The organism is Nesterenkonia sandarakina (assembly GCF_013410215.1).
GTDB classification, from domain to species: Bacteria; Actinomycetota; Actinomycetes; order Actinomycetales; family Micrococcaceae; genus Nesterenkonia; species Nesterenkonia sandarakina.
Window position 1 is genome coordinate 1,701,124 of sequence record NZ_JACCFQ010000001.1, and the last position, 57,353, is coordinate 1,758,476.

The following is a 57,353-nucleotide window of genomic DNA, read 5'->3' on the forward strand; positions in this document are numbered from 1 at the left end:
AACGGTTCCAGGCGCTGCTCTCGGACCTGCTGGAGATGTCCCGGTTCGACGCCGGCGCCGCCGAGCTGGCCACCGCCGAGGTGGATCTGCTCGCCCTCACCCGGGAGGTGCTGATCAGCTCGAAGCCGCTGGCCGAGAGCTCGAACACCCCGCTGGGCCTGGTGGTCCAGGGGGAGAACTTCATCGCCGAGGTCGACGCCCGTCGGATCAGCCGGATCCTGCGCAATCTGATCAACAACGCGATCGAACACGCCGAGGCCCGCCCGGTGGATGTGATCGTCTCCTCGAGCCCGACTGCGGTGGGCATCGCCGTGCGAGATCATGGGATCGGCATGAGCCCCTCGGAGGTCGCCCACGTCTTCGACCGCTTCTGGCGCGCCGACCCGGCACGGGCCCGGACCACCGGAGGTTCCGGGCTGGGTCTGTCCATCGCCACGGAGGACACCCGGCTGCATCAGGGAGCGCTGGACGCCTGGGGGCAGAAGGGCCAGGGTTCCTGCTTCCGGCTGGTGCTCCCGCGCCGCCAGTCGGTGCCCTACCGCGCCTCGCCCATGGCGCTGCCCCCGGTCTACCGGGCCACCGATCGGTATCGCATCGAGAACATCCAGGACCTCGGCGTCGAGGAGCCCGAGCACGACCGGGTCAACGAACAGGCGCTCTACCAGCCGAAGCGGGGTGAGGCATGATCCGCCGTCGGTTCTTCGCCCTGATCACCGCGCTGCTCGCCGTGATGCTCACACTCAGCGCCTGCTCTCCGATGCTGCCCACCGATGGGCCGGTGGGCACCTCGGCGCCGGAATCGAGCCGGGACCTCGCCTACGCCCTGGAGGCGCAGCCGCCGCAGACCGGAGCCAGCGCAGAACAGATCGTCTCCGGATTCATCCGCGCCGGGGCCGGCGCCCAGGACGACTACGCCATCGCCCGGGAGTTCATGTCTCCGGAGGCGGCCCGGGAATGGCGTCCAGACGCCCGCACCGTGGTCTACTCCTCCGAGCCTCCGGTGCTTGCCTCCGGAGACAACACCTGGAGCGCGCCCTTCCAGGTCGATTCGGTGGTGGACGAGGCCGGCATCCTGACCCGCCTGCCCGAGGACTCCACCGAGGTCATGGACTTCACGCTGGAGGAGATCGAGGGGGAGTGGCGGATCACCGAGGCCCCGGACGGCACCATGCTCAACGAGGGCAGCTTCCAGCAGGCCTTCCAGGCGCACACCCTCTACTACTTCGACCCGGAGCTGCGCTACGCGGTGCCGGACCAGCGCTGGTTCCTCAACCGTCCAGGGATCTCCTCGGAGATCGTCAGCGCGCTGCTCGCTGGGCCGGCGCCCTACCTGGAACCCGCCGTGGTCTCGGCCTTCTCCGATTCGGCCCAGCTCGAGCGCGCCTCGGTCCCGGTGGAGGACAGCATCGCCGCCGTGGATCTCGCACCGGAGGGTGTGGCCGACGCCGGGCCGGCTGAGCGTGCCCTGATGCAGGAGCAGCTGGAGCTGGCGCTGACCTCGCTGACCCGGATCAACGAGGTCGAGATCACCGTGGCGCAGAGCGAGCTCGACATCCCGGCGCGTGAGGACCTCCCGGAGGAGGACCGACTGGACATCCAGGTGGCCCCCGAGGTGGACTCCACCCAGGTGGGCATCCAGGACGACACCCTGGTCCGGCAGAACGATCAGGTGACCCTCTCGATCGGGAGCCTCCCCGACATCTCAGATCTCGACCCGCAGGCTCCGGCGTTCCCCGGGACCTCCTCGGAGGACGTCTTCGCCTTCCTCAACGGTGCTGGTGACCGGCTCTATCACCTGCGCCCGGAGCGGGCCGAGGACCCAGTGCTCGAGGCCGAGAACCTCACCCGGCCCTCGATGGACAACTACGGCTGGACCTGGACTGCCTCAGCCGAGGGGGAGGACGCCACCGTCCACGCGGTCGCCTATGACGAAACTCTGGAGCCGAACTCGACAGAGGTCAGCGCCGACTGGCTGGAGGACCGCACGATCACCTCGCTGCGCATCGCCCAGGACGGCGCCCGCGCGGCGATGATCCTCGACGACGACGGCGAGCGTGACCTCTACGTCGCCGGTGTCATCCGTGACTCCTCCGGGATCCCGCGCGGACTCGGACAGCCGATGCGGCTTGCGACCTCTGTGCAGCTCGAAGAGGTGCGCTGGCAGGGCCCCGATGCGCTCTACGTGTGGGCGAACTCCGAAGAAGAGCCGATGACCCCGGAACGGGTCACCCTGACCGGTTCCAACCGGGTGGACAGCCCGCTGCTGGGCCTGTTGAACATCTCCGCCGGTGAAGGCCAGAGCAATCTCTTCGCCGAGACCGTGGACGTTCCGTTCTACAACCTCTCCAGCAATGGGGAGACCTGGGTGGTCCTCGAGGACGTCGAGGTGCGCGATCTGGCCTTCCGGGGCTGAGCTGCTCCCGGAGGCGCGCCGCCGTTCTGAGACGGCGCCGGCCTGACGGGGTGCTGATCTGAGACGGCGCTGCTCAACCCGGCGCTGGTCGACCCGGTGCTGGTCGACCCGGCGCTGGTCGACCCGGCGCTGATCGACCCGGTGCCGACCTGCAACGGCGCTGCTTCTCCCCAGCCCGGATCGAGGCAGCCTCGCAGTGCCCGATCTCCCCAGCGCGGCTCGAGGCGATCCGACCGGATGCTCGCTCCGGCATGCTCACAGGATGACTCGAAGCTCCCCAGTCTCCGCCGAAATCGTCCGGGCCCTGGACCGGCTCTGGTTCGCTCCGCTGGGAGCCGGACTCCGGGCAGCTGTCTCCTCGGCGGCTGGGATGCTGTCTCCGGTGTGGTGCATCGGGTGCGCGGAGCAGGATGTGGTGCTCTGCCCGCCGTGTGCCGAAGATCTGCACCTGCTCACCCGTGCGCCCTTTGCGGCTGAAGAGCAGGCGCTGGCCCTGCCGCTGCTGCTCGAGGAGCAGGAGATGACCGTGCTGCCGGTCAGCGCGGCCGCCCGCTATGAGGCGCTGGTCGCCCGGTCCGTGCTGGCCTTCAAGGATCACGGGGCCATCGGTCTGGGCGCTGCGCTGGGGCCCGGGTTCGCCCGGGCGCTGCGCCTGGCCCTGGAGCGCGCCGCCGAGCCGGGGGCGCCAACGCCCGAGCCGACGCCCGAGCCGACGCCCGAGCCAGCGCCCGGGCCGGCACTCGGGCGAGCAGCCGGGGCCGAATACCTGGCGGAGCCCCGGCCAGCAGCTGGGCCAGCAACCGGACCAGAACCCACGCCCGAACCCGAGGCGGCACCGGGGGCGGAGCCCGGTGCGGCGCTGTCACGGGTCTGGTGGCTGGTGAGCCCGCCGCCGTCGTTGCGTTCCCGGCTGAGTCGAGGATTCGATCCGGTCCAGGTCCTGCTCCGGCACGCCCTCGGCGCCACCGGCGGCGAACTGGACCACCGGGGCCAGAGGCTGCGGCCCGGGCCGGGGCTGGTGCGACCCTCCCGCACCGCCACGCTGGGCACGCTGAACCCGCGGAACGCCCGGCAGAAGACCCGAGGCGCGCAGGCCAGGCGTCGCCGCTCGGTGGGCAGCATCGCCCTCACCCGGCGCGGCCGGGCGCTGCTGCCCGGTGCTCAGGTGCTGCTGGTCGACGATGTGCTCACCAGCGGATCCACGCTGGCTGAGCTGCACCGGGTGCTCTCCTGCGCCGGGGCGCGGGTCCACGGTGCAGCGGTCTTCGCCGCGGCCCCTGGACCTGGGGCTGCGATGGAATCTTCGCTGGTGAGAGCTTCGCCCGAGGCGTAAATGGTGACGTGGATCGCCCCGGGGAACTAGTCTGAGGTATGGGTACTTCTTAGAGTCCCATCGCAGCGGCGAGGGGAAGAGTGTTCCCGTCCCCGCTGTGTCTGATATCGGATACGAGGAGGACAGAATGACTCTGCAGGTCAACTTCACTGGCCGAAATATCGCGATCCCCGCCAGCTTCAAGGAGCACGTCGAGGGCAAGCTCGAGAAGATCGAGCAGCTCACCGATAAGGGGCATCGCCTGGAGATCAAGGTCTCCAGCGAGAACTCCCACCGCCGAGCCGACACCAGCATGACCGTGGAGCTGACAGTCATCGGCCGGGGCAAGGTCATTCGTTCCGAGGCGCAGGCCGGTGACAAGTTCGCCGCCTTTGAGATTGCCCTGAACAAGCTCACCGAGCGTCTCCGGCGCACCCTGGACAAGAAGAAGTCCCGCGCCCACGCCTCCCACAACGGGGCCGCCGACGTGGCCGCCGCCATGGCCAGCGTCCCGCCGGCCGCCACGGACCGCCCGCTCTATGAGCAGGTCCTCGACGCGGAGGCAGCCGATGATGTGCCGCCCACCGAGGATGCGGCGGAATCAAGCATCAAGATCCGGCGCAAGGTCTTCCCGGCCAAGCCGCTCAGCGTCGACGCAGCCGTGGACGCGATGGAACTCGTCGGCCACGACTTCTACCTCTTCGTGGACGCCGCCACGGGTCAGCCCTCAGCGGTCTACCGCCGCCGCGGCTGGACCTACGGAGTGATCTCGCTGGATCAGAACAGCAGTGACCAGCACGAGCCTGTGATCGAGGAGCTGGCCTACCAGGCCTCCTGAGCTTCTCGGCGACGCTTCCGTTGAGGGGCGGTTTCTCCGGGTGCTTCATCGCTGTATCGGTGAAGATGCTCGGAGAATCCGCCCCTCGACGCTGTGAGCTGTCTTCCAGTTCCGGGTCCGCTGAGCGGAGCGCGTAGAATGACAGATGGGGATCCATGCCTATCGTGGGTCTCCGCCGAACCAGTAGACACTGATGGAGAACTGGCTGTGCCCACTCTGCTTGAACGAATCCTCAAGACCGGGGAGAAGAAGGTCCTCAGGACACTGAGCTCCTATGCGGATGCCGTGAACCTCCTGGAGGACGAGTTCAAGGAGCTCAGCGACGCCGAGCTTCGCGCCGAGACCGAGCGATTCCGTGAGCGGCTGCGCGACGGCGAGTCGCTGAACTCCCTGCTGCCCGAGGCCTTCGCCACGGTGCGTGAGGCGGCAGACCGCACGCTGGGTCAGCGGCACTACGACGTGCAGCTGATGGGCGGCGCGGCCCTGCACCTGGGGGACATCGCGGAGATGGGCACCGGTGAGGGCAAGACCCTGGTGGCCACGGCGCCAGCGTATCTGAACGCGCTCACCGGCAAGGGCGTCCACGTGGTCACCGTCAATGACTACCTCGCGAAGTATCAGGCGGATCTGATGGGACGCGTCTACCGCTTCCTGGGACTCACCGTCGGGACCATCACCAACGATCTGAAGCCCGCCGCGCGCCGCGAGGCCTACGCCGCGGACATCACCTACGGCACCAACAACGAATTCGGCTTCGACTTCCTGCGCGACAACATGGCGCAGTCCCTGGACGATCTGGTCCAGCGTGAGCACCACTACGCGATCATCGATGAGATCGACTCGATCCTCATCGACGAGGCCCGCACCCCGCTGATCATCTCGGGCGCGGCCTCCGGAGACATCTCGCGCTGGTACACCGACTTCGCGACCTTGGTGAAGAAGCTGCACATCGACGAGGACTATGAGGTCGACGAGAAGAAGCGCACGGTCGGCGTCCTGGAATCCGGGATCGACAAGGTCGAGGACTATCTCGGCATCGAGAACCTCTACGAGACTCAGAACACCACCCTGATCCAGTACCTCAACAACGCGATCCGCGCCAAGGAGCTCTACCGTCGAGACACCGACTACGTGGTCTCCCAGGGCGAGGTGCACATCGTCGATGAGCACACCGGACGCATCCTCAAGGGCCGCCGCTACAACGAGGGGCTGCACCAGGCCATCGAGGCCAAGGAACAGGTCCGGGTCAAGCCGGAGAACCAGACCCGAGCCACGGTGACGCTGCAGAACTACTTCCGCAGCTACGAGAAGATCTCCGGGATGACCGGCACGGCCGAGACCGAGGCCGGCGAGTTCATGTCCACCTATAAGCTCGGCGTGGTCCCGATCCCGTCGAATCGTACTCGGCAGCGCGTGGACCACAACGACCTGGTCTATAAGAACGAGGTTGTGAAGTTCGATGCGGTGATCAAGGACATCGTGGAGCGCCACGAGAAGGGCCAGCCCATTCTGGTGGGCAGCGAGTCAGTGGAGAAGTCGGAGTACCTCTCCAAGAAGCTCGCCCAGGCCGGCATCCGCCACGAGGTGCTCAACGCGAAGAACCACGAGCATGAAGCCGCGATCGTCGCCCAGGCCGGCCGCAAGGGTGCGGTCACCGTGGCCACGAACATGGCAGGCCGAGGCACCGACATCATGCTCGGCGGCAACGCCGAGTTCAACGCGGTCCGCGAGATGGAGAAGCTGGGACTGGACCCGGTGGAGGACGCAGAGGCCTACGAGGCGCGGTGGGACGAGGTCTTCGACAAGGCCAAGGCCGAGACCAAGTCCGAGGGTGATGAGGTCCGCGAGCTGGGTGGGCTCTATGTGCTGGGCACCGAGCGGCACCAGTCCCGTCGCATCGACAACCAGCTGCGCGGACGTTCCGGGCGCCAGGGTGACCCGGGGGAGTCCCGGTTCTACATCTCTTTGACCGATGACCTGATGCGCCTCTTCAACCAGGCCGCTGCGGCCCGCATCATGAACTCCAAGGCCATGGACGACGAGATCCCGGTGGAGCACAAGTTCGTGTCTTCCGCGATCGCCAACGCCCAGCAGCAGCGTGAGGGTCAGAACACCGAGACCCGCAAGAACGTGCTCAAGTACGACGACGTGATGAACCGCCAGCGCCAGGCCATCTACTCCGACCGGCGGCGGATCCTGGAGGGCGACGACGTCCACGAGAAGGTGCAGCACTTCATCGAGGATGCGGTGAGCCTGATGATCGAGGAGAAGACCACCGCCTCCTCCTCGGAGGACTGGGATCTGGAGGCGCTCTGGGAGGAGCTGAAGTCGCTCTACCCGGTGTCGCTGAGCATCGAGGATCTGGTCGAAGAAGCAGGCGGCATCGATCAGCTCAACACCAAGATGCTCAAGCGGGAGCTGATCTCCGACGCCAAGGTCGCCTACGAGGCCAAGGCTGCCGAGATCGGCGAGACCGCGATCCGTCAGCTCGAGCGCCGGGTCCTGCTCAGCGTGATCGATGAGAAATGGCAGGAGCATCTCTACGAGATGGACTACCTGAAATCCGGGATCGGGCTGCGCTCCATGGCTCAGCGCGACCCGCTGGTGGAGTACCAGCGTGAAGGGTTCCTGCTCTTCCAGACCATGGCCGACAGTGTCCGTGAGGACTCGGTGCGGCTGCTCTTTAGCGCCGAGGTCACCGCGAAGGCTCCCGAGACGGCCACTCCGAACCTGCCCGGAGTCAAGGACGGTCGGATGTTCGCCGCCGGCCAGCGGCTTCGCGTTCCCGGACTCCAGGACACCACCGCCACCCAGGGCTGAGCCCGGAGCAGGCGGCTCATCCCAGCTCCATCGCGACGACGCGCCAGCGCCGCCGGTGGGCTTCGAGCCGAAGCGCGCAGGCCCGGATCCGGCGGCCGTCTCCGAACACCACCGAGACCTCCCAGGCGCCGCGGGTGACACGTTCGGCGCGCAGATGCCCGAAGGTCAACGGCTGGGGGCGAGGGATCGTCCTCGGCGACGCCTGCCGGGATCGCGCCGCAGGGTCCGGGGTCGCGTCTGCGCGTCTGCGGGTCTCAGCCAGCAGCGCGGCGCGCTCTGCCACCTTGTTCTGCACCTCGAGATCCAACCACCGCTGCAACTGCCTGGCCGGGCGCAGACCCTGCAGCACCTCTGTCGTCACCTGGCAGACGATCCGCGCGATCGCGCAGATCTGCCGGTGCTCCTCGCGATAGGTGGCCAGTGTGGTGGGTGGCTCACCCGGAGGTCGATGGGTCGCCGCGGGCTCGCGTTCTGCGCGCAGTCGGCGGATCAGTGCTGGAACCTCCTCCTCTCTGCGGAGCCGATAAGGCGATGCAGCGACGGGGGCCTGTCGTCGCCACGACGACCCCGGGGCCGCGACCACCGTGGTGCGCCCGGCCAGCTGGGGGTCACCGTCGAGGAAGGCGCGCAGCGCCGCCATGGGATCCTCCTGGGCTGCGCTGCGAGAGCCGGAAGTCGAGTAGGGCTGCGGTTCGGCTGGACTGACGGACATGATCTCTCCCTGTGGGTCGAATGCTCTGGTGCTGGTGCTGGTGCTGGTGCCTGTGCTTGTGAGGTGGTCGTCAGCTGCCCGGGACGGTCAGGATCATTCCCGGCAGGATGATGCCGGGATCGGCGCCGATCCGGTCGCGGTTCACTGCGTGCCACCGGGGCCAGCTTTCTGCGATCTCCCAATCGGTGGCGTCCGGGCCCAGGTGGTCCGCGGCGATGTCCCAGAGTGAGTCCCCAAGGCGCACCACGATCTGCTCCGGTGCCGAGGTGTCACGCTGCGGCAGGCCCTGAAGCCGCTCAGCACCGGGCAGCTCGGGGATGAAAAGGCCCGACGGCGGCTGTGTCGGGTCTGCCCGCCGCTCCGGGTCTGGGTGCCGATCTTCTTCAGGCGCATGGCTCACCTCATGCGCGGCACGGATCTCTGACGCGGTGCGGATCTCTGACGCGGTGCGGGTCTCAGACGCGGTCCGGATCTCTGACACCACGCCGGGCTCAGTCATCACGGGCCGGGTGGGTCCGGGCCGGGTCACCTCACCCGGCCCGGCGGGGTCGAACAGCACCGAGTCTGCACCCCCGATGCTCTGCCCGGTTTCGGTCGCGGTGGATCGGGGCCAGGCATCGGCCGCCACACTGCTCAGTCCCAGCCCCGCGGCCACCACCAGTGTGGCGCTGCGGCGCATGAACTCAGGGCTGAAGAGCGCCAGCCGTCGTTCCAGCTTCCAGGCACCGCACCGTTGGGCAAGCTGCTGAGCCAGGACCGCGAGCACCGCGACGGTGGTGGCGCCACTGACGCACAGTCCCGCCGCGGCAGCGAGGAGCCCGAGTGCCGTCTCTGCGGCATCGATGCCGTGCTGGTGCTGCAGCCGCGCAAAGGATCCCTCGAGATCGGGCTGCCCCGCGAGGATCACCGTGCCGAAGTGCCACAGTGCGGGTCCGCTCCCGATGAGCGCGATGCTCAGGAGCAGGTCTCTGAGCCGGGTCTCCGAGACGAAGCCGCTCGACGTCGAAATGTCAGCTGGTGTTCTGGTCATATCCATGGAACCCATCCCGAGTTTTTTAGTGCTGTTTGATAACGCTGGGTGTATTTAGAGTGTACCGAGTTGTCCCGGGTCTTCAAGAGGGTTCGGGAGGAGTCCTGTAGCCTCAGCCCAGGCAGCAAGTCACGGAGGTGAGACCGGAATGCGCTGGGAAGCACTCTTTGCCGATCTCGAGACACAGCTGGAGGCGGCGCAGACCGCTGAGTTCAATGCAGCGCTGGCCGAGGCATCCCGGCTTGAAGCGTCTCGGGTGGAGTTCGCCGAGCGTCTGCGCGCGCATCGGCATCGAGAGCTGGGTCTACACGTCTGGGGTGGTCAGCGGCTCGATGTGCGGATTCAGGCGGTCGGGTCCGACTGGCTCTCGGGCGCTCTCCCGCAGCACAGCGTCCTGGTGCCGCTGAGGAGCATCCTCGCGGTCGAGGGAATGGCTCGCGCGGCGGCCCGGAGCGAACCCAGCGCGGCCCGACGACGTCTGGGCATCATGGCGCCTCTGCGCAGCTTGGCCCGGGATCGGGCGCAGGTCAGCGTGATCGGGGTGCACGGGCTTCTGGCCGCGGGGCTGATCGCGACCGCAGGCCGGGACTTCGTCGACATCGCGCCGGTGAGTGCGGAAGGGATGAGCCGGGCCGACGCCGGGCGCGCGGCACGCACCATCCCGCTGCACGCCGTGGCATGGTTCCGCGGCGAGGGGCCTGATCTGGACTAGTCGAGCCCCCGACTCAGGACGCGGTGGTGCGCGGGGTGTGTTCTTGCGGTGTCCCCGGTGCGGGGGTGGAGGCGGTTGCAGAGCGGGATTCGCGCTGCGCCGCGTACTGGCGCTCGATGTACTCGTCGAGCTTGGCCTCCTCGACCCGCCACTGACCGCGACCCCCGATCTGAATCCCCTCCAGGTCCCCGGTCTTGATCAGGGCGCGGGTCTGCGACATGGAGATGTTCAACGCCTCCGCCACATCAGGCAGGGTCAGGAACCGTCGCATCGTGATCCTCCGTGTTTCGACGTGTCGTTTGGTGTCGTTTCTCCCATTCTTCCACGTCTGAGTCCTGAGGCCAGAGTTCTGCACCCCGGAGATGCGATCGGCCTTATGCACAGATTTCACCGGACCCGTTGTCTTCTGAGGAGCCGGTATCTACGCTGATGCCTGTGCGCCCGTGACGGCGGGCCGTCAGCCAGGGAGACACCATGCCTGAGCCCCAGTCCACGCGGAGCCCCGATTCCAGGCCGCAGCCGCCGCACTCCGCCGCGTCGCGGCCCGGGCCTGGAGCCCAGCGGCTGCGCGCACCGAGCTGGCGGGATCCGCGGCTGCTCGTCGGGGTGCTGATCGTGGCGCTCTCCGTCTCCGGTGTGATCGCCCTGGTGACCACACAGAATCGCACCACCCCGGTCTACGCGGCAGACCGGCTGCTCGCCGTGGGGGACCGGCTCTCCGTGGAGGACCTCCGCGTGGTCCAGGTCCAGATCGATGAGCTGTCGGAGGCATATCTCCCTGTCAGCAGTGCACTGCCGGAGGACGCCGAGTTCATCGCCATGGTCGATGAGGGAGAGCTGATCCCTCGCCGTGCTGTGGCCGAGGATGATCCGCAGGGACGTCAGGCGATGACGATCACAGTGGAGCACACCCTCGCCAGGGGCGTGGAGCCAGGTCGACTGGTCGACGTCTGGGCCGCAGACGCGGGAGCGCTGGGCGCACAGGAGGAGGTCGAGGTCGAGCAGCTCGCCGCAGGCGCCCAGGTCTCAGAGATCACCGAGTCCAACACCACCTTCGGCACGCAGGAGCGGGTCACCGTCGAGCTGCTGGTGGACCCTGAGGAGCTGCCTGCGCTGTTGGGCGCCACCAGCTCTGCCTCCACGCTGTCGGTGGTCCCGGCCGGGGCTGCGGGGGAGCCGGACCCAGAACCAGCAGCGGCGTCGGATCCAGATTCAGACTCAGATACGGACCTAGACTCAGATTCGGACCCGGATACAGAACCGGATTCGGACCCAGACCCGGAGGACGAGACCTAGATGGGCAGATGCTCCGTGGTCACCATGGGCCGACTCGGTGTGGACCACATCGCCGCAGTAGAAGGGCTGCAGGGCCCGGTCTCGATCGATCGTCGCTGCGCTGACCTGCCCGAGCTCATCGCGGTGTGCCGCGCGGGCCGAGCCGACGCCGCGCTGATCATCGGGGACACCGATCAGCTCACCGCCACGGTGCTCCACGAGCTCCAGGGGGAGGGTCGGAACGTCGTCGTCATCTCGCACATCGCCCAGGAGCGGGGGCGCCTGCAGCGACTCGGTGTGCGCAGCTTCCCCGACGAGGTCAGCGCATCGGATCTGGCACTGGCCCTGAGGGGAGTCCAGGCAGCCGAAGACGCAGATCCGGGTTCGGCCGGTCCCACGCCGGGTCTCAGCAGCGGTTTTCCCTATGCGGCAGCCCAGGTGCACCACCGCCGCGAACACCCGAGCCCAGAACAGTCCAGCCCAGAACCGTTCCTTCCTGAGCGGCCCAGCCCCGCGGCGCGCCGCGACGCGATGGCAGACGGTCGCAATGCTGCGCCAGCCGAGACCGCGATTTCAGCCGAGACCCCAGCATCGGCAGGGGCGGCCGCGGCGAGAGAGACGGCTGAGGCAGCAGAGACCACCCAGGCCAGAACCGCGGCAGAGTCCAGAATCACGGCAGAGTCCAGATCCACGGCAGCGGCGGTAGCCGCGACAGGGACCGTCACCACGACGGAGACCCGTGCCGCCGTGGGGCTCGGGGATCTCCACGGTGCGGCGTTGGCGAGCGGGTCCGGCAGCGCCGGTGGGATCACTGTGGTCTGGGGTGCCCCGGGCAGCCCCGGCCGCAGCACCGTGGCGGTGAACCTGGCAGCCGAGCTGGCCCTGCACGGGAGCTCAGTGCTGCTGCTCGACGCCGATACGGTGGCGGCGTCGCTGGTGGCCCAGCTGGGTCTGATGGAGGAGACCGCCGGCCTGGCACGGGTCTGCCGAGCCGCTGACCTGGGCCGGCTCGACGTCGCCGCGATGCACGCTGCCACCACGGTGGTCCAGATCGGCGGCGTCCGGCTGGACCTGCTCTCCGGGCTCCCGCGCTCCCAGCGCTGGCCGGAGCTGCGGGAGCGCAGCCTCACCGCGGTGCTCGAACTGGTCCGCGTCCACTACGAGCATGTGATCATCGACGTGGCAGCCCCGGTGGAGGAGGACGAGGAGCTCAGCTTCGACACCGCAGCGCCGCAGCGCAACGCGGCGACCCTGGCCTGCCTGCGCCTGGCTGAGAGGCTGCTCGTCGTCGGCGCGGCGGATCCGGTGAACTTTCCGCGCCTGGTCAAGGCGGTCGAGGCCCTTGATCCCAGCCTCGGCGGCGTCCCGGGGGTCCAGCCGGAGGTGGTCATCAACAAGGTGCGCAGCGAGGTGATAGGACGTTCCCCGCGGGACCAGCTCAGTCAGACCTGGCTGCGGATCGGCCCGGACGCGCCGATCGCGGCGTTCCTGCCCTGGGACCCGGCCGGCTGCGATGCCGCCCTGCTGACCGGGCAGATCCTGGCCGAGGCGGCCCCGAACTCGCCGCTGCGCCGGGGCATCGCACGGTTGGCCGGCGTCGATCTTCCGGTGCGCCGGCGCGGCCTGCTCCGCAGCGGCAGACGGTAGGCTGAGCGGCACAGGCAACGCGCAGCCGGCCCTACTGGGCGCGGGTCTGCGCGCACTTCATATCAGCAGAAAGAGCGAGAGCACCTATGCCCGCCGAGACAATTCTTTGGACCAGCAATGACGCCGATCTTGAGACATTGACCGATGCCTACTACGCCCATATCGCCAGCGAGGACCGCCAGCAGGTCAGCGCGGAACGTCAGCAGCAGCGGGTGCGGGAGCACCTGCAGCTGGCTGAGACCCGGACCGACTCCTCACCGGTGGTCCACGTGGTCGGCGTCGGCGGTCAGAGTCTGGTGCAGGTCGTCACCGATGACATGCCCTACCTGGTGGACTCAGTCACCGCCGAGGTGACCCGGCACGGCCACGGCATCTCCCTGGTGGTGCACCCGATCCTGCTCAGCAGCCGCAGCACCAGCGACGGTGGGCTGGTCTCGGTGAAATCCCTGCCCTCCGAACACCGCGGGGTCTCCTCGGGGGACACCCAGACCCTGCCCAACCTCAGGGCCATCTTCGACGAGCAGCACCTGGTCAAGATCGAATCCTGGATCACCATCGAGCTGGACCGCGTGATCTCGGAGGAGGACGCGCAGACCCTGGTCAGCGGGCTGCACCGGATCCTGCATGACGTGGAGGTCAGCCACCGGGACCAGGACCGGATGATCGCCCGGGTCAAGGACGCCGGGGGATCGCTGCGGCAGGCCGGCGATCTGCCGGAGTCTCAGGAGTCCTCCGATCTGCTGCAGTGGATGGGCGCCGGGAACTTCCTGTTCCTGGGCTACCGGGAATACGAGCTTGCCGAGTATCCCGACGGCTCCGTGCACCTGGACCCGATCACCGGTACCGGCCTGGGGATCCTCGCCGATAAGAACGGCAAGCCGATCACCCGGCGCTCCACCGAGCTCTCCGCCGCCGGCCGGCAGCGCGCCGGACAGCGCCGCGCCCTGGTCATCACCAAGGCCAACTCGCGCTCCACGGTGCGCCGACGCACCTATATGGACTATGTGGCGGTGAAGACCTTCCACGCCGACGGCACGGTCAAGGGTGAGCGCCGGTTCATCGGGCTCTTCAGCGAGCGGGCCTACAGCGAATCCATCGTGAACATCCCGCTGCTGCGCTCCCGCGCCGAGCAACTGCTGCGCCGTTCCGGGTTCGCCCCGGACTCCCACTCCGGCACCGACCTGATGCAGATCCTCGAGACCTATCCGCGCAACGAGCTGCTGCAGATGGAGATCGATGAGATCGAGCAGGCCACCTGGCAGATCATGCAGCTCCAGGAGCGGCGCCGGGTCAAGCTGTTCCTGCGCCGGGACCACTACGGACGGTTCATGACCGCCCTGGTCTACCTGCCCAGGGACCGTTACAACACTGCGGTGCGCCGACGGATCGAGCAGGAGCTGCTGGACTACATCCAGGCGGAATCCATCGACTTCAACGTCCGGCTCACCGACTCGGTGCTGGCTCGGGTGTTCTTCCGGCTCCGCCTCGCCGACGACGCCGCAGAGCCCGCCGGCACCGTGCAGGAGCTGGAGCAGCGGCTGGCCCGGGCGGTGCGCTCCTGGTCTGAGGGAATCGCTGCCGAGGCGCGGGAGCGCTACTCGTCGTCCCAGGCCCACGACGTCGCCGCCCGCTGGGGCGAGGCGTTCCCGGATGACTACCGGGTGCTCTACGAAGTCCAGGACGCGCTGGCCGATGCCGCCCAGTTCGAGGCTCTCGAGGCGGCCGTCGCCGAGGGTCATCCTGTGCCGCGGATGAGCTTCTACCGCTCGGGGGACGGTGGCGCGGCGGACATGCGGCTCAAGCTCTACCTCACCGAGCCCAAGACGCTCACCGACACCCTCCCGGTGATCGATGACTTCGGTCTCGAGGTCCTCGACGAGCGCTCCTACACGCTGCACTGCCCCGACGGGGCGACCTTCCATCTCTACGACCTGGGACTGTTCTACCCGGAATCGGTCGACGCGGAGGCCACCATCGGTCTGCTCCAAGAGGCCTATCAGCAGGTGCTGATCGGCCGCGCGGAGTCCGATGTCTTCTCGCAGCTGGTGCTGCGTCTGGGGCTGAGCATCCGAGACGTCACCGTGCTGCGCGCCTACGCCAAGTACTACCGTCAGCTCGGCAGCACCAACTCCTACAGCTTCGTCGCGGACTCGCTGCTGGCCAACCCGGAGATGGCGCTGGCGCTGGTGGACTACTTCCAGACCCGATTCGATCCCGACCTCGAAGGGGACCGCCAGGCGCAGAGCGCGACGGCGCGGGAGCGGGTCATGGAGGCTCTGGAGCAGGTCCGCACGTTGGACGCCGACCGGGTGCTCAGCGCCCTGCTGAACCTCATCGACTCCACGGCGCGCACCAACCTCTACCAGAACCGGGACTGGCTCTCGCTGAAGCTGACTCCGGAGACCATCGACGCCGCGCCCGCCCCGCGCCCGGCGCACGAGATCTGGGTCTACTCCCCGCAGGTCGAGGGCGTGCACCTGCGCTTCGCCAAGGTCGCCCGCGGCGGGCTGCGCTGGTCCGACCGCCGCGAGGACTTCCGCACCGAGGTTCTGGGCCTGGTCAAGGCGCAGATGGCCAAGAACGCGGTGATCGTCCCCTCCGGGGCCAAGGGAGGCTTCTTCCCCAAGCAGCTGCCGGACCCGACCGCGGACCGAGGGGCCTGGGCCGAGGCCGGCAAGGAGGCCTATAAGGTCTTCATCCGCGCCCTGCTGGACATCACCGACAACCAGAGCGAACAAGACGGGCAGATGGTGATCACCCACCCGGAACGGGTCGTGCGCCATGACGGCGACGACGCGTACCTGGTGGTCGCCGCGGACAAGGGCACCGCGACCTTCTCCGACACGGCCAACCAGATCAGTCAGGAGTACGGGCACTGGCTCGGCGACGCCTTCGCCTCCGGTGGTTCGGTGGGCTATGACCATAAGGCCATGGGCATCACCGCCCGGGGCGCCTGGGAATCGGTGAAGTCCCACTTCTCCGAACTCGGCCTGGACACCCAGCAGGAGGACTTCACCGTCATGGGCGTCGGGGACATGGGCGGTGATGTGTTCGGCAACGGGATGCTGCTCTCCGAGCACATCCGGCTCGTCGCCGCGTTCAACCACCTGCACATCTTCATCGACCCGGACCCCGACGCCGCCGCCAGCTTCGCGGAGCGTCAGCGGCTCTTCACCGCCCAGCGCTCCGGCTGGGGGGAGTACAACCTGGAGCTGATCTCCGAGGGTGGCGGGGTCTTCTCGCGCACCGCGAAGACCATCGAGATCACCGAGGCGATGCGTCGACGCTTCGACCTGCCGGAGTCGCAGAGCCGGCTCACACCCCCAGAACTGATCAATGCGCTGCTGAAGGCTCCGGTGGACCTCTTCTACAACGGCGGCATCGGGACCTATGTGAAAGCCTCCACGGAGACCCACGAGCAGGTCGGGGACCGTGCGAACAACGCGATCCGGGTCGACGGCGCACAGCTGCGCGCCCGGGTGGTCGGGGAGGGCGGCAACCTGGGCCTGACCCAGGCCGGACGGATCGAGGCGGCCCAGAACGGGGTGCTGCTGAACACCGACGCGATCGACAACTCCGCGGGGGTGGACTGCTCAGACCACGAGGTCAACATCAAGATCCTGATCGATCAGCTGGTGGACTCCGGTCACCTCGACGCCGCGGAGCGCAGCGAGCTGCTGAGCTCGATGACCGAGGACGTCGCCGCCCTGGTGCTGGAGACCAACCGGGACCAGAACGCCCTGCTGATGACCGATCGGCACCGGGTGGGTGAGTGGTCACCGAGCTTCCAGCGGCTGATCAGCTGGCTCGAGGAGACCGTCGGGCTGGACCGGGACCTCGAGGTGCTCCCGGATGATGACGGCTTCGCGGAGCGCGCGGCCAATGATCAGCGGATCCTCACCTCCCCGGAGCTCTCGGTGTTGGCCGCCTACGCCAAGATCCAGCTCAAGTCGGCCCTGGTGGAGAACTCCGTGCCCGACGACGACTGGTTCGAAGACACCCTGGCCCACTACTTCCCGGCCGCGCTGCGCGAGCGGTTCCAGGATCAGCTCTCCCGGCACCCGCTGCATCGCGAGATCATCGCCAATGTGCTGGCCAACGAGGTGATCAACGTCGGCGGCGCCGCGTTCGTGTTCCGCGCCATCGAAGAGACCTTCGCCGCGGAGGAGCAGGTGGTCCGGTCCTTCGTGGCGGTGCGCGAGCTCTTCGCCCTGGAAGACTTCGACGTCGCCATGCGCGAGCTGCCGGTGAGCTTCGACCGGGATGCCTGGGCCAACACCTACCGGGACATGCGCCGGCTGCTGGACCGGGCGGTGCGCTGGTTCATCAACCATGTCAGTCGCGGCACCTCGGTGCGCGAGGATGTGGAGACCTACGCGGAGCACATCGCCCCGCTCTACGGCGAGCTCACCAGCTATCTGCGCGGGGAGGACCGCCGTCGGGTCGACGAGCTGCACGCCGAAGCGCTGCAGGCGGGCATGCCCGAGCAGCTGGCCACCTGGGTGTCCCAGCTCTTCGAGGCCTTCTCGCTGCTGGACATCGCCACCCTGGCCCGGGACCTGAAGCTGGACTCCCGGGAGGTCGCCGGGGTCTACTACGCGGTCTACGCCGACTTCAGCGCAGACTCGCTGCTGAACCGGATCACCAACCTGCCCCGGCAGGACAAGTGGCAGGCGCTGGCCCGCGGCGCTCAGCGCGACGAGCTCTATGGGGCGATGGCAGACATCACCCGGGCCGTGCTCGAGGCGACCCCCTCGGATGCGGAGCCCGAGCAGCGGCTGGAGCAGTGGAAGCAGGCCAACGGCGCCAAGCTGGCCCGCGCCGAGAAGCTGGTGGACGAGGTGGACGCGCTGGCCGATGACAACATCGCCTCACTGACCGTGCTGCTGCGGCACCTGCGGGGCCTGATCGACTCGTGAGCCGTCGTCGTCTGCTGACCCTCTCCCTCACCTCTAGTTCCGAGGAGCCCTGATATGGCCGTCTTCCAGGATCCGCTGGTCGGACACCGTCACCTCTCCCAGGACGACGTGGAGTGGCTCCACGCCCTGGTGGGGGACTGGCAGCTGCTATCGGACCTGGCGTTCTCGGATGTGGTGCTGTGGTTCCCGCACACCGAGGAGGGGTTCCTCTCCGCCGCCGAGCGCTCCTTCATCGCGCTGGCCCAGGCTCGGCCATCGACCACGCAGACCCTGATCCACCGGGATGTGGTCGGGGATCGGATCCGCGCGGATCTGAAACCGATGGTGGAGCGCGCCTGGACCTCCCAGGTGGAGACGAACTCCTCGGATCAGGGGCAGCCCTCGCCGGGGCGGATGCGGGTGCAGGCGATCCCGCTGCTGCACCGGGGGCGCACGGTCGGGGTGATCACGCTGCACTTCGCGGTGGCCGCGATGCGCAGCCCCTCCCGGCTGGAGCTGACCTACCGGCGCTGCGCCGAGGACCTGCTGGTGATGGTGGCGGAGGGTCGCTGGCCCGATGTCAGCCAGGAGTTCACCGGCTACGGGGGCGCCCCGCGGGTGGGGGACGGGCTGCTGCGCCTGGACGCCGAGGGCCGGATCACCTTCGCCTCGCCCAATGCGGTCTCGGCGCTGCTGCGACTGGGCGTCTCGGACACCCTGGAAGGACGTTCTCTGGCCGGCATCGGGTCCGAGCTGCAGCGCGCCACCGGGGTGGCGGTGGATGAGTCGCAGCCGATGATGCTCACCGGACGCCGTGCCATGCGCGCCGAGCTGGAGGCCCACGGCGCGGCTGTGACGCTGCGCTCGATCCCGCTCTACCGGGCCTCCCGCCAGGGCTTTAGATCGCTGGCCGGTGCCGGACCGGTCGCTGGCGGCGCTGAACGTCGGGGCTCCCGGTCCGAGAAGGGCGGCGAACGTTTCGCCGCGCTGGTGCTCTGCCGTGATGTCACTGAGCTGCGCCGCCGGGACAAGCAGCTGATGAGCAAGGACGCCACGATCAAGGAGATCCATCATCGGGTGAAGAACAATCTGCAGACCGTCTCGGCGCTGCTGCGGATGCAGTCGCGCCGGATGGACTCCCAGGAGGGTCGGGAGGGGCTGCGCCGGGCGATGCGCCGGGTGGAGACCATCGCGATGGTCCACGATTCGCTCTCCAAGGGTCTGGAGGAGACGGTCGACGTCGATGAGCTGATGCGCCGTCAGCTGCACCTGGCTGCGGAGATGGCCCAGTCGGATCGGCAGGTGATCACGGCGCTGCACGGCAGCTTCGGGCAGCTGCCGCCGGACATGGTCACCCCGCTGGCGCTGGTGATCACCGAGATCGTCGCCAACGCGGTGGAGCACGGCTTCGGCCCGGATCCGGCGCATCGCGAGCTGCATGTCAGCATGAGCGTGCAGCGGCACGCCGACGCGGCGGGGCGTCAGCGCCTGGAGCTGGAGCTCACCGACGACGGCGTGGGGCTGCCCGAGCAGGAGTGGGAGCCCGGTCTCGGGCTGCAGATCGTGCGCACCCTGGTCCGAGGAGAGCTCTCGGGCTCCATCGAGTGGGAGAGCGCCGGCGGCCCCTCGGGCGAGGCGGCGGGCACAGAAACTACTGCCGGCACAGAAAAGTCTGCCGGCACAGAAAAGTCTGCCGGCACAGAAAAGTCTGCCGGCACAGAAACGGCGAGGAGCGGGACACGGGTGAAGCTGCGTGCACCGATCCTCGCCGCGACGATCAACAGCGGAGGGTGAACCTCAGGAGGCGCGGCGGGCGCGTGCGGCCCGGCGCTTGAGCGCCCGGCGCTCGTCCTCGCTCATCCCGCCCCAGACTCCCGAGTCCTGACCGGTCTCCAGGGCCCACTGCAGGCAGGTGTCCATCACGGGGCACCGCCGACAGACGCTCTTGGCCTCTTCGATCTGCAGCAGCGCCGGTCCGGTGTTGCCGACGGGGAAGAAAAGCTCGGGGTCCTTGTCCAGGCAGGCTGCTCGGCTGCGCCAATCCATGGGATCACTACTCCTAGGGCGCCTCGCGGGCGCCGATGTTCGGGTCGTTGGGCATTCAGCGGGGAATCCTTGACCGAGTCGCAATGTGAGCGGCCCGGGCAGGTGTCTCCAGGGTGGAATCCGAGGAGCCATATCGCGTCCAGTCGGCAGAATGTTCCACAGTGGGGGTGTTCCGCAGCGCCTGGATGACTCTAGGACTCCAGACCTCGGGTGAGGTGTTCTGCCATCCCGGTTAAGTACGCAATCAAGGCTGGCATGTTAACGGCCGGCAAACAAGACTTCGCACCGCTGAAATGGGCCCGAAACAGTGTGTACTTTGTCACAGCTTTCTCAGGTCTCAGAGAAGCCCCAGGTCAGGGCAATGCTGCTGTGGCGTCGGTGGGGACGGGGCTTCCGGTCGCGCCGGGTGCAGCAGTGGTTCAATGGTGAGATGGCCTCAGATGACTCCGTCCAGCCGGACTTCAACGCCCCGCGTCCGCCGCGGCGCTTCGTCCAGGCCCGGCCCCGCCCGCTCACCGTGTGGGTGCTGTTCCTGATCCTCTTCGTCCAGGGACTCGCCGTGGCCTTCAGCACTGTCGCCGGGGCGGTGGCCTCACCGCCTGAGGTCCTCGACACCGCCGGTCAGATCGCTCTGGTGGTGCTCTATGTGCTCTTCGGCCTGATCCTGGTGCTGCTCGGGTTCCGGATCTTCCTCGGCGCCCAGGGAGCACGCACCCCCGCGATGGTGCTTCAGCTGCTGATCGTGGTGCTCTCCTTCAGCTTCTTCTCCTCGGGTGCGGGTCCGATCGGGCTGGCCTTCCTGGTGCCCGCCGCGGTGGCGCTGGTGCTGCTGTTCATCCGGCCCACTCAGGTCTGGCTCAGCGAAGCAGATCCCCAGGAGTGAGCCCGCGCAGCAGCCCCTCAGCACAGCGCAGGTAGTGCCCCTGCTGTGCGGGGCTGCGCGAGCCCGGCAGCAGCGAGAGCAGCACCGCGGCGGTGCGCGCATGGAGATCGTCTGGATCCGTGTCCGGAAGGCAGGCGGCGTGGAAGCGCCCGGCGAAATCCGGGACCCCGGCGTATCCCTCGGCGTCGAAGCTGGGCAACGCGAAGAGGTGCCCCAGCATGGTGGCGAGATCGTCCACGCGATGCCCCGGCCCCACCGTGTCGGCGTCGATGAGCGCGCTGGGATGCTCTGCCGCCGCGTCCAGGAACAGGTTCGCCGGGTGAAAGTCCCCGTGCGTGGGCACGAGCGGTCCGGGGGGCTGATGCAGCGCTGCCTCAATGCCGGCACGCAGCTGCTGGACGCGTCGCCGATCGGCCCCCACCGCGATCGCAGACTCGCCGAGGCCCGCGAGTCGGTGCGCCGGCGGCACCCGGGCCGGGAGGTCCAGTGCCTCCGGCCGCAGGGTCTCCAGCGCCGAGATCGCCACGCGTGGATTCAGCGGGTGCACGTGGGCGGGTGGGCAGGCCCGGTGCAGATGCTCGGTCAGGGGGAGCCCAGGCGCCTGGTCCAGGATCAGGATGCCGTCCCCGGCATCGGCGATGGCCGGAATCAGCCCCGAGCAGCGGTGGCGCTGCAGCAGCTGCGCCGCTCGGGAGGGTCGGACCACCTTGAGGTAGACCACCCGCTGGCCCCGCCGGGAGGAGACCACGGCCCGGTAGACGGCACGGCGCAGCGGGCGCAGCACCAGCATCTGCAGCTCCTGCACGGTGGACTGCTCGCCCAGGGCCCGGCTGAGCCGGACCTGAAGTTCGGTGGGCGCTGAGCGCTCGGCAGGTTTCTCGCCGTCTGGCTCAACGAGCAGCAGGCCGGGCAGCTCGGGATCCACCGGATGCACCCAGAGGTGCAGCGTGCCCTGCGGTGACTCTGCCCGCACCGCGCCCATGCCCGCGCGCTGCTCAGCGCTCAGCTCCACGGTGCTGGCGATCATGGTCAGCTCCGTCAGCCCCGGCAGTCCTCCCGGGGCGCTGCCCCGCTCTGCCGGGGCGCACTGCACACGGTAACGGGCGGAGACCTCTGCTCCGGGCCGCGCGTAGACCTGTTCCAATTCCCAGGTGCGCAGCAGCATCCCGGAGGCGCGGAGAGACTGCCGCAGCAGGGTCTCGGTCTGGGGTCCGCGCAGCACGGTGAGCAGCTCGTTGCGCGTGTCCATCCCGTCATCCTCCCGCATCCAGATGAAAGAACTCTCATGGCCGGTGTGCCCGAACCCGGCGGCTTCAGTGAGAAACTGGCGACTATGAACGAGCAGAGCCGTCCCGAGCACGCCGGGACGCGAAGCCCCGACGGGGCTCCCGGAGCGCGGCGCTCCTGGGCCCGCAGACCGGGTCCGCTCAACGTGCGCGCACGGATCCTCGCAGCCGTCGTCGGACTCGCCGCCCTCGCCTTGGCGGCGGCCGGGTACACCGCGTTCGCGATCCAGCAGGCACAGGTCGAGGGTCGGATCGACGCCGAGCTGGCCGCCGACGCGGAGCAGTTCCGGGTCCTGCACGAGGTCGGTGTGGACCCCGGGACCGGTGAGCCGTTCAGCTCGCCGGCGGAACTGGTGCGCACCGCGATGGAGCGGATCATCCCGACGCGCAATGAGGGGATCCTCGGCCTGGTCGATGCTGAGGTCGCGTACACATCCCCGGTGACCCCGGTGCGGCTCGAGGAGGATCAGCAGCTGCTTCGTGCACTGGCTCCGCACGCGGTGGCTCAGCGTGCCAGCGTGGTCACGATCGACACGGAGCTCACCAGCTACCGCGCGGCCATCGTTCCGGTCCACGGCAGCGTCTCGGAGCCGCCGGGGGAGTCGACGTCGACCGATCCCGCAGCCGAGGCAGAGCAGGTCGGGGCACTGGTGATGGCTTATGACATCACGGCGGAGAAGCGCGTGTTCTCCGAGGGGTTTGTGATCTATGCCGCCGTGGCGCTGCTCTCGCTCGGGGTGGTGGCCATCGTCGGGGGTGTGATCGCGGGTCGGCTGCTGCATCCGGTGGGCGTGCTCGCGTCTTCGGCGCGGCAGATCGGGCGCGAGGACCTCTCCGAGCGGATCCCGGTCACCGGTAACGATGATCTCTCCGAGATGACCAAATCTGTCAACCAGATGCTGGATCGGCTGGAGGATTCGTTCACTGCGCAGGAGAGGCTGATCCACGACGTCAGCCATGAGCTGCGCACCCCGCTGACCATCATCCGGGGCCACCTCGAGGTCCTCGACGTTGGAGACCGCGTCGACGTGACTGCCACCCGAGAGCTGACCCTTGATGAGCTGACGCGGATGAACCGCGTGATCGACGATCTCACCACACTGGCTCAGGCCGGCCAGCCAGGCTTCGTGCAGCGCGCCGAGACCGATATAGGCACCCTGACCGATGAGGTCTACGACAAGGCGCTGGCGCTCGGCGACCGGCGGTGGATCGTGGAGAGCCGCGCCGAGGGAACCGCCTGGGTGGACCGGGAGCGGATCACCCAGGCGTGGCTGCAGCTCGCGGCGAACGCGGTCAAGTTCTCACCGCCCGGCTCGGTGATCGCCCTGGGCACTGAACTGGCTGCGCACCAGCTGCGCCTCTTCGTGCGCGATCAGGGAGAGGGGATCGACCCCGCGGACCAGGAACGCATCTTCCAACGTTTCGGGCGCACCGACCCGTCCAAACCAGGATCAGGGCTGGGGCTTCCGATCGTCGAGGCGATCGCCCGGGCGCATGGCGGAGTCATCGAGCTGGAGTCCTCGCCGGGGGCGGGTTCCCGCTTCACGCTGGTGCTTCCCCGGATGGACGCGGCCGGGGCAGATCTGGGCACCGATGGCACGGACGTTCTCGGGACCGATCAGGACCCCGGCGCCGATCCGAGAGACGCCGACCCGAAAGATGCCGACCCGAGAGACGCTCACCCGAAAGAGGAAGATCGCCGCACATGACCCAGATCCTGTTGATCGAAGACGAAGCCCGCATTGCGTCCTTCGTGGAGAAGGGACTCCGCGCGGCGGGGTACGCGGTCCTGCACGGAGCGACGGCGGCCGAGGGATTCGAGCTCGCACTGCATCATTCCGTGGACCTCACCGTGCTGGACCTGGGGCTGCCCGATGAGGACGGGCTCCGGCTGCTCGGCAGGCTGCGCGGCCAGGGCTTCCGAGCCCCGGTGATCATTCTCACCGCGCGCAGCACCTCGGCCGATACCGTCGCCGGACTCGAGTCCGGGGCCGATGACTACATGGCCAAGCCGTTCAGCATCGATGAGCTGCTGGCCAGGATCAGACTGCGGCTGCGCGGCGGGTCGGCCGAGGAGCCGACGACGTTGAGCGCGGGCCGTCTCATCCTGGACCTGCATGCCCGTCAGGTGACCGTGGGAGAGAAGCAGCACGACCTGTCCTCACGGGAGTTCGCGCTGATCGAGACCTTCATGCGGCATCCCGGACAGGTGCTCTCCAGGGAGCAGCTGCTGGAGCGGGTCTGGGGCTACAGCTTTGACCCGGGCTCAAACCTGGTGGATGTCTATGTCCGCTATCTGCGCGCCAAGATCGGCGCCGAGGCGATCCGCACGGTCCGTGGCGTCGGGTATCGTCTCGAGATCTGAATCCTAAGGGGCCCGTGGGGCGGGGTCGAGCGTATGGCAGGTGCGGGGACGGCCGCCGCGGCCTCAGCTCTCCGCTGAGGGGGCCGACCAGCTCTGGGCAGAGGCCGGGCTGGACCAGGACTGTGCAGACTCCAAGGGGGCCTGGTACTGCGAGGGTGGTGCCGGGGCGACCGTGGTGGGCCCAGAGGTGGGCGCAGGCTCGGGCTGCTCGGGAGATGCGGGGCTCGGTGCCGTGGCCGCGGTGACCGGGCTCGGCCACGCGGTGGCACTGGCGCTGCTGCTCGGGCTGGCGGTGCCGCCGGTCTCGGCCTGCTCGCTCTCGGAGTCGCTGGGACTGGCGTAGATGGTCGGGGTGGCGCTGGGGGCGCCGCTGGGCGAGGACACCTCCATGGCGGGGCCCAGGTCTTGACCCTGGGCCGGTCCACTCAGCCCTGCCACCGCTGCCGTGCCACCGAGGGCAACGATGCTCAGCGCTCCGGTGATGATCCATCCGCTCTGCCTGGGCATGGTCCCGCATCCTCTCGCATCCGCGTCGTGCTCTCTGATTCTAGATCCTGCTTCCATGGTGGACCGTCCAAGTGAGGTCACCGTGAGACCTGGATGAGAAGATTCTCATCTGAATCCGGGCTGGGCGGCGACCTCGCGCAGCTGGGCCGCCACCTTGCCGGAACCGGGACGCACCGCATAGACGCAGCCCAGCCGCAGGATCGCACCGCGTTCGTAGACCGCCAGTCGCCGGGCCGGAACCTCGAGCCGGCTCGCGGCGGCGTCCACCGCGGTGATCACGGTCTGTGCTTCCTGGGGTCCCCACCCTCCCTGCAGCGCTCGCAGGCGTGCGTGGGCGCGCAGGTTCCCCAGATCCAGGGCAGCATCGGCACGGCAGGCGGTGTCCACATCGAGCAGGCCTGGTCCCGCCTGCGGGCTCCAGAGCAGCTGCTTGTCGTGGAGGTCCCGGTGGGCCGGTCGCACCGGCGCCTCCGGCAGCTGCTGCAGCTGGGCTGTCACCTCCTGGACCAGGCGTTCCAGTGGTTCCGAGCGATCAAGGTAGGGGGTCACCAGGTGTGCCCACCGGTGCAGCACCTTGGCCTCATCCTGTGCCGTGTGCTGTGGAATCACCGCTTCCGCGGCGAGACCGCGATCTCCACCCGGGGGTGTGGTCAGCGCGGGCTGCTCGGGGAGCACTGCATGGACCCAGGCGTCGAGCACCTCGGTCCAGGCCCGTCTCCAGTGCGCTGCGGTGAACTGCGAGGGGTCGTGCAGGCTTCTTCCCTGCAATGCTGCGAAGGTCACGGTGGAGTCGTCCTGGGCGAGCACCTCGGGGGTGCGGAAGGACGCGGTGAACGCGCCGGCTCGGCGGATGCCCTCCAGGATCGCCGCAGCCCGCCCGGGGCGCACCACCTTGATGTAGCTCGTACCATCTCGGACGACCGCGCGCTTCCCGGGCCGGTGAGAGACCACGGTGCCGGAGGAGGCGACAGGTTCAAGCCCGGGAAGCCGACGGTCGGTTCCGACAGGCTGCAGCTGGGCTCCGGTGTGGTCATAGAACCCCGCCCGACGCTGACCGTCCTGTTCACATTCGATCCCGAGCCGATCTTTATCGGGCACCGGCCAGGCTCGGGTCACCCGGATCCGGGATCCCGGGACGGGGAGGAACTCGGGGGGAAGGGGCATGGGGGTCATCTCTGAAGCGCCTCCTCACCAAGTGCCAGCGTCCGCTCCATCGCGGCAGGCCAGTGCGCCTCCCGGAGCCGAAACGCTTCCGGTGCGGCGTGCAGCTGCGCGAAAGCCTCCCAGGCCGCCGCTCGGCGCAGGTCAGCGTTGGTCTGAGTGAGATAGCCGGTCAGGAACTCCTCGACGAGCTCCGGGTGTCCCAGCCGTCGGCAGGCGGCGGCCCAGCTGCCCAGGTCCCGCATCGGGTCTCCGATGGTGGACCGGTCCAGATCGATGAGCCGGATCTTGTGACTTCCTGGAGTCGCGAGGACCACCTGGTCGGGTGAGAGATCGCCGTGGAGCTCGCTGCTCGTGCCCGGCCCGAGCCGATCGAATCGCTGCTGGATCGTCTGTGCGAGTCGGTCAGCGCGAGGTCCCAGCCACGGCGCCACCAGAGCGACGGCGCTTGTCCCCGTGCCTGACCGACTCGGCACAGGAGAGCTGTGCGGAGCGGAGGTGAGCCGGTGCAGCTCGCCCACGGCGGCGCCAGCTGTGGCCGCTGCCGGGCCATGCGGGTGGGTGCGCAGATCCGCCCATCCCCACAGCGGGGCGCTGAGCGCGGTGCCTCGTCCTCCCACTGGGGTGCTGCGCACCAGGGGCAGCCCCAGCTCCCGCCACCGCTGCGCGGCAGCCAGGGCGGCGGCGGTGGTCTTCTTTGCGGCGACCCGGATGACCTTCTCTCCGTGTCCGGGCCCTGCCGGTGGCACCACGGCCACCACCCGACGGCGCGGATTCTGGCGCAGGAACGTCCACGGGCGGTTCGCTTCGGACTCCGCGTCGAGCGCTGCCCGCGCCTCGGTGAGGTCCTTGGCCAAGACCGGGTCGGCCCAGACGCTCCCACTGAAGAGGTAGGGCCGCCGCGCTGCGTGGACGAGGAAGGGCACCTGGTTCATCTCCGCTCGAACGCTGTCCTGGGCACGCTGCCTGGCCTTGCTGAGCTTGTCCGCATCCCGGGTCAGCATCGCCCAGCCGGGCTCGGAGTCTGCGCCGGTGAAACCGGCGACCACGGAATGTCCGGGCTTGATGCGGACCCGGGAGATGGTTACCGAGCGGCCGAGTCGGGCGGAGAGCTCGCCGGAGTCCAGCAGTGTGCGCGCCCCGCTGAGCTGGGCGGACCTGGCGGCGGCCGCGTCGGCCTCGGTCCACTCTGGATGTGCGGCGTTCATCGACTCACCCACTCGGTCTGCTCGGATTCCCTCGGTGCCGGTGCCGGTGCGGGTGCCGGTGCCGGTGCCGATGCCGATGCCGGTGTGGCTGCGGGTGCTGCCGAGCCCAGCCGACCTTCTCCGCCGGATTCTGCAGCACCTCGCTGGGTGGCTGCCCACCGGGCCAGCTGCGAATGCGGATCTGCCAGCAGCTCCTCCGGGCTGCCGTCCTCCAGGATGCGCCCCTCCTGCAGCCACAGCACTCGGTCCAATCCCTGGATCATGCTGAGGTCGTGCGTGATGGCCACCGTGGTGCGTCCGCGGGTCAGTTCTCGGATGGAGTTCTCCACGACCCCGCGGGAGGCCGGGTCCAGCCCCGTGGTGGGTTCATCGAGCAGCACGATCGGAGCGTCGCGGACCAGGGCCCGGGCGATCGCCACGCGCTGGCGCTGACCGCCGGAGAGCGTGTCACCGCGGTTGCCCAGCTCGGTCTCATACCCCTCTGGCAGGGCCATGATGAAGTCGTGGGCACCGGCCCGCCGGGCGGCCTGCTCCACCTCGGCGTCGGAGGCGTCCTGCCGTCCGTATCTGATGTTCTCCCGGACCGAGGTGCTGAAGAGCACCGATTCCTGGAGCAGGACCGCGATGTTGCGCCGGAGATCTGCTCGGGTGACGTTGCGTGCGGAGCATCCGTCGACCAGCACCGAGCCGGAGTCCGGATCGGCGAGCCGCAGCAGGTACCCGGCCAGGGTGGACTTCCCTGCGCCGGAGGGCCCCAGCAGACCCACTCGCTGACCCGGTGGGATGGACAGGTTCAGCTTCTCGAACAGCGGTGCTCCACGGTGGTCACAGGAGCTGACGTTCCAGAAGGTGAGCTCTCCGGAGGCGCGAGACAGGGGCAGTGGGCGGTCCGGGTCACGAATCTCGATCTCCTCGTCGAGCAGATCGGCGATGCGTTCCCCGGAGGCGGTGGCGCGAGCGATCCGGCCGGTGTACTTCGCCATATCCCGCAGCGGCTTCATCGCGATCTTCAGGTACATCAGGAACAGCACCATGTCTCCGGGCGTCATGGTCCCCTGCAGGACCTGCCATCCACCGAGCCCCAGGACGACGGCGGTGCTGATCCCGACCAGAAGGTCGGTGGAGCGTTCAAGCCGGGCCGCCAGCTTGCGGGCCTTGATGCCGGCCTTGAGCGCCTTGGCGTTTCCTGCGGCGAAGCCTGAGGCCACGGTCTCCTCCAGGCCGTAGGACTGCACCACCCGGATCGCGCCCAGTGCCTCGGCCGCGTCGCCGACGAGTTGGCCTTCACCCTTGCGGGTCGAGCGCGAGGCGGCGGTGATCTTGGGACTCAACACATGGCTGAAGAGCAGGTATCCGGAGCCGGTGAGCAGCACGATGATCGCCAGAAGCGGGTTGAGGATCAGCACCACGATCAGCAGCGTGAGCAGCGTCAGCAGGTTCCCGACCATCGGCAGCCCGGCGGTGACTGCGACCTCCTGAAGCCGTCCCATGTCCCCGACCAGTCGCTGCGAGGTGTCACCGATGGAGGCCCGGGAGTGATAGCGCAGCGAGAGCGCCTGGATATGGTCGAAGACCCGGGTCCGCAGCCGTGCCGCGACCTTCACGCCGGTCTTCGCGAACGCGATCGTGGAGGCGTAGCTGCAGAAGGCGCGTCCGCCCACGATCAGCGCCAGAGAAAAGGCCCAGAAGGTGAGCATTCCCTCGACGTTGTGGCTGGAGTCGATGGTCTCGTCGATCTGCGCCCCCAGCGCCTCGGTGACGGCGTCCACCGCGAACTTCACCGGCCACGGCTCCAGCACCCGGAAGGCGACGTCGCCGAGCAGGGCCAGCAGCCCGAGGGTGATGAGCATCTTGTGCTCGCCCAGGTGGGGCAGCACCATGCCAAGGGTGCGGCGCAGTCCCTGGCGGTGCAGGGTGCGCGAGGACTTGGCCTCGGAGCGTCGACTCATCGTGAGCTCACCTCCCGGGCTGGAACGGCCGCGAGCACACTCTGTGCACGCTGCACCCAGCTGTGCTCAGCCTCCACGCGTCTGCGACCGGCTGCTCCCAGGTCCGCCCGAAGGGCTGGGTCCTGGATGAGTCGGGTGAGTGCCCGGGCCAGCGCTTCGGAATCCCCAGGGGTCACCGTCACCCCGGCCGCGGGTACTTCCTCCTCGGCCCGGGTGCCACCTGGGATCCCGGTCCGCTCTGCGGTCGACGGGCGGCCGTGCAGCAGCGCTGGAAGCTCACCCAGCGCCGAGGCCACCACGGGGATCCCTGCGGCGAGATACTCGTAGACCTTCAAGGGGGAGAAATAGTGTCCGGCCTGGGCCGCGGGAGCCGGATAGGGCGCCGTCGCGATGTCCAGGTCGGCCAGCAGCTGGGGCACCTGCGCCGGTGAGACCGGCCCGGTGAACTCCACTCGTTCACCGATGCCGAGCTCTGTGGCGAGGGATTCCAGATGCTCCTGCTCGGGGCCGCCGCCGATGATGCGCAGTCCGGGCTGCGGTCCTGAACCGGGCTGCGTCTGAAGGACGCGGGCGAAGGCACGCAGCAGCAGGTCGGTGCCGTGCCAGGGCTTCAGCGTGCCGAGGAAGCCGATGATCACGCGGTTCCGCGAGGCACGAGGTCCTGGGGTGAACCGTGCCGGGTCGACCCCATTGGGGGTGACCCGCACCCGGGGCGACCGGTCACCAGCGGTGGTGTCGGTACCCAGGAGCTCGAGTGCCCATTCGGCCACCGGGGCAGACACGCAGGAGAGCAGGTCGGCTCGGGAGAAGGACTCCCGAGTGGCGCGTGCGGCGGTGGGCTCATCGTGGAGGCTGCGGTGCAGCCTCTGCTCGCTCAGCAGCGGGGAGTTGACCTCGATCACCAGTGGGGCGACGCCGCGCCGTCGGGCTGTGGCACCAGCGGTGGAGAACAGCGAATACCGCTCATAGAGGAGATCGAAGTCTCCCTCGGCGGCCAGCTCGGCCATCCTGGCGCTGGCGCGCGCCACCGCGGCTTCTCGGGCCGCCGCTGTCTTGGCTCCGGAGACCGGCACCACGAAGACCGGCAGGTCGGCGAGGTCTGAAGGAACCGAGGCCGACGTCGGGTCATCGTGCTTGTCCCCACGTTTGGTGCAGAACACGGTGACCTCGTGCCCCAGGGCTCGGAACGCCCGGATCATCTCCTGGGCGTGCACGCTCGCGCCCTTGGAGCCGAAGATGCCGATGCCTGGATCCGCGAGCAGGTAGCCGATCCTCATGCCGAGACCTGCACTTTCGCGAACCGGTCCTGCGACGCCGGGGCGTGCGGATCCTGGATCAGCGCCTGCAGGCGACGAGCCTGAAGAGCTGAGTCGAAGCTGTGCTCGATCATGGCGCGTGCCGCGTCAAGCACGCTGACCCTCGCCGGGTCAGCTGCGACGGCCTCGGCCGCCGCCTCGGCCACCGCCTGCGTGAGCGCGTCGAGGTCACCCGAGGGCACCAGCCATCCGGTCTCACCGCTGCGCACGACCTCGCCCACGGCGGTCACCTCGGCAGCCACGCAGCGGATGCCGCGCGCCATGGCCTCCAGCAGCACAGTGGGCAGCCCGTCGGCGTTGCCGTCGGACCCGATGACGAAGGGAGCCACGAAGACGTCGTGGGAGCCCAGCAGCTCTCTCACCTCCTGCTGGGTGCAGGGCCCCAGCAGCCGCACCCAGCCCTGCAGGCCGGCGTCGTCGATCTGGTGCTGGAGCTCATCCTTCAGGGGGCCGTCCCCGGCGATGTCAGCCTGGACCTCAAGGCCCTGTGCCCGCAGCCGGGAGACCGCGTCGATGAGCAGCCTGAATCCCTTCTTCTCGACCAGCCGACCGATCCCGAGCAGCCGGACCGGACCCTGCGGATCGGCGGAGTCTGCTGCCGGGAGCGTCCCGCGCGTCGGGGCGTACGGGAAGCGGGAGAGTTCCAGCCCATTGCGCACCAGGTGCAGCCGGGTGGTCGCGGCGGGGAAGCGGGAGCGCAGATGATCGAGGTTATAGCCGGAGATCGTGATCGCGTGATGCGCCTGTGCCAGCTTCGACTCCAGCTCCTGCTCATCGACGTCTTCATGGAAGATGTCCTTGGCGTGCGCGGTGAAGGAGTAGGGCAGACCGCCGATCTGCCCGGCCAGCCGCGCCACCGTGGTGGCGATCGAGGCGAAGTGCGCATGCAGGTGGGTCACCCCGGCCTGCTGTGCCGCGTGGGCCAGCGCCACGGCCTGCTGCGCATCGTCGTGACCGGCCGCGAGCAGCTCCGGGAGACTGCGCTGCATGCCCTCCCGCAGTGATGGGGACGCCGCGGCGAGCCCGAGCTGCGCCCAGAGCTTCGCGGAGGTGGAGCCGCGCGGCACGTGGATCACAGGGGCCTTGACCCGCGCCAGCTCCGGGTGGAACCGGGCATCGGTGCTCGGGCGCAGCGAGAAGATCACGATCTCCTCGCCTGCCGCCTCGCGCGCCAGGATCTCCGAGACGATGAAGGTCTCGGAGAATCGGGGATACATCTTCAGCACGTATCCGATGACCTGCCTCGGCGGTGCCGCAGACCCGTCTGGCGTCGGGATCCTCGGCATCCCCGGGTGGATCTCGGGGAGGTGCTCGGCGGAACCCTCGAGCGGGTTCCGCGGGGAGTCGGCGATGGTGTTCTCAGCGGACATGGGAATCAAACCTCGTTTCGGCGGCTGATGGTGAGAGGGGAGTGGCGGCGCAGCGCGCCGCGGCGTGTGCTGGGCTCGGATATGGTGGGGCGGCCGTGAGGACGTGGTCCTGGCTGGACGCCCATTCGGGGCCGCGCACCGGATCAGGACGTTCGGCGGGGGAGCCGGCTCTCGCGCACCTCCGAGCGGCGGGACCCAGCCCGAGCTCCGCGGCGGCGAGGCCACCGATCCTGGCCAGCCCGTCGAGGTCCACCGCGCTGCGGTCGCAGCGCCGGGTCACGGCGTCGGCGAGCCAGCGGCTCAAGGCCTGCGCGGTGAGCTCTTCGGCTGGGAGGGTGTCCACGGCGCCCACAGCGGCCAGCGCTCGAGCCCGGCGCGGCTGTTCGGCGCGACGGGTGGCACGGGGCACCAGCAGGGCCGGCGTGGTGGTGGCCATGATCTCGGCCGTGGAGTTGTACCCGGCCATGGACACGACGGCGGCCGCCTCGCGGACGAGCTGTGGCACATGCGGCGCCAGACGAGTGACCTGGACGCTGCCGGAGTCGGGCGAGGCGGCCGCGGCGCGCTGCACCCGGTCATGGTCTGCCGGCGGCATCTGCGGTCCGGTGAGGATGATGTGTCGGTGACCGGCCGGGACCTGCGCCCGGGCGGCCGCCAGGGCCAGCCGGCCGCCGTCGGAGCCGCCGCCGACCATGGAGAGCACGTAGGGCTTCGGTGCCCGGACGCTGGCGTCGGTGAGCTCATCGGTCGGGCGGCCGTGGCTGAGATAGCCGGTGAACCTGGTCCGTGTGGCCAGCGGCGCCGGGATCTCGCCGCTGCTGATCGGGTTGTAGACCGAGGGGTCTCCGTAGACCCACACCGCGTGGTAGAACGCAGCGGCGGCCGAGGCCCCGCCGATCCGGTCCCATTCCTTGCGGGCGGCGGCGGGGGTGTCCAGCACCTCACGCATGCCCAGCACGCAGCGAGTGCCCTGGGAGTGCAGCCAGCGCAGGGAGTCCAGCAGCTCACCGCCCACCCCGAACGGGTGTCGGTCGGCGATGAAGAGATCCGGGTCCATCGCCTTGATCGCGGCGGCGGCGGTGGAGCTGCGCAGCGCCGAGAGCCGTTCGTTGCTCACATCCAGGCTCCGCGACGCGTAGCCCTGCGGAGTGCTGGTGAACCCGGGGAGCACCAGCCAGTCCCAGCCCTCCGGCAGCGAGTCGGCGGTCGCATCGGGGTGTCCGGCGATCAGCAGTCCGCGCACCGGCTGGCCGGTCAGTCGCGGCAGATCAGCCGCGAGGGCGTGGGCCAGGGCCCGGTTGCGGCGGGCGTGGCCCAGGCCGACCGAGTCGTGGGAGTAGAGAACGGCTGTGATGCTCATGGAAGACCATAGTGGTCACCCCATGTGAGGCAGCGATGAGAACACTATGAGAGTCTCCGCCGAGATCTCTCATCCTGGTCTCATCAAGTTCTCATGAAACCCTCAGTTGACCGGGCCGGTCCACTTCTCGCCGGGTCCCTTGCCGGGTGCATCCGGGACGCTGGACTCCTCGCGGAAGGCGAGCTGGAGCGAGCGCAGCCCATCACGCAGCGGCGCCGCGTGGGTGGAGCCGACCTCGGGGGCGGCGGCGGTGATCAGCCCGGCCAGCGCGGTGATCAATTTGCGGGCCTCGTCGAGGTCCTTGAGCTCATCGGCCTTGGGGTCATCGGCGAGACCGGTCTTCACCGCGGCGGCGCTCATCAGATGCACGGCGACGGTGTTGATCAGCTCCACGGCCGGCACCTCGGAGATGTCGCGGGACCGCTGGTTGACCGCCTGGGCGAGATCGGATTCCTCGGCGTGGTTATTCTGCTCACTGTGCATGCTGGTAAGCTTGTCACAGTCTCATCAGCCGCGCTAAACGCGCTCAACACGGCGATCACAGCCCGGTTGGGCTCGTCCGGCGGTCCGGCCGATGTCTCTCCATTCACCGAATTCCTCACAACAGGAGCTAGACAGATCAGCGAACCACGCATCAACGAACGCATCCGCGTACCAGAAGTCCGCCTCGTCGGCCCCCAGGGGGAACAGGTGGGAGTCGTGCGCATCGAAGACGCGCTGCGTCTCGCCACGGAGTCCGATCTGGATCTGGTTGAGGTTGCGCCCCAGGCCAAACCTCCTGTCTGCAAGCTGATGGATTTCGGCAAGTACAAGTACGAAGCCGCGGTCAAGGCTCGGGAATCCCGGAAGAACCAGAGCACCACGGTGCTCAAAGAGGTGCGCTTCCGGTTGAAGATCGATGACCACGACTACAACACCAAGGTCGGTCACGCCCGCCGCTTCCTCGAGGCCGGTGACAAGGTCAAGGCCATGATCCAGTTCCGTGGTCGCGAGCAGCAGCGCCCCGAGATGGGGGTCCGGCTTCTTCAGCGCTTCTCCCAGGACGTCGCCGATCTCGGTGCCGTGGAGTCCTCCCCGCGCCAGGACGGCCGCCATATGGTGATGGTCGTCGGACCGCTGAAGACCAAGGCCGAGGCCAAGGCTGCAGCGAAGAACCAGGCCAAGAACCAGGAGCCGGCTGAGGCCGAGGCTGAAGCCGAGGCGCCCAAGGTCAAGAACGATCGCCGAGCGCGGAAGAACGCAGAGCGACTGCCCACGGAGAAGAAGGACGCGACACCGTTGTCGAACTCCATGGCCGATTATCTCCCGGATGAGCTGAAGAACCTCTAGAGGCCTTCTGCTGATCCTGGTGGACCCGCGCACCCGTCTCATGGCGTAGACTGGTGCGCTGGTTTGCGTGAGAGCCCCATGCGGGTGCTCTTACCGCCACTCAAAAGGGGTTTCACGGTGTGGACCCGCGTCGCTGCCTCGGCAGCGGCGGCCACGCCTCGATGACCCACCTCTGCGCCGCCGCGTCAGCCGACGAGCCCCGAGCTCGTGCGCTGGAGAGCACAGGCGCTGCAGGTCCGAACGACATAAGGAGAACGGCACCATGCCGAAGATGAAGACCCACAGCGGGGCCAAGAAGCGCTTCAAGCTGACCGGTTCCGGCAAGCTCAAGCGCCAGCAGGCCAACCGTCGCCACTACCTGGAGCACAAGTCTTCACGCCTGACGCGCCGTCTGGCCGGTGACCGCCTGGTCACCAAGGCTGACGAGAAGCGCATCAAGCGGATGCTGGGCATCTGAGCCTCAGCACGATCATCACCGAAGACTTCACGACTCAAGGAGACATCACGTGGCACGTGTAAAGAGGGCCGTCAACGGCCATAAGAAGCGCCGCAAGGTCCTGGACAGGGCCTCCGGCTACCGCGGACAGCGCTCGCGCCTCTACCGCAAGGCGAAAGAGCAGCTGCTGCACTCGTACGTCTACAACTACCAGCACCGCAAGAAGCGCAAGGGCGACTTCCGGCGGCTGTGGATCCAGCGCATCAACGCCGCTGCCCGCTCGCACGGAATGACCTACAACCGCTTCATCCAGGGCCTGAAGGCCGCTGGGGTCGAGGTTGACCGCCGCATGCTCGCCGAGCTGGCGGTCTATGACGCGAACTCCTTCGGCGTCCTCGTCGAGACCGCCCGCAAGGCGCTCCCGCAGGATGTCAACGCCGCTCGAGTCTGACTCGATCAGCATGGCCGAAGGCGCCGTCTCCGCACTGGAGGCGGCGCCTTCTGCATGCCCGCACCCCACGATGCAGAAGACACGACGCAGAAGAAGAGAGAACCATGTCTCAGCACAGCGACCCCGAGCTGGTCGACAACCCGCGCTCTGACCGCGTCCGCCGCGTGGCAGCCCTCGCCGGACGTTCCGCACGGCAGAAGCAGGGGCTCTTCCTCGCCGAGGGGCCTCAGCCGGTGCGCGAAGCCCTTACCATCTGGCTGCGTCAGTGGGAGCAGGAACAGGGACCGCAGCCGTTCCCCGAGCTGGACGCGCTCTACTTCGACCCCGCGGCGCTTCAGCGGCACCCCGACGTGCTCGCCCTGCTGGACCGGATGCGCGGCGTGCTCTTCAACCCCGAGGCCAAGCTGCCGGGGAAGGCCCGGGTGTTCCTGCGCGAGGCCACCGGCGAGGCGCTGCGCGCCATGGGCGACGCCGAGACCTCCCAGGGCATGCTCGCGGTCTGCCGGATCCCCGACGCCGCCGCCCAGCGTGAGGCGCTGGATGCACAGCTGCAGAAGATCGCGGAGGGAACCGGGCAGGTGGCCGCGATGCTGCGACTTCAGGACCCCGGCAACGCCGGCACGATCATTAGGACTGCGGACGCAGCCGGGGCCGGCGCCGTCGTGCTCTCCCCGGGGACCGTGGACCCCTGGAGCCCCAAGGTGGTCCGCTCGGCAGCCGGTTCGCACTTCCACCTGCCGATCTTCACCGGCGTCGAGGCCTCAGACCTGAGCGAGGCCGCGCGCACCCACGGCTTCCAGGTGCTCGCCGCCGATGGACGCGGCGAGAAGCAGCTTGGTGAGCTGGCCACCCCTGCGAGCCGCACGCTGTGGCTCTTCGGACACGAAGCTCACGGGCTGACCCACGCCGAGCGTGAACTGGCCGACCATCGTGTGGCGATCCCGCTCTTCGGAGCCGCCGAGTCGTTGAACGTCGCCACCGCGGCCACGGTCTGCATGTACACCACAGCGATGGCTCAGCACTCACCGGCGGCATGAGCAGGCAGGCCGAGAACACCGGCTTCGACTGTCTGCACTGCGGCAAGTCGATCCCGGCCCAGCGCGGGGGCAGCTACCGCAACCACTGCCCGCACTGCCTGTACTCCCGGCATGTTGACATCACGCCAGGCGATCGCGCCGCGAACTGCGGCGCCGAGATGGCTCCCGTGGGGGTCGATCACAGTGGAAAGAAGGGCTTCCTGCTGCTGCACCGCTGCACCAGATGCGGTCAGGTGGACCGGAATCGGCTGGCTCCCGACGACGACATGGACCGGGTCATCGAACTCCAGCGCCCGCAGTAGCGGCTGCCGCCTCAGCCGGGCTGGTTGCTGAAGGCCACCCCGGAGCTGCCCCGCCGATGAGAGCCCACCAGGTGGGTGTCCACCATCCCGATCGCCTCCATCAGCGCGAACGCGGTGGTGGGTCCCACGAACCGGAAGCCTTCAGCCTTGAGTCGCTTCGAGAGTGCCTCAGACTCAGCGGAACGGGTCGGCACCTCGGTCAGGGTCTCGGGCGTGGGGGTCTGTTCGGGCTTATAGGACCAGATCAGCGCCGACAGCCCGCCATGCTCCCGCAGCGCCAGGGTGGCCTGAGCATTGCCGATGGTCGCGGTGATCTTCCCGCGATGCCGGATGATCCCGGCATCGGCGAGCAGCCGGTGGACATCGGCCTCGGTGAACCCAGCGACCGCCTCGGGATCGAATCCCGCGAAGGCGGCTCGGAAATTCTCCCGCTTGGCCAGGATCGTGGACCAGGAGAGCCCGGCCTGGAACCCCTCCAGGCTCAGCCGCTCGAAGAGGCCGCGCTCCTCGCGGACCGGCATGCCCCACTCGGTGTCGTAGTAGTGGCACATCATGGCGCTGCCCAGCGCCCAGGGCGTTCGTGCCAGGCCATCCTCACCGATCACCGTCCCGGAGGTCGGTGTCACCTGGGGATCGGGGGAAGGCGTCGCATCGGGGGTCACGGACCCAGGATAGTCCGCTCACACCACGCCGGTAGTTGCACAATGCAACCATGTAGCGGGCAGCGCTGGTAGAACAAGGTCATGACACAGCACAGCTCGCGCATCTTCTCCGACCTGGACCACTACGTCGCCCACCCCCGGCTCAGTGGACTCACCCTGAGCCCCGACGGCTCCCGACTGGTCACCTCGGTCTCCTCTGTGAACACCGCCGGTGACGGCTACTCCGCCGCCCTGTGGGAGATCGACCCCGCCGGGGAGCACCCGGCACGGCGGCTCACCCGCAGCGCCAAGGGGGAGTCCGCCCCCGCCTTCAGCGTCTCGGGGGATCTGTATTTCACCTCATCCCGTCCGGGGGAGAAGCCTGAGCAGAAGGGCGCCGCGCTGTACAGGCTGCCCGCCGCGGGGGGCGAAGCCGAGCTGGTGACCCGCCGGGCCGGTGGCGTGAGCCAGCCGCACTGCGCGCAGCAGGCGCCGGTCACCCTGCTCAGCGCACCGCTGCTGCCCGGAGCCAGCAGCGAGCAGGAGCAGGAGCAGCTGCACACCCGGCGCGAGGACGCCTCCGTGAAGGCGATCCTGCACACCGGATACCCGGTCCGGTTCTGGGACCACGACCTCGGCCCGGCCCGCCCCAGCCTCTTCGCACTCGAGCCTGCGGCGACCCCGAGCCCGGACTCCGCACCAAGCCCAGACTCCGCAGCAAGCTCAGACTCCGCAACACTTCCGGGGTCCGCGACAAGCCCGGTCTCCGACGACGACGCCGCAGCGGGCACCGCAGATCCCGAGGCGGTGAACCTGCGCCACCTCACCGAGGGGCTCGGGTCCCGATTCGGCGGCGAGGTGCAGCTGGGCCCAGACGGCTCCTCCGCACTGATCAGCGTGATCGTGCCCGAGGCCAGGGCCGGGCAGCGCACCGCACTGGCCGTGGTGGACGTCGCCTCCGGGGAACGCCGAATGATCGCCGACGAGCCGGGATACAGCTTCAGCGCCGGGGTGATCAGCCCCGATGGCCGCACCGCCGCCGTCGTGCGCTCGGCCCAGCCGACCCCGGAGCGGGCGCCGCAGCCCCAGCTGCACCTGCTGGACCTGCAGACCGGCGGGCTGACCCGGCTCGCTGCCGAGGCGGACCTGTGGCTGAGCCCTGCGGCCTGGCTGCCGGACGGCTCCGGGCTGCTCGCGCTGGCCGATCAGGGTGGACGCGGGCCGGTGTTCCGTGTGGACGCCGCGTCCGGGGCGGTGCACCAGGTGACCAGCGAGGACGCGACCTACTCCGCCGTCCTCGTGCACCCTGAGGGTCATACCGCCTACGGGGTGCGCTCGAGCTACGCGCACCCGGAGGAGGTGGTCTCGATCGATCTGGCCACCGGGGAGGCTACCCGGCTGCCGAATCCCCATGAGCGTCCCGAACTGCCCGGCACCCTGAGTGAGGTCACCGCGGTGGGAGACGACGGTGCTCCGGTGCGGGCCTGGCTGGCGCTGCCCGCCGAGGCCTCGGCGAAGGATCCGGCGCCGCTGCTGCTGTGGATCCACGGCGGGCCGCTGAACTCCTGGAACGCCTGGACCTGGCGCTGGAATCCCTGGCTGATGGTGGCACAGGGCTACGCGGTGCTGCTGCCGGACCCGGCCCTGTCCACCGGGTATGGCCAGGAGTTCGTCCAGCGCGGCTGGAACTCCTGGGGCGGTCACCCGTTCACCGACCTGATGTCCATCACCGACGCCACCGAGGCGCGCGAGGACATCGATCACACCCGCACCGCGGCGATGGGCGGCTCGTTCGGCGGGTATATGGCGAACTGGATCGCCGGACAGACCGACCGGTTCTCCGCGATCGTCACCCATGCCTCGCTGTGGGCGCTGGACCAGTTCGGTCCCACAACGGACATGGCCTCCTACTGGCGCAACGAGCTCGATGAGCGGATGGCGGCCGAGCATTCCCCTCACCTGCACGTGGAGAAGATCGTGACTCCGATGCTGGTCATCCACGGGGACAAGGATTACCGGGTGCCGATCGGGGAGGGTCTGCGGCTCTGGTATGAGCTGCTCGCGAAGTCCGGGCTGCCCGCGGACGAGGATGGGCAGACCGCGCACCGCTTCCTCTACTTCCCAGATGAGAACCACTGGGTACTCAGTCCCTCGCACGCGAAGATCTGGTACCAGGTGGTCTCCGGCTTCCTGGCCGAGCACCTGCTGGGCACGGCGTCCGAGCTGCCGGCCGAGCTGGGGCTCACTGCCCCCGCGGCGGACTGACCACCCGGGAGCTGACGCGCCCGGCTCCCGTGCGGTCCGTCGCATGCCGATGCCGCGTCCCATCGTTGTTTCGGCTCAAAGCCGTGGGACATGGCATCGCGATGGGACCTTTGCGTCGGTGGGATCTCTCAGGCGGTGACCCCCGGACATGAAGGAGCGGCCCTGGTCTGATGACCAGGGCCGCTCCTTCATGCTGCTGACGCGGCGCTGACGCGGCGCTGACGCGGCGCTGACGCGGCGCTGACGCGGCGCTGACGCGGCGCTGACGCGGCGCTGACGCGGCGCTGATGCGGCACCGGCGCCCAGTGGGCAGGGTCAGCTGCCGGCGGGGGTGAAGTCCCGGCTCCCGAGGTGTTCTGGCCGGGGCTTCGCCGCGGCGTAGGGGTCCGTGGGCAGGTTCTCCACGGAGTTGTAGACGAGGAACACGTTCGAGCGGGAGTACGGAGTCACGTTGCCGTTGGACGCGTGCATGCAGTTGCTGTCGAACATCACGGCACCGCCCGCGGGGCCCTCGAGCACGTCGATGCCGAAGCGATCGGCGAACTCCGTCAGGGTCTCGGCGTCGGGGACTCCGGCGCCCTGCATGACCAGGGACTTCTCGTGGTTGTCCTCCGGGGTTGCGCCCACGGCGCTGATGAAGTGCTGGTGCGAGCCCGGCATGATCATCAGTGGACCGTTGAAGGAGTAGTTGTCCGTCAGTGAGATCGAGACGGACACCGCACGCGGGGCGGGCATGCCGTCCTCGGCGTGCCAGGTCTCGAAGTCCGAGTGCCAGGTGAAGTCCTTGCCGGTGAAGCTGGGCTTGTAGTTGATCCGGCTCTGGTGGATGTAGACCTCGGAGCCCAGGATCTGCCGGGCGCGCTCCACGACCCGTGGATCGTTGGCGATCTTCGCGAAGATCTCATTCGTGCGGTGGATCTCGAAGATGGAGCGGACCTCATCGGACTTCGCCTCCACCACGGTGCGCTCGTCCTGCTTCACTGCAGGGTCCTGGGCGAGCCGGGAGAGCTCGCGCTTGAACAGGGCGAGCTCATCGGGGCTGATCAGCTGATCGATGCTGAGGTAGCCCTTATCCTCGAAGCTGGAGAGCTCCTCGGAGTCCAGGGGGCCGTCCTGCGCCGAACCCTGCACGACCGCGTCCTCGCGGGCGATGACTTGGGTCTCGGTCACGGTGCGGGTGGGGTAGCGGTCAGCCAGTGCCGCTGGGTGATTCATCGTCGTCGTCATTCGCGACCTTCCTCGAGTCTCGTGAGACCGTGTCTGGTTTCGTATTCAGTCAGTGTTCTCTCATAGGTGTTCCTGCTCAGCGCCGGTGGCCATGGTCCCCGTGTCATGGACTTCAGGGCGCTGCGAGCTGTCCTCCGACCGTAGCAGTCCAGTGATCTCATGCAACCGCCCGGCTGTCGGAGGGTGCCGACCGCGGGCTGCCGGAGGATGCCGACGACGACGGGGCGATGCAGTCGGGAGCGTTGTCGCCAAGTCGCCGTCGCCGTCAGCGGCGGATCTCGAACCCGGCCTGTGGCAGCGAGGCCAGCTCCTCTGCGCTGGCCTCGCGCTGATCGACCTCGCTCACCTCGGCGGACTCGGGTCCGGTCTCGGCCCAGCGGAGCAGCGCATCCACCGCCGGCCCGGCGCCACCCACTAACAGCTCCACCGCGCCGTCGGCGGTGTTCCTGACCCACCCGATCAGCCCGAGGTCATCGGCCTCGGCCTTCGCGGCGGCGCGGTAGGACACCCCCTGGACCTGACCGGTGACCTGGGCGTGGGTCCCTGTGGTGCAGCCCGAGGGGGAGAGGGGCTGTTCGGCATCGGATGGCGTATGGGGTTCAGTCATGGCTCCAGTCAAACACCCACAGGGTTCAGCCACCAGGCCCCCGCCGGTGGTGGGTGTCGGCTGATCCGGACCAGCGACCACCCCCGAGCGCTGAGCCCCGCGCGCCGGCTGCCCGGGACTCGGATCAGGTCTGCGAGTCTGCGGATTCCTCGGTGAAGACCAGCTCGCCGTCGATCCAGGTGTGGCGCACCCGGTTCCTGGTGTCCAGTGGATCCCCGGACCAGATCGCAAGATCTGCGTCTTTGCCCGGCTCCAGGGTCCCGACCCGATCCGCCACCCCGAGCACCTCGGCTGGGTTGATGGTGATTGCACGAAGCGCCTGGACCGGGTCCATCCCTTCACGCACCGCCAGGGCTGCCTGGTGGATCAGGAACTCGATCGGCACCACCGGGTGATCGGTGATGATCGAGACCTTCACCCCGGCGCGGGTGAGGATTCCGGGTGCCTTGGGACTGCGGTCGCGGACCTCCACCTTCGAGCGCGAGACGATCATGGGTCCGTAGAGCACCGGGATGCCCCGTTCGGCGATGACATCGGCGAGCTTATAGGCCTCCGTGCCGTGGTCCAGGACGAGTTCGTAGCCGAACTCATCGGCCAGACGCAGCGCGGTGGCGACGTCATCGGCGCGGTGACAGTGCTGCCGCCATGGGATCTCGCGGTCCAGCACCATCGCCAAGGCCTCCGAGACCAGGTCTCCGGGCCGGTCCGACGGGTCCTTGGCCTGCCAGTTCTTGGCCTCCGTGAAGGCCTTCCGGATGGTCATCGCGACGCCCAGCCGGGTGTTCGGGGTCTGCTTGCGCTCGCCGTAGACCCGCTTCGGGTTCTCTCCCAGGGCCGACTTCAGGCCCGAGGGGGAGCGCAGCACCATCTCATCGACGATCCGGCCCTGGGTCTTCAGCGCCACGGCGAGCCCGCCGATCGGGTTCGCCGACCCGGGGTTGACGTTGACCGTGGTGATGCCGGCGGCCCGGGCGTCGGCAAAACCGATCTCCGCCGGGTTGATCGCATCCAGGGCCCGCACGGCCGCGGTCACCGGGTCGGTGGTCTCGTTGACATCGGCTCCGGCCCAGCCTTCGCCCTCCTCGTGCACGCCCAGGTGCACGTGGGCGTCGATCAGTCCGGGCAGCACCCAGCCGCCTGCGGCGTCGATGACCTGATGCCCCTCGGGGTGCTCCACCTCGGCTCCCAGGGCGGCGATCTTGCCCTCGGTGACCACCAGCGAGCCGTCGAAGGGCTCTCCGCTGATGGGCAGGATGTGCGCATTGCTGATGACATAGTTTCTTTGAGCAACCATGTGGTGACTCTAGCGCACCGGCCTTGCTGAGAACGCTTCTGCGTCTGGCTCGCAGCTTATGAGATCCCAGGCGGATCGGAGGAGAATGACTGAACCATGCACCACCACGACCACGGGCTGACCAGCAGCGCCGAGACCTCCGCGGAGACCCCCGACCGTGCCCGCTCGCAGCGCCGCCGGCTGGGGATCGCCTGCGCGATCACCCTGGGGATCGTCCTGGCCCAGGCACTGGGCGCCTGGGTGACCGGTTCACTGGCGCTGCTCACCGACGCGGTGCATTCGCTCACCGACAGCATCGGTCTGGGCGTGGCACTGATCGCAGCAGGACTGATGTACCGGGCCGCCACGGCCCAGCGCACCTGGGGATTCCGACGGGTGGAGATCCTGGCGGGCCTGATCCAGGCGACGCTGCTGCTGGGCGTGGGCACCTACGCCGCGGTGGAAGGCATCAGCCGGCTCGGCGCCCCTCCGGTCATCCTGCACCTGGAGCTGCTGCTCTTCGGAGCGGCGGGCCTGGCTGGCAACGTCATCTCGCTGCTGGTGCTCGCCTCGGGCCGCAAGGCCAACTTGAACATGCGCGCGGCATTCCTCGAGGTCAGTGCGGACGCGCTGGGCTCGCTCTCGGTGATGATCGCCGCCGTCGTCATCTGGACCACCGGATGGCAGCAGGCCGACGCCGTGGCCGCGCTGGCGATCGCGGCGCTGATCATCCCGCGCGCTGTGCTGCTGCTGCGCGAGACCGCCCGAGTGCTGCTGGAGTTCACCCCGCGCGGGCTGGACCTGGAGAAGGTCAGGGCGCACATGCTGGCCCAGGACCATGTGCAGGGGGTCCATGACCTGCACGCCTCCACCGTGGCCACCGGGCTGCCGGTGATCTCGGCCCACGTGGTGCTCGACGACGCCTGCTTCCGCGACGGCTGCGTCCCTGAGACCCTGAACCGGCTGAAGACCTGCGTGGCCGAACACTTCGATGTGGCCGTGGAGCACTCCACCTTCCAGCTGGAACCGCGCAGCATCTCCGCAGCTGAGACCCATACACACGCCTGAACCGAGGTCGGTGAGCTCCCGCTGAGGGTGCCCGGTAAGCTGTGCGCTCATGAGCACTCCACCTCTGAGGTCCACAGCCCGCAGGTCCCGCGGCATGACGCTGACCGGGATCGCGCTGCTCGCCGCGCTCGCGGTCACCGGCTGCGGCGATGCCGAGTCTGAGCCCGAGACCGAGGGGGCCGCAGGGTCCCAGGACGACGCCGCGCAGGTCGACACCGCCGAGCCCGCTGACGGCGAGACCGACGACGAGGGGCAGGGCACCGGCCCCGCCAGCACTGGGGAGCCCTTCGCCAGCGCAGAGATCAGCGACGTGGCCCAGAACGCGATCGGCACGGTGAGCTTCACCGAGGTCGACGGCGGGACGCTCGTCGAGGCAGAGGTCTTCGACCTCGACGCCGGCTTCCGCGGCATCACCATCCACGAGCGCGGCGTGTGTGAACCGCAGTCCAGCTCAGAGTCCGGGGTCTTCGGCGACTATGAGTCCTCCGGGGGACACCTCGTGGGCACCGCGGAGGAGGACCTGGGAATCGTGGACGGCGAGGAGGCTCCCGAGGAGGAATCGCCGGAGACCGACCTCGATGACCTCTCCGAAGACGTGCCACCGGCCGAGCCGGAGGCGGTCACCCACCCAGACCACGCCGGAGACCTGCCGAATCTGTTGGTCAACCAGGACCGGACGGGCTGGCTCAGCCTGGTCAGCGATCGGCTGAGCGCCGAGGACCTGCTCGGCACCGAAGGCAGCTCCGTGATCATCCACGCCCAGGCGGACAATCATGGCAACGTCCCGGATCGCTACTTCGGACCCGATGCGCAGACCCTCACCGACGGTGACGCCGGCAGCCGAGTGGCCTGCGGCGTCGTCGAAGAGCAGTGAGCACCACCCCCGGCCGTCAGAGGTCTTAGAGGCCTGCGGCGACGGCGCGGCACCGGCGCTGTAGCACGAATCTCGGCCGCGCGTGGCGTGCCCCCACGAGCTGGACTCAATTGCTGTGGGATCGGCTCGGTAGATATAGTCGATCACTGGTGTGCCGGGAAGACTGGTCGGCGATGAGCTTTTCCGCGCCGTTTCACCCGCACCGACTGGAGGCCCCATGCATTCGCGAAGACCTTCCATGCGCTCGTGGGCGCCGGCGGTGGTCCGCCGATGAGCCTCATGGTGCTCCTGCTGCTGACCCTCGCCCTGGTCCCGCTCTCGGTCCTGGTCCATCGCGCCCTCGGTCGAGACACCGGCTTCTTCGCCGCGGTGGCGCTGACCGGCATCGGCGTGGCCACGCTGCCGTGGCTGAGCACCCTGCTCGACGGGGGAGTGCTCGAGGAGCACCTGCCTTGGATCCCGACCGTCGACGTCGGGCTGAGTCTGCGCCTGGATGGGCTCGGGATGGTCTTCCTGCTGCTGATCCTCTTCATCGGCGCGCTGGTGATGGCCTATTCCGCCCGCTACTTCTCGGTCAAGAAGAAGACATCGGACTATTACCTGTGGATGCTGATGTTCGTCTTCGCGATGAGCGGGATGGTCATCGCCGATGACCTGATCCTGCTCTTCGTGTTCTGGGAGTTCACCACACTGTGCTCCTTCTTCCTGATCAACCGCTCCGGAGACAAGGCGCCGGCCCCGGCGCAGCGCACCCTGCTGATCACCGCCGCAGGCGGGCTGGGCCTGCTCACCGCGGTGCTGCTGATCATCGTGGAGACCGGCACCACCTCGATGTCCCAGGCGCTGACGCACAGCGCCTGGACGGAGAACACCACCTTCACCTCGGTGGTCGCGGTGCTCATCGCGTTCGCCGCCTTCACCAAGTCCGCGCAGTTCCCGTTCCACCTGTGGCTGCCCGATGCCATGGTCGCCCCGGCGCCGGTCTCGGCATACCTGCACGCTGCGGCCATGGTCAAGGCAGGGATCTACCTGCTGCTGCGGTTCTCCCCGGTCTTCGAAGAGTCCACGCTGTGGCAGGTGCTGCTGATCAGCGCCGGTCTGACCACCGCCCTGATGGGTGCGCTCTTCGCCCTGCAGCGTCATGACATCAAAGAGATCATGGCCTACTCCACGGTCTCCCAGCTGGGCTTCCTGGTCGCCGTGATCGGCATCGGCACCCCCACCGCACTGGTGGCCGCCACGATCCACGTGGTCGCCCACGCGCTGTTCAAGTCCGCGCTGTTCATGATGGTGGGCATCATCGAACACGAGGCGCATTCTCGAGACATCCGCCGGCTCAACGGGCTGAGCAAGACCATGCGGATCTCGCTGGTGATCACCCTGATCTCCTCGCTCTCCATGGCCGGGGTCCCGCCGCTGCTGGGCTTCGTCTCCAAGGAGCACCTGCTCGCAGGGTTCCTCTCCGCGGATATGCCCGCCGTCCTGACCTGGACGCTGACGCTCATGGCGGTGCTCGCCGCGATCGGCACCTTCGCCTACTGCGGGCGGATCGTGCTCGGCGCATTCACCAGCTACACCGGCGCCGGGTCCAAGGACGAACACCACGAACCCATCGACCCCACCACCGCGCATGAGGCCCCCGCCAGCTTCTACCTCCCGGCGCTGCTGCCCGCCGTCGCAGGCCTGGTGCTCGGCTTCATCCCCTTCGTCTTCGACGGGCTGATCACCCGCGCCGGCGAGGACGCCCAGACCGGGACCTATGAGGCGGAATTCGCCCTCTGGCACGGATTCAACACCGAACTGATGCTCTCCGCGGTGATCGTCCTCGGAGGACTGCTCGTGGTCGCCATGCGTGCCCGGCTGGATGATCTGATCCCGCGCCGCATCCTGCCCTTCACCGGGGTCCAGGTGGTCGAGTCCATGCGTCTGGGCTCGATCAACTTCGGGCGCCGGGTCGGGGACATCACCCGCACCGACATGCACGGGGTGCACCTGGCTGCCCCGGGCATCCTGCTTGCGGGTCTCTTCATCGCAGGGATGGTCGCAGCCCCGGTGGTCGGGGATTTCGACCCCGGCCACACCCGGATGACCGACTGGGTGCTGATCGCGCTGCTGGTCTGCTTCCTCGCCGGCACTGTGGCCACGGAGAATCGCGCCGCCGCGGTGGTGCTCGCCGGTGGTGCCGGCTTCGTGGTCGCCGCCTGGTACTTCGCCCTGGGCGCGGTGGACGTGGGCATGACCCAGCTGCTCGTGGAGATCCTCACCGTGGTGGTGCTGGTCCTGGTGCTGCGCAAGCTTCCCAAGCGCTTCCACAAGGTGACCCGCACCCGACGCGGCATCTCCATCGCCGTGGCCCTGGCCTTCGGCGTGATGGCCTTCGCCGCGACCTTCGCGCTCACCGGGCGTCGCGGACAGGCTCCGATCGCCGAGTGGTACCTGGAGAACACCTACGAGGAGACCGGCGCGCTGAACGTGGTCAACTCGATCCTGGTGGACTTCCGAGCACTGGACACCTTCGGTGAGCTCACCGTGCTCGGCGTCGCGGGCTTCGCGATCCTGGCGCTGCTGAACTCCTCCTTCGCCACCTCGGACAACGAGCCGCCGGCCTCCCGGCAGTGGTCCGGGACCCCGCTGGACCACGCCGGGGACAACACCACCGCGATGCGCAGCGTCTTCAACTGGATGGCGCCGTTCATCGTGCTGCTCTCGCTGATCCTGCTGCTGCGCGGTCACTACGAGTCCGGCGGCGGGTTCATCGCCGCGCTGGTCGCCGGCGGCTTCTTCGCCCTGCGCTACCTGGTCGCCCCCTCGGACACCTCGGTGAAGCTGCGCTTCGACTACGCGCTGGTCATCGTCGGAGGCATCATCACCGGCGCCGCCATCGGCTTCGCCGGCTACCTCGAAGGCTCCTATCTGCGCCCGGTGGTCATCGCCGAAGGACTTCCCATGCCCTGGGGCTCCGACGCCGGCTTCTCCCTGACCACCGCGCTGATCTTCGACGTCGGCATCTACCTCGCCGTCATCGGTGCGGTGCTGGTGGCCCTGGACCGGCTGGGACAGGCGCAGCGCTACCCTGCGGAGCTGCTGAAGGCGCACCGCCGGGCCCATGGCACCAGCGAGGCCGAGCTCTCCACGGTGAAGGCCCCCGCCGGCTACCACGCGGACCCCGGGGATCTGCCCTTCGAAGTCCAGGCCGACGAGTCCTGGCCAGGGGTCCACACCGAGAATGACCCGAGAGGGGTGAACGACCGATGAGCATCGCCATCGCTGTAGGCCTGCTCACCGCCGCGGCCGTCTACCTGTTCATGCAGCGCGGGATGGTGCGGATCGTGCTGGGCTTCGTGCTCGCCAGCCACGCCGCGAACCTGATGCTCTTCGCCGCCGGCAACACCGCCTACCGGGGCGTGCCCTATATCGGCTCCGGCGAGGTCGGTGAGCAGGCGGACCCGCTGCCGCAGGCCTTCGTGCTCACCGCCATCGTGATCGCCTTCTCGATCACCATGTTCATGGTGACCCTGGCGATCACCACCACCACCGATGATGACACCGAAGACGTGGAGGTCTCTCCGGCCCGGCTGCTCGCCGCGGACCGCGGCGACACCAACGACGCCGGCTACTTCGGCCTGACCACGGAGTCCGGCGACATCGTGGTGGACCGCGGGGAGGATGAGACCGGAGACCCCTGGCCGGAGAAGACCCCCGATACGGGCACGGCCTCAGGGGTGGAGAACTCCGACCCCGCCGCACCGAGTGCGGCAACACCAGACACAGAAGCCCCAGAGGCTGAGACGACCCGGGAGGGGGAGACCCGATGACCGAGATCCTTCCTCCGCTGCTCCCGCTGGCGGTCGGTGTGCCGCTGCTGCTCGCAGCGCTCGGAGTAGCGCTGCGCAAGAAGCGCCTGGCCCGGCACATGATCAGCCTCGGCACCCTGGCCGTCCTGTTCGTCTTCGCGGTGCTGCTGGTCATCGCCACCGGTGACGGCACCGTGCTGGTCCACCAGGTGGGCCTCTGGGACTACGGGGTCTCGATCCCGTTCGTCGTCGACGCGCTCTCCGCCCTGGTGCTGATGATCATGTCGGTGCTCGCCATCGCCAGCGTGCTCTTCGCCATGGCCACCCACGAGGCCCGGGCCCGGTTCTTCCACCCCTTCGTGCTGGTGCTCATGGCCGGGGTCTCCGGCGCGCTGATGACCGGTGACATCTTCAACCTCTTCGTCTTCATCGAGGTCATGCTGCTGCCCTCCTACGGGCTGCTGGCGATGATGGGGGCCAAGCTCGGCGCCCACGGCGCCCGGATCTACGTCTCGGTGAACCTGCTGGCCTCCACGCTGCTGCTGGTGGGCATCGCGCTGGTCTACGCCACCGCGGGCACGGTGAACCTGGCCGAGCTGCACGGGGCGGGCAAGGAGGACCCCGCCGTCGCCCTGGCCGGTGGCGTGGTGCTCACCGCCATCGCGATCAAGGCCGCGGTGGTGCCGGTGCACGGCTGGCTGACCCGCACCTACGCGATGACCTCCCCGGCGGTCACCGCCCTGTTCTCCGGGATCCACACCAAGGTCGCGATCTATGCGATCTACCGGATCTACTCGCTGCTCTTTGACGGCGACGAGCGCTTCCTCTGGGTGGCGCTGCTGATCACCTCGGCCACCATGCTCATCGGCGTGCTCGGCGCAGTGGGGGAGAAGACCACCCGTTCCATCCTGGTCTTCCACATGATCAGCCAGATCGGCTACATCCTGATCGGCGTCGGACTGTTCACCCTGCTGGGTCTCACGGCCGCGATCTTCTACCTGCTGCACCACATGATCGTGAAGGCCTCGCTGTTCCTCTCCACCGGCGCGATCGAGGAGACCTACGGCACCGGGGAGATCGACAAGCTCGGCGGCATGCTCAAGCGCGAGCCGCTGATCGCAGTGACCTTCATGGTGGCCGCTCTCTCACTCGCCGGCCTGCCGCCCTTCTCCGGGTTCGTCGCGAAGTTCGCGATCATCCAGGCCACCCTGGCCGAATCCCACTACTGGGTGGCCGCCGTCGCGGTGGTGGTCTCGGTCTTCACGCTGCTCTCGATGCTCAAGATCTGGACCGGGGTCTTCATGGGATCCGAGCCCGCAGACCTGCAGGAGCGGGCACTGACCTACCAGCAGCGGATGCACGGGAAGCGCTACCTGCGGGTCCAGGCCCAGGCAGAGACGCCCACCCTGACCATCGGGCCCCCCACGGCGACCACCTCCGCGGTGCTCGCCGGGAAACAGGCGGTCAAGGTGCCCTTCAAGCTGATCTTCCCGGCGATCCTGCTGGCCGCGATCACCTTGTTCTTCGGCCTCGGGGCGGAGCTGCTGATGGGCTGGTCAGAGACCGCGGCGGAGAACCTGCTCAACCCAATGGACTACGTGAGGGCGGTGAGTGGAGCATGATGAGCTGGCCTTTCCGGATCATCGGATTCCTCTTCTGGTACGCCAAGGAATTCGTCAGCGCCAACCTCTCGGTGACCGCCGAGGTGCTGCGCCCGCGGGCACGCTCGAAGATGCGTCCGGCGATCGTCGCAGTCCCGGCGGCCTCGCGCAGTGACAGCGAGTGGACGATGATCTCCTCGCTGATCACCCTGACTCCGGGCACGCTGACCATCACGATCTCCCGGGAGCACGGGATCCTCTACGTGCACGGGATGTTCGTGGAGAGCCGCGAGGAGCTGGTCGCCGAGATCCAGGAGATGGAGGACCGGATGCTGCATGCGATGCGCCGCGCGCCCGGTGACCTGACTCGTCCCACCCAGCTGCCGGTGGTCCGCCCGCTGGACGAGGCAGGTGAGAGCCGATGATCTCCGAGTGGACTCTCGAGATCGCGCTGATCCTGCTGGCGATCGGCATGGTCATCGCCTCTGTGCGTGGACTGCTCGGCCCGCGCACCATGGATCGCGCCGTGGCCGCGGACCTGATCTTCTTCGCCACCATCGGCTTCGTCGCCCTGATCGGACTGCGCACCAACATCGAGGCGCTCTTCGACATCATCCTGATCGCCACGCTGCTGGGCTTCATGGCGGCGCTGTCCATGGCACGACTCGGATCTGGAGGCCGCCGCTGATGACTCTGACCGACTTCGCCGACATCCTCGGCCTGGTGTTCATCTTCCTGGGCATCGCCACGATCGTGATCTCGGCCATCGGGCTGTTCAAGCTCCCGGATCTGTACCTGCGCGCCTCGGCCGTGGGCACCTCCGCGGGACTGGGTGTCGCGTCCATCGTCTTCGGGGCGCTGCTGATGGATTTCAGCGGGTTGAACCTGATCAAGGCGATCATCGCGATCATCGCTCAGCTGCTGACCTCCGCGGTGGGTTCCATGGCGATCGCCCGGGCCGGGTACCTCAACAACGCCCTTCCGGCGGCGATCACCCACATCGACGAGCTGGCGATGACCAGACGCAGCGAATCCAGGAGCTAATGGACAGTTGGTGATGGGGTCACATGCGGATAGTTTGAGTCTATGAGCGCTCATTCGGACCCGCAGGGTCAATCAGACGATTCCAGTCCGGCCAGCCGTGTCGCCGGTGCCCTGAAGGCTCACCGCGCCCCACGGCATCAGATCGAGGATCAGGGCCGCTCCGGCGGCACCGTGCATCAGAACGGTCAGCTGCGGGTGGGAACCCTCTCCGCCGCGGCGGATCAGCCCTATATGGTCAAGAACCGGCAGCGCGAGGACTTCGAGGCGGCCACCGCCGGTGACACCGAGGAGAAGAAGACCTCTTCACCGGTGAAGCTGACCGGCACCACCTGGAAGTACAGCATCAAACGCACCTTCACCGAGTTCGGCCGGGACAGCTGCACCGACCTGGCGGCGGGGCTCACCTACTACGCGGTGCTCTCGGTCTTCCCGGCGCTGATCGCGCTGGTCTCGCTGATGTCCTTCGTCGGTGAGAGTGAGCGCACCCAGGAGTTCCTGCTCTCCACCGCCGCCCAGATGGTGGAATCCGACACCATGGAGCAGATCCGAGAGCCGATCATCGCGATCACCAGCGTCCAGGGCGCCGGAATCGGGCTCGCGCTGGGCATCCTGACCGCGCTGTGGACCGCCTCGAACTACGTCAATGCCTTCTCCCGGTCGATGAACCGGATCTACGAGGTGGAGGAGGGTCGCTCCATGCTGAAGCTGCGGCCGATCTTCTACCTGGTCACCGCCGGGCTGCTGGTGCTGGTCGCCACCGCGATCTTCCTGCTGCTGACCTCCGGCCCGATCGCCCGCGCCGTTGGAGACACCGTCGGACTCGGGGACACCGCCGTGACCATCTTCAACTGGGGCACCTATCCTGCACTGCTGCTGGTGGCCGCGGCCTGCATTGCGATGCTGTACTTCGCCACGCCGAACCTGCGTCAGCCCGGAGCGCGCTGGATCTCCGCGGGCGCCGTGCTGGCCATCCTGGTCATGGTGCTCGCCACCACCGCCGTGTTCTTCTACGTGGCGAACTTCAGCAGCTACGAGGCCACCTACGGGGCGCTGGCCGGCGTGATCATCTTCCTGCTGTGGGTCTACATCATGAATCTGGTGCTGCTGCTCGGAGCCGAGTTCGACGCCGAGCTGGAGCGCGGACGTCAGCTCCAAAGCGGCATCGAGGCAGAGCGCACGATCATGCTCCCGCCGCGCGATATGGGCGCCGCAGAGAAGAAGTCGAAGAAGTATGAGGACCTGGTCGCCCAGGGCAGAGCACTGCGACTGACCCAGGGTGAGACCTTCGATCCCGAGGACTCCTGGCGGCGCTGAGACTCGCCGAGAGCAGACTCGCGTAACACTGTGACTTATTAGCAGGTCGGGCCGGTCTACTGGTGAGTAGCCACGGCGCCAACCACATGTTGCATACGTGTTACAACTAGCAGAGTGACCCGGCTCACAGAATCTGCGGACACCTGACCGCCTAGCAGCTCCCGTGCAATTCCTCAGCCGGAATTGCACGGGAGTTTCTCTGTCTGCGGTGGGTGGTTGCATGTTTCACACATGTTTTCGCAGCTCTGAGATGCCGGCCTCGGGTGAGTGATCTGGGTCATATCTTGCGCGGTTGCATCGGGTAACGATTCAGACACGCAGCGGAAAAGCGTCCTCAGGTGCGCAGCGCCGACCGTAGTCTGGTTCGCACATTGAACCGGTGTTAGATGGGTCACCTTCTCGAGGGATGAGGGAAGACATCGGACCCGGTCACATCGCATTGAAGGATGAGGAGCAACTGTGAAACTGAGGAAACTCTCTGCGGCGACGGCCCTTCTGGCCACCGGCGCACTCGTGCTCTCCGGATGCACCCCGGGCGGCGGCAATGACGACGCCGACGGCGCGGAAACCGGCAACGGCGAGACCAGCGGCAACACCGACGCGTTCAGCGCCGAGGGCCAGCAGTTCACCACCGAGCCGGAGGACACCGGCAAGGCCGATACCAGCGACCTCGAGACCATGGACGACGAGATCTCGGTCTCCATGGGTGAGATCGAGTTCGTGGGCTACAACGGTCAGACCCCGGAGAGCTACAGCGTCTACAACTCCACCGTGGTGAACCGGATCTTCGAGGGCTTCGGCTACTGGGGCACTGACAACGTCTGGTACGCCAATGAGGACTTCGGCTCCTATGAGGTCGTCAGCGAAGACCCATTCACCGTGGAGTACACCATCGGTGAAGATGTCACCTGGTCCGATGGCACCCCGGTCACCGTGGCCGACTACGTGCTGGACTGGGCCTATCAGAACGCCTCGCTGACCAACTCTGATGATGAGCCGCTGTTCAACGGCATCTCCCAGACCTACGGCGAGCGTGTGCTCGAAGGCCCGCAGGGCGATCCCGAGGGCAAGACCTTCACCATCGAATACACCGAGCCCTTCGCCGACTGGGAGATCATGGTCAACTACGCGCTGCCGGCGCATGTGGTCGCCGAGCAGAGTGACATGGAGCTCGACGAGCTGGTCACCGCGGTGCGCGAGGCCGACACCGAGACGCTGGAGCCCGTGGCTGAGTTCTGGAACGAGGGCTGGCTGACCGACCCCGGCACGCTGCCCGATGAGGAGCTCATCCCGGTCAACGGTGCTTATAAGCTGGACAACTGGCAGGCCGGTGAGTCCCTGACCATCTCCGCCAATGAGGAGTACTGGGGCAACGCGCCGGGCACCGAGCGGATCGTCTTCCGCTTCGTCAACGACGGCCAGCATGTCCAGGCTCTGGAGAACGGGGACCTCAACGTCGCCCGCCCCCAGGCCACCGTGGACACCCGCGGCCAGCTCGAGCGCCTGGAGGGCCAGATCGTTCTGCATGAGGGTGAGGCGGCCACCTGGGAGCACCTGGACTTCAACTTCATCGAAGGCAGCGCCTTCGCTGACAGTCTGGAGCTGCGCGAGGCCTTCGCCATGTGCGTGCCGCGCCAGCAGATCGTCTCCAACCTGGTCGAGCCGGTCAACCCCGAGGCCACGGTGCTCAACGCCCGCGAGTCGCTGACCTTCGAGGAGAACTACGAGGACATCGTCTCCGAGAGCTACGACGGCAGCTATGACGAGGTCGACATCGAGGGTGCCGCCGAGATCCTCGAGGCTGAGGATGCTGTGGGCACCGAGGTCCGCATCGGCTACGCCGGTCCGAACCCGCGCCGCACCGATACTGTGGCCGAGATCAAGGCCTCCTGTGACGAGGCCGGCTTCGAGATCGTGGACTCCGGCTCCGAGGACTTCTTCGGTCCGGGCGGTGCCCAGGAGACCGGCGACTACGAAGTCGCACTCTTCGCCTGGGCCGGTTCCGGCCAGGTGGTCTCGGGACAGAACATCTACTCCACGGGACGCGCGCAGAACTACGGCGAGTACTCCAACGAGACCGTGGATGACCTGTTCAACCAGCTTGCCACCACGGAAGACGAGGCCGAGCAGCAGGAGATCATCATCGGCATCGAGCAGGAGCTCTGGGGAGACCTGTTCGGGATCCCGCTCTACGTGCACCCGCAGCTCTCCGGCTCGGACATCTCGATCAGCAACGTCCGCGACACCGCTTCGCAGGACCAGATCGTGTGGAACGCCGAGCAGTGGCAGCGCGCCGAGTGATCTCAGCAGTCCCCAGGTCCCGCCCAGCCGAGCATCTCGGCTGAGCTCAGGACCGTAGACATCGGTGGGGTTCGACCCGGAGGAACTCCGGATCGAACCCCACCGATGCTTGGCCCACAGCTCGTGGAAGGTACAACCACCCCGTGTACAGCTATGTCCTCAAGCGTCTCCTCAGTGCCATCCTGGTGCTCTTCGGCGCCTCTCTGCTCGTCTTCGTCCTGGTGATCAACTCCGGGGACCCGCTCCAGGAGCTGCGTGAGTCCAATGCGGACAACGTGGAGTTCCTGATCCAGCAGCGGATCTCCTTCATGAATCTGGATGAGCCCTGGTACTCCCGGTACTGGATCTGGCTCACCGGGATCGCCGGATGCGCCGTGGGCGCCTGCGACTTCGGCACCAATATGAGTGGACAGGACGTCGGCGCGATGGTCGCGAACTCCGCGTCCTCCACCCTGCGCCTGGTCTTCCTGGCCACCATCCTCTCGATAATCATCGGCATCCTCACCGGAATCGTCACCGCCATCCGGCAGTACTCCTCGCTGGACTACGCCGTCTCCTTCTTCGTCTTCCTCTTCTTCTCGCTCCCGGTCTTCTGGGCCGCGGTGCTGGCCAAGGACTGGATGGGCATCACGTACAACAACTGGCTGCGCGAACCGAACTTCACCTGGACGCAGATCATCATCGTCGCCGCCGTCGCCGCGATCCTGGTGCCGCTGATCATCGGCGGCTCCGCCCGACGTCGGCTGCTCACCGGGGCCGTGATGTTCGGCTTCGTCATGGTGGTCATGCCGGCGATGGACTCGATGAACTACGCCCGCGAGCCCCAGCTCGGCCCGGCCGTCATCACCGTTCTCGGCATCGGACTGGCCTTCGGGCTGACCGCGCTGCTCTCCGGGCTGCGGAACCGGCGGGTGCTGTACTCCGCGCTGACCGTGGTCGGAATCGGCCTGGTCTCCTACTACGCCACCTTCTGGCTGCTGATCGACCCGCCTGGCGGCTGGCTGACCATCGCGGGACTGTTCCTGGTCACCATCGCCGTCGCCGTGCTGGTGGGTCGGACCATGGGAGGCCACGCCAAGGGTCAGGCCGTGGCCGTCAGCGTGATCACCGCCGCGCTGTTCGCGGTCATGGTCCTGCTGGATCACTTCATGCGGGCCTGGCCCGGGTTCCTGGGCCTGAAACCACGCCCGATCGCCACCATCGGCTCCTCATCGCCGAACTTCAGCGGGGACTTCTGGGAGGTCGCCCTGGATCAGGGGACACAGCTGGTGCTGCCCACCACGATCCTGATGCTGGTCTCGGTGGCCACCTACACGCGGTACACCCGCAGCTCCATGCTGGAGGCCGTGAACCAGGACTACATCCGCACGGCACGCGCCAAGGGCGTCAACGAGCGCACAGTTGTCTTCAAGCATGCCTTCCGCAACTCGATGATCCCGCTGACCACCATCGTGGCCTTTGACTTCGCCGGTCTGATCGGCGGCGCCGTGGTCGTCGAGCAGGTCTTCGGCTGGTCCGGCATGGGCGACATGTTCGTCACCGGATTGAGCAGCTCCGACCCTGCCCCGGTCATGGCGTTCACCCTTATCACCGGCGCCGCCGCGGTGCTGTTCAACCTGATTGCGGACCTCATGTACGCGGTCCTGGATCCGAGGATTAGAGTATGAGCCAGCAGACACCCCCCGTCCCGCCCGAGGATGTGCGCAGCGCCGCCGAGGCCGAGGACGCCAAGCTCGCCAGCGCGCAGCGCTCCTACTCCCAGGGCCAGCTGGTCCGGCGCAGATTCTTCGCCCATAAGCCGGCCGTGGTCTCCATGGTGGTGCTGGCCTTCATCATCCTGCTCTCGATCACCTCGATCGGCTTCTCCGGGCAGGGCACCGGCTGGTGGTCCAAGAGCTTCCTGTCCACCGGTCTCACGGTCAACGGCGGCCGCCCCACCATGTTCACCGACGGCTTCCTGGGTGAGCATCCCTTCGGCCAGGACAGCATCGGCCGGGACTACTTCGCCATGGTGATGCGCGGCACCCAGCAGTCCCTGCTCGTGGCCATAGGCGTGGCGCTGTCCTCCACCTTCCTCGGAGTGCTGGTCGGCGCGCTGGCCGGGTACTTCCGCGGCTGGGTCGAGGCGGTGCTGATGCGCGTCACCGATGTGGTCATCGTGGTGCCGCTGCTGGCCCTGGCGGCCGTCTTCGGCGCCTACGCCCAGGGCCTGCCAGGGGGCACGCTCACGCTGGCGCTCGCCATCGGCCTGGCCACCTGGACCGGCACTGCCCGTCTGGTCCGCGCGGAGATCCTCTCGCTGCGGGAGAAGGAGTACGTCTCAGCCGCCGTCTCCATGGGTGCCCACCCGGCACGGATCATTCTCAAGCACATGCTGCCCAACAGCATCGGGGTGATTGTGGTCAACGCCACCTTCGCGATTGCCACCGCCATCCTCCTGGAGACCACGCTGTCCTACCTCGGATTCGGAGTCCAGGCCCCGGAGACGTCGCTCGGTGCGCTGATCCAGAACAACCAGAACGCCTTCACCACCCGGCCCTGGCTCTTCTGGTTCCCCGGGCTCTTCATCATCGCCATCGCGCTGAGCGTGAACTTCATCGGCGACGGCCTCCGGGACGCCATCGACCCACGGCAGAAGCGCTCCGGCGCCAACCGGCCCGGCTGGCGGACTGCCTTCGGCC

The 57,353-nt window shown here is 68.2% G+C and carries 48 protein-coding genes (2 of these 48 only partly in view); 31 read left to right on the forward strand and 17 right to left on the reverse strand.

Annotated features, from left to right (window positions below):
- The 5 genes from mtrB to secA form a co-directional block, all read left to right on the forward strand.
- Positions 1-686, forward strand: the 3' portion of a protein-coding gene (gene mtrB, locus HNR11_RS07855) for an MtrAB system histidine kinase MtrB (protein WP_343050619.1). The gene continues 1,078 nt to the left of window position 1, outside the view; 686 of the gene's 1,764 nt are visible here — the last part of the coding sequence; the start codon falls outside the window, past its left edge; it ends in the stop codon at positions 684-686.
- Positions 683-2,413 (forward strand): LpqB family beta-propeller domain-containing protein, encoded by a 1,731-nt coding sequence (locus HNR11_RS07860; protein ID WP_179441839.1) that lies wholly within the window; start codon positions 683-685, stop codon positions 2,411-2,413. Before mtrB ends, HNR11_RS07860 begins: the two co-directional genes overlap by 4 nt.
- 262 nt (positions 2,414-2,675) lie before the next feature.
- Positions 2,676-3,746, forward strand: coding sequence for a ComF family protein (locus HNR11_RS07865; protein ID WP_179441840.1), 1,071 nt, complete (start codon positions 2,676-2,678; stop codon positions 3,744-3,746).
- A gap of 127 nt (positions 3,747-3,873) precedes the next feature.
- Positions 3,874-4,563, forward strand: a complete 690-nt coding sequence (hpf, locus tag HNR11_RS07870) for a ribosome hibernation-promoting factor, HPF/YfiA family (protein WP_179441841.1) — start codon at positions 3,874-3,876, stop codon at positions 4,561-4,563.
- Between the two features lie 207 nt (positions 4,564-4,770).
- A complete protein-coding gene (gene secA, locus HNR11_RS07875) occupies positions 4,771-7,383 on the forward strand; it encodes a preprotein translocase subunit SecA (RefSeq protein WP_083504777.1) in 2,613 nt (870 codons plus the stop codon).
- 16 nt (positions 7,384-7,399) lie between these two features.
- Here the strand turns inward: secA and HNR11_RS07880 are convergent, their stop codons facing one another.
- Together HNR11_RS07880 and HNR11_RS07885 are read right to left on the reverse strand one after the other, a co-directional pair.
- A complete protein-coding gene (locus HNR11_RS07880; protein ID WP_179441842.1) occupies positions 7,400-8,095 on the reverse strand; it encodes an Rv3235 family protein in 696 nt (231 codons plus the stop codon).
- A 70-nt stretch (positions 8,096-8,165) separates the two neighbouring features.
- The gene (locus HNR11_RS07885; RefSeq protein WP_179441843.1) at positions 8,166-9,125 is read right to left on the reverse strand and encodes a LysM peptidoglycan-binding domain-containing protein; all 960 of its coding nucleotides are present in this window, start codon (positions 9,123-9,125) and stop codon (positions 8,166-8,168) included.
- Positions 9,126-9,273: 148 nt separating this feature from the next.
- Here HNR11_RS07885 and HNR11_RS07890 point away from each other — a divergent pair, with 148 nt between their 5' ends.
- Complete coding sequence (locus HNR11_RS07890) at positions 9,274-9,837, forward strand: hypothetical protein (protein ID WP_179441844.1); 564 nt, start codon at positions 9,274-9,276, stop codon at positions 9,835-9,837.
- A gap of 13 nt (positions 9,838-9,850) precedes the next feature.
- On the opposite strand, the gene HNR11_RS07895 is transcribed toward HNR11_RS07890, so the two are convergent.
- Positions 9,851-10,108 (reverse strand): helix-turn-helix domain-containing protein, encoded by a 258-nt coding sequence (locus HNR11_RS07895; RefSeq protein ID WP_179441845.1) that lies wholly within the window; start codon positions 10,106-10,108, stop codon positions 9,851-9,853.
- A gap of 203 nt (positions 10,109-10,311) precedes the next feature.
- On the opposite strand from HNR11_RS07895, the gene HNR11_RS07900 reads away from it, so the two are divergent.
- The 4 genes from HNR11_RS07900 to HNR11_RS07915 all read left to right on the forward strand — a co-directional run bounded on the left by HNR11_RS07900 (position 10,312) and on the right by HNR11_RS07915 (position 19,451).
- The gene (locus HNR11_RS07900) at positions 10,312-11,133 is read left to right on the forward strand and encodes a hypothetical protein (RefSeq protein ID WP_179441846.1); all 822 of its coding nucleotides are present in this window, start codon (positions 10,312-10,314) and stop codon (positions 11,131-11,133) included.
- On the forward strand, positions 11,134-12,759 hold the full coding sequence (locus HNR11_RS07905) for a CpaE/TadZ family protein (protein ID WP_179441847.1): 1,626 nt from the start codon (positions 11,134-11,136) through the stop codon (positions 12,757-12,759). It begins immediately after the preceding gene.
- 86 nt (positions 12,760-12,845) lie between these two features.
- Positions 12,846-17,678 (forward strand): NAD-glutamate dehydrogenase, encoded by a 4,833-nt coding sequence (locus HNR11_RS07910; RefSeq protein WP_179441848.1) that lies wholly within the window; start codon positions 12,846-12,848, stop codon positions 17,676-17,678.
- Between the two features lie 54 nt (positions 17,679-17,732).
- A complete protein-coding gene (locus HNR11_RS07915) occupies positions 17,733-19,451 on the forward strand; it encodes a sensor histidine kinase (RefSeq protein ID WP_218849670.1) in 1,719 nt (572 codons plus the stop codon).
- A 3-nt stretch (positions 19,452-19,454) separates the two neighbouring features.
- Here HNR11_RS07915 and HNR11_RS07920 read toward each other — a convergent pair whose 3' ends face one another.
- Positions 19,455-19,703 carry a WhiB family transcriptional regulator gene (locus HNR11_RS07920; protein ID WP_036474112.1) on the reverse strand — a complete coding sequence of 83 codons (249 nt, stop codon included), beginning with the start codon at positions 19,701-19,703 and terminating at the stop codon, positions 19,455-19,457.
- Between the two features lie 430 nt (positions 19,704-20,133).
- Between HNR11_RS07920 and HNR11_RS07925 the strand changes: the two genes are divergently transcribed.
- Complete coding sequence (locus HNR11_RS07925; RefSeq protein ID WP_179441849.1) at positions 20,134-20,586, forward strand: hypothetical protein; 453 nt, start codon at positions 20,134-20,136, stop codon at positions 20,584-20,586.
- Here HNR11_RS07925 and HNR11_RS07930 read toward each other — a convergent pair.
- Positions 20,561-21,835 carry a phosphotransferase gene (locus HNR11_RS07930; protein WP_179441850.1) on the reverse strand — a complete coding sequence of 425 codons (1,275 nt, stop codon included), beginning with the start codon at positions 21,833-21,835 and terminating at the stop codon, positions 20,561-20,563. The two genes, HNR11_RS07925 and HNR11_RS07930, sit on opposite strands and share 26 nt — an antisense overlap.
- 84 nt (positions 21,836-21,919) lie before the next feature.
- On the opposite strand from HNR11_RS07930, the gene HNR11_RS07935 reads away from it, so the two are divergent.
- On the forward strand, positions 21,920-23,581 hold the full coding sequence (locus HNR11_RS07935; RefSeq protein WP_179441851.1) for a sensor histidine kinase: 1,662 nt from the start codon (positions 21,920-21,922) through the stop codon (positions 23,579-23,581).
- Entirely contained in the window at positions 23,578-24,237 is a 660-nt protein-coding gene (locus HNR11_RS07940) for a response regulator transcription factor (protein ID WP_179441852.1), read from the forward strand. Before HNR11_RS07935 ends, HNR11_RS07940 begins: the two co-directional genes overlap by 4 nt.
- A gap of 63 nt (positions 24,238-24,300) precedes the next feature.
- Here the strand turns inward: HNR11_RS07940 and HNR11_RS07945 are convergent, their stop codons facing one another.
- The 8 genes from HNR11_RS07945 to HNR11_RS07980 all read right to left on the reverse strand — a co-directional run bounded on the left by HNR11_RS07945 (position 24,301) and on the right by HNR11_RS07980 (position 33,591).
- Positions 24,301-24,744: a hypothetical protein gene (locus HNR11_RS07945; protein WP_179441853.1), complete on the reverse strand. Its 444-nt coding sequence runs from the start codon at positions 24,742-24,744 to the stop codon at positions 24,301-24,303.
- Positions 24,745-24,849: 105 nt separating this feature from the next.
- A complete protein-coding gene (locus HNR11_RS07950; RefSeq protein ID WP_179441854.1) occupies positions 24,850-25,917 on the reverse strand; it encodes a hypothetical protein in 1,068 nt (355 codons plus the stop codon).
- Positions 25,914-27,113, reverse strand: coding sequence for a phosphotransferase family protein (locus tag HNR11_RS07955; RefSeq protein ID WP_179441855.1), 1,200 nt, complete (start codon positions 27,111-27,113; stop codon positions 25,914-25,916). The genes HNR11_RS07950 and HNR11_RS07955 overlap by 4 nt, the downstream gene beginning before the upstream one ends.
- Entirely contained in the window at positions 27,110-29,062 is a 1,953-nt protein-coding gene (locus HNR11_RS07960; RefSeq protein WP_179441856.1) for an ABC transporter ATP-binding protein, read from the reverse strand. Before HNR11_RS07960 ends, HNR11_RS07955 begins: the two co-directional genes overlap by 4 nt.
- Positions 29,059-30,339: a glycosyltransferase family 4 protein gene (locus HNR11_RS07965; RefSeq protein WP_179441857.1), complete on the reverse strand. Its 1,281-nt coding sequence runs from the start codon at positions 30,337-30,339 to the stop codon at positions 29,059-29,061. Before HNR11_RS07965 ends, HNR11_RS07960 begins: the two co-directional genes overlap by 4 nt.
- Positions 30,336-31,664, reverse strand: a complete 1,329-nt coding sequence (locus tag HNR11_RS07970) for a glycosyltransferase (RefSeq protein ID WP_179442923.1) — start codon at positions 31,662-31,664, stop codon at positions 30,336-30,338. The genes HNR11_RS07965 and HNR11_RS07970 overlap by 4 nt, the downstream gene beginning before the upstream one ends.
- A gap of 73 nt (positions 31,665-31,737) precedes the next feature.
- Positions 31,738-33,108: a glycosyltransferase family protein gene (locus HNR11_RS07975; protein WP_179441858.1), complete on the reverse strand. Its 1,371-nt coding sequence runs from the start codon at positions 33,106-33,108 to the stop codon at positions 31,738-31,740.
- Between the two features lie 102 nt (positions 33,109-33,210).
- A complete protein-coding gene (locus HNR11_RS07980; protein ID WP_058888462.1) occupies positions 33,211-33,591 on the reverse strand; it encodes a DUF1844 domain-containing protein in 381 nt (126 codons plus the stop codon).
- A 162-nt stretch (positions 33,592-33,753) separates the two neighbouring features.
- On the opposite strand from HNR11_RS07980, the gene infC reads away from it, so the two are divergent.
- The 5 genes from infC (at position 33,754) to HNR11_RS08005 (ending at position 36,663) form a co-directional block, all read left to right on the forward strand.
- Positions 33,754-34,437: a translation initiation factor IF-3 gene (gene infC / locus HNR11_RS07985; protein ID WP_232301774.1), complete on the forward strand. Its 684-nt coding sequence runs from the start codon at positions 33,754-33,756 to the stop codon at positions 34,435-34,437.
- A gap of 262 nt (positions 34,438-34,699) precedes the next feature.
- Positions 34,700-34,894: a 50S ribosomal protein L35 gene (gene rpmI / locus HNR11_RS07990; protein WP_058888464.1), complete on the forward strand. Its 195-nt coding sequence runs from the start codon at positions 34,700-34,702 to the stop codon at positions 34,892-34,894.
- A 49-nt stretch (positions 34,895-34,943) separates the two neighbouring features.
- Positions 34,944-35,324, forward strand: coding sequence for a 50S ribosomal protein L20 (rplT, locus tag HNR11_RS07995; RefSeq protein WP_058888465.1), 381 nt, complete (start codon positions 34,944-34,946; stop codon positions 35,322-35,324).
- A 104-nt stretch (positions 35,325-35,428) separates the two neighbouring features.
- Positions 35,429-36,361, forward strand: coding sequence for a TrmH family RNA methyltransferase (locus HNR11_RS08000; RefSeq protein WP_058888466.1), 933 nt, complete (start codon positions 35,429-35,431; stop codon positions 36,359-36,361).
- Positions 36,358-36,663, forward strand: a complete 306-nt coding sequence (locus tag HNR11_RS08005) for an RNHCP domain-containing protein (protein WP_058888467.1) — start codon at positions 36,358-36,360, stop codon at positions 36,661-36,663. The genes HNR11_RS08000 and HNR11_RS08005 overlap by 4 nt, the downstream gene beginning before the upstream one ends.
- 11 nt (positions 36,664-36,674) lie before the next feature.
- On the opposite strand, the gene HNR11_RS08010 is transcribed toward HNR11_RS08005, so the two are convergent.
- Positions 36,675-37,217: a DNA-3-methyladenine glycosylase I gene (locus tag HNR11_RS08010; protein ID WP_179442925.1), complete on the reverse strand. Its 543-nt coding sequence runs from the start codon at positions 37,215-37,217 to the stop codon at positions 36,675-36,677.
- A 189-nt stretch (positions 37,218-37,406) separates the two neighbouring features.
- On the opposite strand from HNR11_RS08010, the gene HNR11_RS08015 reads away from it, so the two are divergent.
- Positions 37,407-39,569 carry a S9 family peptidase gene (locus HNR11_RS08015; protein ID WP_179441859.1) on the forward strand — a complete coding sequence of 721 codons (2,163 nt, stop codon included), beginning with the start codon at positions 37,407-37,409 and terminating at the stop codon, positions 39,567-39,569.
- Positions 39,570-39,884: 315 nt separating this feature from the next.
- On the opposite strand, the gene thpD is transcribed toward HNR11_RS08015, so the two are convergent.
- The 3 genes from thpD to HNR11_RS08030 form a co-directional block, all read right to left on the reverse strand.
- The gene (thpD, locus tag HNR11_RS08020; protein ID WP_246310356.1) at positions 39,885-40,784 is read right to left on the reverse strand and encodes an ectoine hydroxylase; all 900 of its coding nucleotides are present in this window, start codon (positions 40,782-40,784) and stop codon (positions 39,885-39,887) included.
- 277 nt (positions 40,785-41,061) lie between these two features.
- Complete coding sequence (locus HNR11_RS08025) at positions 41,062-41,403, reverse strand: acylphosphatase (protein ID WP_179441861.1); 342 nt, start codon at positions 41,401-41,403, stop codon at positions 41,062-41,064.
- A 124-nt stretch (positions 41,404-41,527) separates the two neighbouring features.
- The gene (locus HNR11_RS08030) at positions 41,528-42,697 is read right to left on the reverse strand and encodes an amidohydrolase (RefSeq protein WP_179441862.1); all 1,170 of its coding nucleotides are present in this window, start codon (positions 42,695-42,697) and stop codon (positions 41,528-41,530) included.
- Positions 42,698-42,793: 96 nt separating this feature from the next.
- Here HNR11_RS08030 and HNR11_RS08035 point away from each other — a divergent pair, with 96 nt between their 5' ends.
- The 12 genes from HNR11_RS08035 to HNR11_RS08090 all read left to right on the forward strand — a co-directional run.
- Positions 42,794-43,744, forward strand: a complete 951-nt coding sequence (locus tag HNR11_RS08035; RefSeq protein WP_179441863.1) for a cation diffusion facilitator family transporter — start codon at positions 42,794-42,796, stop codon at positions 43,742-43,744.
- Positions 43,745-43,793: 49 nt separating this feature from the next.
- On the forward strand, positions 43,794-44,618 hold the full coding sequence (locus HNR11_RS08040; protein ID WP_179441864.1) for a superoxide dismutase family protein: 825 nt from the start codon (positions 43,794-43,796) through the stop codon (positions 44,616-44,618).
- A gap of 279 nt (positions 44,619-44,897) precedes the next feature.
- On the forward strand, positions 44,898-47,873 hold the full coding sequence (locus HNR11_RS08045; protein WP_246310357.1) for a DUF4040 family protein: 2,976 nt from the start codon (positions 44,898-44,900) through the stop codon (positions 47,871-47,873).
- Positions 47,870-48,433, forward strand: coding sequence for a sodium:proton antiporter (locus HNR11_RS08050; protein WP_179441866.1), 564 nt, complete (start codon positions 47,870-47,872; stop codon positions 48,431-48,433). Before HNR11_RS08045 ends, HNR11_RS08050 begins: the two co-directional genes overlap by 4 nt.
- Positions 48,430-50,034 carry a monovalent cation/H+ antiporter subunit D family protein gene (locus HNR11_RS08055; protein WP_179441867.1) on the forward strand — a complete coding sequence of 535 codons (1,605 nt, stop codon included), beginning with the start codon at positions 48,430-48,432 and terminating at the stop codon, positions 50,032-50,034. Before HNR11_RS08050 ends, HNR11_RS08055 begins: the two co-directional genes overlap by 4 nt.
- Positions 50,031-50,438 carry a Na+/H+ antiporter subunit E gene (locus HNR11_RS08060; RefSeq protein ID WP_179441868.1) on the forward strand — a complete coding sequence of 136 codons (408 nt, stop codon included), beginning with the start codon at positions 50,031-50,033 and terminating at the stop codon, positions 50,436-50,438. The genes HNR11_RS08055 and HNR11_RS08060 overlap by 4 nt, the downstream gene beginning before the upstream one ends.
- Positions 50,435-50,701: an MrpF/PhaF family protein gene (locus HNR11_RS08065; protein WP_058888476.1), complete on the forward strand. Its 267-nt coding sequence runs from the start codon at positions 50,435-50,437 to the stop codon at positions 50,699-50,701. Before HNR11_RS08060 ends, HNR11_RS08065 begins: the two co-directional genes overlap by 4 nt.
- The gene (locus tag HNR11_RS08070) at positions 50,701-51,057 is read left to right on the forward strand and encodes a cation:proton antiporter (RefSeq protein ID WP_246310358.1); all 357 of its coding nucleotides are present in this window, start codon (positions 50,701-50,703) and stop codon (positions 51,055-51,057) included. Before HNR11_RS08065 ends, HNR11_RS08070 begins: the two co-directional genes overlap by 1 nt.
- A gap of 42 nt (positions 51,058-51,099) precedes the next feature.
- Positions 51,100-52,371, forward strand: coding sequence for a YihY/virulence factor BrkB family protein (locus HNR11_RS08075; protein WP_246310359.1), 1,272 nt, complete (start codon positions 51,100-51,102; stop codon positions 52,369-52,371).
- A 459-nt stretch (positions 52,372-52,830) separates the two neighbouring features.
- Complete coding sequence (locus tag HNR11_RS08080) at positions 52,831-54,672, forward strand: ABC transporter substrate-binding protein (RefSeq protein ID WP_179441869.1); 1,842 nt, start codon at positions 52,831-52,833, stop codon at positions 54,670-54,672.
- Between the two features lie 143 nt (positions 54,673-54,815).
- Entirely contained in the window at positions 54,816-56,339 is a 1,524-nt protein-coding gene (locus HNR11_RS08085; protein WP_179441870.1) for an ABC transporter permease subunit, read from the forward strand.
- Positions 56,336-57,353, forward strand: the 5' portion of a protein-coding gene (locus HNR11_RS08090; protein ID WP_179441871.1) for an ABC transporter permease. The gene runs 152 nt beyond the window's last position; only the first 1,018 of its 1,170 coding nucleotides appear in the window; the start codon lies at positions 56,336-56,338; the stop codon falls past the right edge of the window. Before HNR11_RS08085 ends, HNR11_RS08090 begins: the two co-directional genes overlap by 4 nt.

What these genes read in the sequence shown, in the direction of transcription:
- HNR11_RS07860 (WP_179441839.1), top strand. Translation starts at nt 683, where the DNA reads ATGATCCGCCGTCGGTTCTTCGCCCTGATCACCGCGCTGCTCGCCGTG.
- HNR11_RS07865 (WP_179441840.1), top strand. Translation starts at nt 2,676, where the DNA reads ATGACTCGAAGCTCCCCAGTCTCCGCCGAAATCGTCCGGGCCCTGGAC.
- hpf (WP_179441841.1), top strand. Translation starts at nt 3,874, where the DNA reads ATGACTCTGCAGGTCAACTTCACTGGCCGAAATATCGCGATCCCCGCC.
- HNR11_RS07880 (WP_179441842.1), bottom strand. Translation starts at nt 8,095, where the DNA reads ATGTCCGTCAGTCCAGCCGAACCGCAGCCCTACTCGACTTCCGGCTCT.
- HNR11_RS07885 (WP_179441843.1), bottom strand. Translation starts at nt 9,125, where the DNA reads ATGACCAGAACACCAGCTGACATTTCGACGTCGAGCGGCTTCGTCTCG.
- HNR11_RS07890 (WP_179441844.1), top strand. Translation starts at nt 9,274, where the DNA reads ATGCGCTGGGAAGCACTCTTTGCCGATCTCGAGACACAGCTGGAGGCG.
- HNR11_RS07895 (WP_179441845.1), bottom strand. Translation starts at nt 10,108, where the DNA reads ATGCGACGGTTCCTGACCCTGCCTGATGTGGCGGAGGCGTTGAACATC.
- HNR11_RS07900 (WP_179441846.1), top strand. Translation starts at nt 10,312, where the DNA reads ATGCCTGAGCCCCAGTCCACGCGGAGCCCCGATTCCAGGCCGCAGCCG.
- HNR11_RS07905 (WP_179441847.1), top strand. Translation starts at nt 11,134, where the DNA reads ATGGGCAGATGCTCCGTGGTCACCATGGGCCGACTCGGTGTGGACCAC.
- HNR11_RS07910 (WP_179441848.1), top strand. Translation starts at nt 12,846, where the DNA reads ATGCCCGCCGAGACAATTCTTTGGACCAGCAATGACGCCGATCTTGAG.
- HNR11_RS07915 (WP_218849670.1), top strand. Translation starts at nt 17,733, where the DNA reads ATGGCCGTCTTCCAGGATCCGCTGGTCGGACACCGTCACCTCTCCCAG.
- HNR11_RS07920 (WP_036474112.1), bottom strand. Translation starts at nt 19,703, where the DNA reads ATGGATTGGCGCAGCCGAGCAGCCTGCCTGGACAAGGACCCCGAGCTT.
- HNR11_RS07925 (WP_179441849.1), top strand. Translation starts at nt 20,134, where the DNA reads ATGGCCTCAGATGACTCCGTCCAGCCGGACTTCAACGCCCCGCGTCCG.
- HNR11_RS07930 (WP_179441850.1), bottom strand. Translation starts at nt 21,835, where the DNA reads ATGGACACGCGCAACGAGCTGCTCACCGTGCTGCGCGGACCCCAGACC.
- HNR11_RS07935 (WP_179441851.1), top strand. Translation starts at nt 21,920, where the DNA reads ATGAACGAGCAGAGCCGTCCCGAGCACGCCGGGACGCGAAGCCCCGAC.
- HNR11_RS07940 (WP_179441852.1), top strand. Translation starts at nt 23,578, where the DNA reads ATGACCCAGATCCTGTTGATCGAAGACGAAGCCCGCATTGCGTCCTTC.
- HNR11_RS07945 (WP_179441853.1), bottom strand. Translation starts at nt 24,744, where the DNA reads ATGCCCAGGCAGAGCGGATGGATCATCACCGGAGCGCTGAGCATCGTT.
- HNR11_RS07950 (WP_179441854.1), bottom strand. Translation starts at nt 25,917, where the DNA reads ATGACCCCCATGCCCCTTCCCCCCGAGTTCCTCCCCGTCCCGGGATCC.
- HNR11_RS07955 (WP_179441855.1), bottom strand. Translation starts at nt 27,113, where the DNA reads ATGAACGCCGCACATCCAGAGTGGACCGAGGCCGACGCGGCCGCCGCC.
- HNR11_RS07960 (WP_179441856.1), bottom strand. Translation starts at nt 29,062, where the DNA reads ATGAGTCGACGCTCCGAGGCCAAGTCCTCGCGCACCCTGCACCGCCAG.
- HNR11_RS07965 (WP_179441857.1), bottom strand. Translation starts at nt 30,339, where the DNA reads ATGAGGATCGGCTACCTGCTCGCGGATCCAGGCATCGGCATCTTCGGC.
- HNR11_RS07970 (WP_179442923.1), bottom strand. Translation starts at nt 31,664, where the DNA reads ATGCCGAGGATCCCGACGCCAGACGGGTCTGCGGCACCGCCGAGGCAG.
- HNR11_RS07975 (WP_179441858.1), bottom strand. Translation starts at nt 33,108, where the DNA reads ATGAGCATCACAGCCGTTCTCTACTCCCACGACTCGGTCGGCCTGGGC.
- HNR11_RS07980 (WP_058888462.1), bottom strand. Translation starts at nt 33,591, where the DNA reads ATGCACAGTGAGCAGAATAACCACGCCGAGGAATCCGATCTCGCCCAG.
- rpmI (WP_058888464.1), top strand. Translation starts at nt 34,700, where the DNA reads ATGCCGAAGATGAAGACCCACAGCGGGGCCAAGAAGCGCTTCAAGCTG.
- HNR11_RS08000 (WP_058888466.1), top strand. Translation starts at nt 35,429, where the DNA reads ATGTCTCAGCACAGCGACCCCGAGCTGGTCGACAACCCGCGCTCTGAC.
- HNR11_RS08005 (WP_058888467.1), top strand. Translation starts at nt 36,358, where the DNA reads ATGAGCAGGCAGGCCGAGAACACCGGCTTCGACTGTCTGCACTGCGGC.
- HNR11_RS08010 (WP_179442925.1), bottom strand. Translation starts at nt 37,217, where the DNA reads ATGATGTGCCACTACTACGACACCGAGTGGGGCATGCCGGTCCGCGAG.
- HNR11_RS08015 (WP_179441859.1), top strand. Translation starts at nt 37,407, where the DNA reads ATGACACAGCACAGCTCGCGCATCTTCTCCGACCTGGACCACTACGTC.
- thpD (WP_246310356.1), bottom strand. Translation starts at nt 40,784, where the DNA reads ATGAATCACCCAGCGGCACTGGCTGACCGCTACCCCACCCGCACCGTG.
- HNR11_RS08025 (WP_179441861.1), bottom strand. Translation starts at nt 41,403, where the DNA reads ATGACTGAACCCCATACGCCATCCGATGCCGAACAGCCCCTCTCCCCC.
- HNR11_RS08030 (WP_179441862.1), bottom strand. Translation starts at nt 42,697, where the DNA reads ATGGTTGCTCAAAGAAACTATGTCATCAGCAATGCGCACATCCTGCCC.
- HNR11_RS08035 (WP_179441863.1), top strand. Translation starts at nt 42,794, where the DNA reads ATGCACCACCACGACCACGGGCTGACCAGCAGCGCCGAGACCTCCGCG.
- HNR11_RS08040 (WP_179441864.1), top strand. Translation starts at nt 43,794, where the DNA reads ATGAGCACTCCACCTCTGAGGTCCACAGCCCGCAGGTCCCGCGGCATG.
- HNR11_RS08045 (WP_246310357.1), top strand. Translation starts at nt 44,898, where the DNA reads ATGGTGCTCCTGCTGCTGACCCTCGCCCTGGTCCCGCTCTCGGTCCTG.
- HNR11_RS08050 (WP_179441866.1), top strand. Translation starts at nt 47,870, where the DNA reads ATGAGCATCGCCATCGCTGTAGGCCTGCTCACCGCCGCGGCCGTCTAC.
- HNR11_RS08055 (WP_179441867.1), top strand. Translation starts at nt 48,430, where the DNA reads ATGACCGAGATCCTTCCTCCGCTGCTCCCGCTGGCGGTCGGTGTGCCG.
- HNR11_RS08060 (WP_179441868.1), top strand. Translation starts at nt 50,031, where the DNA reads ATGATGAGCTGGCCTTTCCGGATCATCGGATTCCTCTTCTGGTACGCC.
- HNR11_RS08065 (WP_058888476.1), top strand. Translation starts at nt 50,435, where the DNA reads ATGATCTCCGAGTGGACTCTCGAGATCGCGCTGATCCTGCTGGCGATC.
- HNR11_RS08070 (WP_246310358.1), top strand. Translation starts at nt 50,701, where the DNA reads ATGACTCTGACCGACTTCGCCGACATCCTCGGCCTGGTGTTCATCTTC.
- HNR11_RS08075 (WP_246310359.1), top strand. Translation starts at nt 51,100, where the DNA reads ATGAGCGCTCATTCGGACCCGCAGGGTCAATCAGACGATTCCAGTCCG.